Annotated in this window: 33 protein-coding genes and 1 riboswitch; of the genes, 15 read left to right on the top strand and 18 right to left on the bottom strand. The window is 47.1% G+C overall.

The window, feature by feature from the left end:
* The first annotated feature begins 60 nt into the window (after nt 1–60).
* Complete coding sequence (locus QUB39_RS25165; RefSeq protein WP_333485183.1) at nt 61–7,689, top strand: FG-GAP-like repeat-containing protein; 7,629 nt, start codon at nt 61–63, stop codon at nt 7,687–7,689.
* A gap of 134 nt (nt 7,690–7,823) precedes the next feature.
* Nucleotides 7,824–8,006 carry a hypothetical protein gene (locus tag QUB39_RS25160; protein ID WP_333211613.1) on the top strand — a complete coding sequence of 61 codons (183 nt, stop codon included), beginning with the start codon at nt 7,824–7,826 and terminating at the stop codon, nt 8,004–8,006.
* 223 nt (nt 8,007–8,229) lie between these two features.
* Here the strand turns inward: QUB39_RS25160 and dprA are convergent, their stop codons facing one another.
* The 3 genes from dprA to QUB39_RS25145 all read right to left on the bottom strand — a co-directional run bounded on the left by dprA (nt 8,230) and on the right by QUB39_RS25145 (nt 11,166).
* Complete coding sequence (gene dprA, locus QUB39_RS25155; RefSeq protein WP_333211611.1) at nt 8,230–9,381, bottom strand: DNA-processing protein DprA; 1,152 nt, start codon at nt 9,379–9,381, stop codon at nt 8,230–8,232.
* Between the two features lie 356 nt (nt 9,382–9,737).
* Nucleotides 9,738–10,391, bottom strand: a complete 654-nt coding sequence (locus QUB39_RS25150) for a YdcF family protein (protein ID WP_333055171.1) — start codon at nt 10,389–10,391, stop codon at nt 9,738–9,740.
* Nucleotides 10,392–10,518: 127 nt separating this feature from the next.
* Entirely contained in the window at nt 10,519–11,166 is a 648-nt protein-coding gene (locus QUB39_RS25145; protein ID WP_333055172.1) for a DUF2301 domain-containing membrane protein, read from the bottom strand.
* Between the two features lie 79 nt (nt 11,167–11,245).
* Here QUB39_RS25145 and QUB39_RS25140 point away from each other — a divergent pair, with 79 nt between their 5' ends.
* Nucleotides 11,246–11,923, top strand: coding sequence for a calcium-binding protein (locus QUB39_RS25140; RefSeq protein ID WP_333055173.1), 678 nt, complete (start codon nt 11,246–11,248; stop codon nt 11,921–11,923).
* A gap of 149 nt (nt 11,924–12,072) precedes the next feature.
* Here the strand turns inward: QUB39_RS25140 and QUB39_RS25135 are convergent, their stop codons facing one another.
* Together QUB39_RS25135 and QUB39_RS25130 are read right to left on the bottom strand one after the other, a co-directional pair.
* Nucleotides 12,073–12,828, bottom strand: a complete 756-nt coding sequence (locus QUB39_RS25135; RefSeq protein ID WP_333211608.1) for a DUF561 domain-containing protein — start codon at nt 12,826–12,828, stop codon at nt 12,073–12,075.
* A gap of 81 nt (nt 12,829–12,909) precedes the next feature.
* Complete coding sequence (locus QUB39_RS25130) at nt 12,910–13,713, bottom strand: creatininase family protein (protein WP_333211606.1); 804 nt, start codon at nt 13,711–13,713, stop codon at nt 12,910–12,912.
* 32 nt (nt 13,714–13,745) lie between these two features.
* Between QUB39_RS25130 and QUB39_RS25125 the strand changes: the two genes are divergently transcribed.
* From QUB39_RS25125 to QUB39_RS25115, 3 genes are all read left to right on the top strand, one after another.
* On the top strand, nt 13,746–14,900 hold the full coding sequence (locus QUB39_RS25125; protein WP_333211605.1) for an AAA family ATPase: 1,155 nt from the start codon (nt 13,746–13,748) through the stop codon (nt 14,898–14,900).
* Nucleotides 14,897–15,502 (top strand): DUF4276 family protein, encoded by a 606-nt coding sequence (locus QUB39_RS25120; RefSeq protein ID WP_333211603.1) that lies wholly within the window; start codon nt 14,897–14,899, stop codon nt 15,500–15,502. The genes QUB39_RS25125 and QUB39_RS25120 overlap by 4 nt, the downstream gene beginning before the upstream one ends.
* A 438-nt stretch (nt 15,503–15,940) precedes the next feature.
* Nucleotides 15,941–21,295 carry a PAS domain S-box protein gene (locus tag QUB39_RS25115; RefSeq protein ID WP_333211601.1) on the top strand — a complete coding sequence of 1,785 codons (5,355 nt, stop codon included), beginning with the start codon at nt 15,941–15,943 and terminating at the stop codon, nt 21,293–21,295.
* Between the two features lie 340 nt (nt 21,296–21,635).
* Here the strand turns inward: QUB39_RS25115 and QUB39_RS25110 are convergent, their stop codons facing one another.
* A complete protein-coding gene (locus tag QUB39_RS25110) occupies nt 21,636–21,947 on the bottom strand; it encodes a WGxxGxxG family protein (RefSeq protein WP_333055180.1) in 312 nt (103 codons plus the stop codon).
* A gap of 482 nt (nt 21,948–22,429) precedes the next feature.
* Between QUB39_RS25110 and QUB39_RS25105 the strand changes: the two genes are divergently transcribed.
* On the top strand, nt 22,430–23,074 hold the full coding sequence (locus QUB39_RS25105; RefSeq protein WP_190661578.1) for a hypothetical protein: 645 nt from the start codon (nt 22,430–22,432) through the stop codon (nt 23,072–23,074).
* Between the two features lie 20 nt (nt 23,075–23,094).
* Entirely contained in the window at nt 23,095–23,844 is a 750-nt protein-coding gene (locus tag QUB39_RS25100; RefSeq protein ID WP_333055181.1) for a pentapeptide repeat-containing protein, read from the top strand.
* A gap of 385 nt (nt 23,845–24,229) precedes the next feature.
* Here the strand turns inward: QUB39_RS25100 and QUB39_RS25095 are convergent, their stop codons facing one another.
* Nucleotides 24,230–24,757: a hypothetical protein gene (locus tag QUB39_RS25095; protein ID WP_333211599.1), complete on the bottom strand. Its 528-nt coding sequence runs from the start codon at nt 24,755–24,757 to the stop codon at nt 24,230–24,232.
* A gap of 669 nt (nt 24,758–25,426) precedes the next feature.
* On the opposite strand from QUB39_RS25095, the gene pyrE reads away from it, so the two are divergent.
* The 3 genes from pyrE (at nt 25,427) to QUB39_RS25080 (ending at nt 28,206) form a co-directional block, all read left to right on the top strand.
* Complete coding sequence (gene pyrE, locus QUB39_RS25090) at nt 25,427–26,002, top strand: orotate phosphoribosyltransferase (RefSeq protein WP_333211597.1); 576 nt, start codon at nt 25,427–25,429, stop codon at nt 26,000–26,002.
* A gap of 114 nt (nt 26,003–26,116) precedes the next feature.
* Entirely contained in the window at nt 26,117–27,403 is a 1,287-nt protein-coding gene (gene dcm, locus QUB39_RS25085) for a DNA (cytosine-5-)-methyltransferase (protein WP_333211595.1), read from the top strand.
* Nucleotides 27,404–27,753: 350 nt separating this feature from the next.
* Nucleotides 27,754–28,206, top strand: coding sequence for a hypothetical protein (locus QUB39_RS25080; protein WP_333211593.1), 453 nt, complete (start codon nt 27,754–27,756; stop codon nt 28,204–28,206).
* Between the two features lie 552 nt (nt 28,207–28,758).
* On the opposite strand, the gene thiC is transcribed toward QUB39_RS25080, so the two are convergent.
* Complete coding sequence (gene thiC, locus QUB39_RS25075) at nt 28,759–30,132, bottom strand: phosphomethylpyrimidine synthase ThiC (RefSeq protein ID WP_333055192.1); 1,374 nt, start codon at nt 30,130–30,132, stop codon at nt 28,759–28,761.
* A 7-nt stretch (nt 30,133–30,139) separates the two neighbouring features.
* Nucleotides 30,140–30,236, bottom strand: a riboswitch (TPP riboswitch).
* Nucleotides 30,237–30,360: 124 nt separating this feature from the next.
* Between thiC and QUB39_RS25070 the strand changes: the two genes are divergently transcribed.
* Both QUB39_RS25070 and QUB39_RS25065 read left to right on the top strand, forming a co-directional pair.
* Nucleotides 30,361–31,497: a DUF262 domain-containing protein gene (locus QUB39_RS25070; protein ID WP_333055193.1), complete on the top strand. Its 1,137-nt coding sequence runs from the start codon at nt 30,361–30,363 to the stop codon at nt 31,495–31,497.
* A 72-nt stretch (nt 31,498–31,569) separates the two neighbouring features.
* Nucleotides 31,570–31,731: a hypothetical protein gene (locus QUB39_RS25065; RefSeq protein ID WP_333272367.1), complete on the top strand. Its 162-nt coding sequence runs from the start codon at nt 31,570–31,572 to the stop codon at nt 31,729–31,731.
* Here QUB39_RS25065 and QUB39_RS25060 read toward each other — a convergent pair.
* From QUB39_RS25060 to QUB39_RS25050, 3 genes are all read right to left on the bottom strand, one after another.
* Nucleotides 31,699–32,259 carry a Uma2 family endonuclease gene (locus QUB39_RS25060; RefSeq protein ID WP_333211591.1) on the bottom strand — a complete coding sequence of 187 codons (561 nt, stop codon included), beginning with the start codon at nt 32,257–32,259 and terminating at the stop codon, nt 31,699–31,701. The two genes, QUB39_RS25065 and QUB39_RS25060, sit on opposite strands and share 33 nt — an antisense overlap.
* A 320-nt stretch (nt 32,260–32,579) precedes the next feature.
* A complete protein-coding gene (locus QUB39_RS25055) occupies nt 32,580–34,769 on the bottom strand; it encodes a tetratricopeptide repeat protein (RefSeq protein WP_333485182.1) in 2,190 nt (729 codons plus the stop codon).
* Nucleotides 34,770–35,021: 252 nt separating this feature from the next.
* Nucleotides 35,022–35,894: a 6-carboxytetrahydropterin synthase gene (locus QUB39_RS25050; RefSeq protein WP_333055196.1), complete on the bottom strand. Its 873-nt coding sequence runs from the start codon at nt 35,892–35,894 to the stop codon at nt 35,022–35,024.
* Nucleotides 35,895–35,996: 102 nt separating this feature from the next.
* On the opposite strand from QUB39_RS25050, the gene QUB39_RS25045 reads away from it, so the two are divergent.
* Complete coding sequence (locus tag QUB39_RS25045; protein ID WP_333211587.1) at nt 35,997–36,131, top strand: hypothetical protein; 135 nt, start codon at nt 35,997–35,999, stop codon at nt 36,129–36,131.
* Between the two features lie 204 nt (nt 36,132–36,335).
* Complete coding sequence (locus QUB39_RS25040; RefSeq protein WP_333055199.1) at nt 36,336–37,835, top strand: cyclic nucleotide-binding domain-containing protein; 1,500 nt, start codon at nt 36,336–36,338, stop codon at nt 37,833–37,835.
* A 152-nt stretch (nt 37,836–37,987) separates the two neighbouring features.
* Here QUB39_RS25040 and QUB39_RS25035 read toward each other — a convergent pair whose 3' ends face one another.
* The 7 genes from QUB39_RS25035 to QUB39_RS25005 form a co-directional block, all read right to left on the bottom strand.
* The gene (locus tag QUB39_RS25035) at nt 37,988–38,668 is read right to left on the bottom strand and encodes a J domain-containing protein (protein ID WP_333485181.1); all 681 of its coding nucleotides are present in this window, start codon (nt 38,666–38,668) and stop codon (nt 37,988–37,990) included.
* Between the two features lie 445 nt (nt 38,669–39,113).
* Nucleotides 39,114–40,076, bottom strand: a complete 963-nt coding sequence (gene cysK, locus QUB39_RS25030; protein WP_333485180.1) for a cysteine synthase A — start codon at nt 40,074–40,076, stop codon at nt 39,114–39,116.
* Nucleotides 40,077–40,132: 56 nt separating this feature from the next.
* Nucleotides 40,133–40,573: an Rrf2 family transcriptional regulator gene (locus QUB39_RS25025; RefSeq protein WP_333396714.1), complete on the bottom strand. Its 441-nt coding sequence runs from the start codon at nt 40,571–40,573 to the stop codon at nt 40,133–40,135.
* 393 nt (nt 40,574–40,966) lie between these two features.
* Nucleotides 40,967–43,159 carry an iron uptake porin gene (locus QUB39_RS25020; protein ID WP_333396711.1) on the bottom strand — a complete coding sequence of 731 codons (2,193 nt, stop codon included), beginning with the start codon at nt 43,157–43,159 and terminating at the stop codon, nt 40,967–40,969.
* 292 nt (nt 43,160–43,451) lie between these two features.
* Complete coding sequence (locus QUB39_RS25015) at nt 43,452–45,104, bottom strand: HD domain-containing phosphohydrolase (protein ID WP_333485179.1); 1,653 nt, start codon at nt 45,102–45,104, stop codon at nt 43,452–43,454.
* 141 nt (nt 45,105–45,245) lie between these two features.
* The gene (locus QUB39_RS25010; RefSeq protein ID WP_333274143.1) at nt 45,246–45,527 is read right to left on the bottom strand and encodes a 4a-hydroxytetrahydrobiopterin dehydratase; all 282 of its coding nucleotides are present in this window, start codon (nt 45,525–45,527) and stop codon (nt 45,246–45,248) included.
* Between the two features lie 595 nt (nt 45,528–46,122).
* Nucleotides 46,123–46,362: a hypothetical protein gene (locus QUB39_RS25005; protein WP_333485178.1), complete on the bottom strand. Its 240-nt coding sequence runs from the start codon at nt 46,360–46,362 to the stop codon at nt 46,123–46,125.
* Nucleotides 46,363–46,512: the final 150 nt, after the last annotated feature.

Here is a 46,512-nt window from a genome sequence, read left to right as displayed (position 1 = left end):
GGTTCAATAGAAACGCCACTCGTATTTGAAGCCGAAGTATTAGCGGGTTACGAGTATGTTTTGAATAGTTTTGGTGCGGCGGAAAATATTGGCGCGGGGACAAATCCCTACGGTATTGCTACTGGTGATTTTGACCTGGATGGCAAACCCGATCTAGCTGTAACAAACCAAGGATCTGACAACGTTTCCATCCTGTTAGGAAATGGCACGGGTGGCTTTAATCCCGCGCCTATTCCTACCTTGGCGGTGTCAAGTCCCACATCGATCGCGATCGGCAATTTTAACAACGATAATTTCCCCGACTTGGCAGTAGTGGGTAGCGGCACTGGTACCGCCCTCTCAATTTTCTTAGGAAATGGTACGGGCGGTTTTGGCAGCCCGACTCCATATCCTACAGGAGTATCCCCTATCTCGGTTGCAGTTGGGAAGTTTAACGACGACAACTTTTCAGACGTAGCAGTAGTCAATGCAAGCCCTGGCAGTACCTCTGGTACTGTAACAATTTTGCTGGCAAATAGCAGCGGCAGCGGGGCATTGAATTTCAGCACTAACTTGAGCCCGCAGTCCACTCCCGCTTTCATGACAGTGGGGGACTTTAACGGAGATACTTTTTCCGATTTAGCTGTGCCGAACAGTGTCTCTAACACCATTTCTGTTTTTTTAGCGAATGGCACGGGCGGATTTGGTGCAGCTACTAATTTGGGGGCTGGGCAAAATCCAAATTCGATCGCTAATGGGGACTTTAACGGAGACAATTTCCTCGACTTAGCCGTAGTTAACACCGGCTCTAACAATGTGTCAATTCTATTGGGAAATGGCACGGGCAGCTTTGGGGCGGTCACTAATTTTAGCGCGGGGACAGGGCTGCAAGGCATTGTTGCAAATGACTTTAGCGGAGACGGCAAACTTGACTTAGCAGTAGGAGGCACCAACGGCGCTGCAATTTTAGTAGGCAATGGCAGTGGCGGTTTTAGTGCACCCATTAACTTTGCTGCGGGGACATATCCAAACTCCATTATTGCCGGCAACTTTAATGCTGACACTCTCCCGGATTTGGCCGTAGCGAACAACGGTTCAGATAACGTTTCGGTACTACTAAATACACCCAATACAGTTAATTTCGGGGCTGCAACTTACAGCGGTACAGAAGGAACAACAGACACAGTAGTTAATATCCCCATCACCATCAGCGGTGGCACACCTTTGGGCGATGTTGTGGTACCAATTGTCATCGACCCCAGCAGCAGTGCCACCCAAAATTCCGACTACACCATTTCTCCTACAACTGTTATATTCCCCGCCGGCACTACTACTCTGACTGAGAATGTTGCAGTTACTATCAAACCCGACAACATAGTTGAGAACGCCGAAACCGCAATCCTCAACTTTGGCACAATCACCGGTGGCGTTGCCGGTACAACCAAACAAACAACATTAACTATTGCAGCAAACGGTACTGTTTCTTATGCCATAGCCGCCGGTACTGTAAGCATTCCTGAAGGCAATACCGGCACAAAGCCTCTGACTTTCACTGCGACTCGGAGTGGCAACACAGGCGGGGCAAGTAGCGTCAATTATACGATCGCCGGAACAGCTACAAACGTCAGCGATTACAACAACATCGGTGGCACTTCAGGCGCAACTGCTGTTACTGGCACAATTAATTTTGCCGCCGATGAAACATCCAAAACCATTACTCTCGATGTATTAGGCGACACCCTAGTTGAACCCGACGAAACCATAGCCGTCACCCTGTCAAATCCCACCAGCCCAGGCGTAACCCCGACAATTACCACTGCTACCGCTACCACAACTATTACTAATGATGACAAAGCTGGCTTTACTGTTAACCCAATATCGGGATTAACTACAAGTGAAGCTGGTGGCAAGGCAGAATTTACAGTCAAACTCAACGCTCAACCCACTGCTGACGTTACCATCGGTTTGAGGAGTGACAATGTTGAAGAAGGAACAGTTTCAACTAATAGCTTAACTTTCACTCCTGCTAACTACAATCAACCGCAACCAATAACAATCAGTGGTGTTGACGATTTGGTAACTGTAGCTGATGGCCCTATACCTTACAAAATTGTCACGGCTGCTGCTGTGAGTACCGATGTTAATTACAATAACCTCGATCCTGATGATGTCACCGTCACCAACAGTGACAATGAAACTCCGGGAATTACGGTGAATCCGACGGTGGGATTAACTACGGGCGAAGATGGCACTAAGGCTAACTTTACTGTGGTTTTGAATACTAAGCCGACTGCTAATGTGACTATCGGTTTGAACAGTGACAATGTTGCAGAGGGAACAGTTTCGGTTAATAGCTTAACTTTCACTCCGGTTAACTGGGATACACCGCAGCCGGTGACAGTGACAGGGGTTAATGATAGTATTGCTGACGGCGATATTAACTACAAAATTGTCACAGCGCTTGCTGTTAGCGACGATCCGAATTATAAGCTAGATGCAGCGGATGTTAGCCTTAGCAATAAGGACAATGATACGGCTGGTATTTCTATTACTCCCACGGCAACAACTGCTACAGAAGGTGGCGCGACGGGCAGTTATGAACTCAAATTAACATCGCAGCCGATCGCCCCTGTTACCATTAACTTTAATGCCCCAAGTGAAATAAATGCGATCGCGCCTGTTATCTTTGACAGCACGAATTGGAATGTTGCCCAAACTGTCACTGTCACCGCTACCGACGATAGCAAAGCCGAAGGTACGCACAGCGGCACGATCGCTCACACTGTTACCAGTACCGACACTAAGTATAGCGGCACAACAATTCAGGATGTCAATGTAGCTATTACCGACAACGACACAGCAGGTGTCAGCATTTCTCCCACGCAAACAACTGCTACTGAAGGCGGCGCGGATGGCAGTTATGGCATCAAGTTAATGTCACAGCCGAGCGCCCCTGTAACTATCACTCTCACAACAGGTAATCAGATTCAGGCGATCGCGCCTCTGACTTTCACTCCCCTTAATTGGGATAGTGTTCAAACCGTTACGGTGAAAGCTGTTGATGATACAATTGTGGAAGGCGCGCACAGCGGTAATATTACTCACAGTGTGAGCGGGGGTGATGCTAAGTATAATGTGGTTGTGGTTCCAGGGGTGACAGTGGCGATTACGGATAACGATGTAGCGCCAACTCCGACACCAACGCCAACTCCGACGCCGACGACATCTGTCACTCCGACACCGACACCGACGACATCAGTTACTCCGACACCGACTCCGACAACATCAGTTACTCCGACACCGACGCCGACAACTGGTACTCCGACACCGACGCCGACAACTGAGACTCCGACACCGACGCCGACAACTGAGACTCCGACACCGACGCCGACAACTGAGACTCCGACTCCGACGCCGACAACTGAGACTCCGACTCCGACGCCGACAACTGGCACCACAACGCCAACGCCCGGAGGAGCACCGCTACCGCCAGATTTAGATTCGCCGACGCCGACACCAGTCACTACAGGAATAGGTCGCACAGACGGATTAACGAGGATCCGAAGACCGATATTTAACGAAACTCCTTTGGAAATGCCGATGTCTAAAGATCGACCTCAATTTGGCGGAACTGTCGATCTAGTGGCGTCGGCCCCAAAGTTCACCGAACTCGCCGATCAGACGATACCTGGTTATGTCGGCGCTAATGCGTGGGGAGACTTCGACAATGACGGCGATTTGGATCTGTTGGTGATGGAACGAGATAGTTCCAAAGACCCCTCAAATTCTCCTGGGCTAAAAGCATACATCCCGAAAGTGTACAGCAACGAAGGTGATCAAAGCGAAGGTGATCAACGCTTTAAACCAATTGATATAGGCTTGCCTACCGTTTACGCAGGTTGGGTGGCGCAAAATTCTCCTAATGTGTACACTGCCAAGCCTTCTGCTACGTGGGGAGACAGCGACAATGATGGTGATCTCGATATCTTGCTCACAGGGGTAATTGATACTCCTCCACCAGACCCTTTCTCCATCCCCGCTGAACCCTACGTCCCCAGTTTGCCCTACACCCCCATCACCAGACTGTACCGGAACCCAAGGATTGATAATTTCCCGTCTCCTTTCCAAACTGAGCCGATCGACCTCGATAAATTTGATCTAGACAAAAATGTAAAGCTGCCTGGTATTTTCCAAGGTTCCGCAGCTTGGGGAGACTACAACAACGATGGCACACCGGATCTCGTACTCACCGGCGACACGGGCGCAGGCGGCTACATCGCCAAAGTATTCCGCAACGAGGGCAGAAACTTTGAGGAGGAGACTGGAGCTAAGTTGCCCGGTGTTATTGGCAATGCGGCCTGGGGAGACTACGACAATGATGGCAACAAGGATATCTTGCTGACAGGGGACACCGCTCTAAAAAGCGACCCCAAGTCAAATTACATCGCAAAATTGTATCGTAACACTCCCGATGGCTTTACCGAAAAGCCACTGCCGCCAAATCAAAACCTCCAAGAACCTATTATTTACGGTGCATGGGGAGACGCCGACAGCGATGGCAAACTAGATATCTTGCTTACAGGTGGAGCAGGTGGAGCGTCGCGTCCAAATGATGCGAGCTACGGCCGTACCAGATTCCTCGGAAACAATAGCTATGGGGATACTACTAGCTTTCAGGAAGCTTACACATTCGGGTATGGTGGTAGTCCCGGTGGTTGGGGAGACTACGACAACAATGGCAAGCTGGATATCCTTGTGACAGAACTGGGTGGTAATTCGGGTTCCAGTGTCGCCAAAGTTTACGAAAAAAATGATGCTGGCTTTAAACTCATCGAGAATGCAGGGCTGCCTGATAATGTTGCCAGCCCGAGTTCTTGGGGAGACTACAACAAGAACGGCAAACTAGATATTGCACTCACAACAAAAGATAATTCACCCGGTAGCAGTGACACCTTTGTCAAAATCTACCGCAACAACACCTCTAAGCAGAACACACTACCCTCTGCACCTCAAGGTTTATCTGTAGACTACAGTTCCAATGATGGAGTCAATTTAGATGGAGTCAATTTAAAATGGCACTCAGTCGGAGGATCGGGGAACCTAATGGACGCTCAAACTCCCGATCGGGGTTTAAGCTACAACCTGCAAGTTTGGACTACTCGTCCCAATCCCAACGGTGGTGATAAGCCCCCCATTAAAGAGTACATTGTTGGCCCCATGTCCGGTGATGACGGAACTCGGCAAGTAGTGCAGTTGGGGAATGTCAACCAAGCCAAGAGCAACCCAAACGCCTTGGAGTACAGTTGGCTGTTAAAACCAGATAACTTAATCCCTGGAAAGACTTATAACTGGAGTGTACAGGCGATCGACGGTGCTTGGGCGGGTTCACCTTTTTCCGAAGTAAAAAGTTTTGTTGCCCCCGATATCAAACCAACCCTCACCATCACCGCTACAGATCCCAATGCGGCCGAAACACGTTGGGATGAACCCGCGAATCCCGGAAAATTCACCATTACCCGTACTGGTGGCAATCTAGCTAATGATCTGGATGTCTACTACAAGTTCGATAATCTACTCGATAATAGCAACACTCCTATACCCGGTACTGCCATACCCGGTATCGGTATGTATGGAGATTACGAATTGTTTTCCGACTCCGAGTCCCGTCAGCCATCCCAACCCCGTCAGGCGTTGCCTTTCAACGTGTACGGCAGCAACATGATCACCATTCCAGCAGGTAAGCGCAGCGTCAACATAGATGTGGATGTCTACAACGACAACCTAGTAGAAGGCGACGAGAAAGTGTTTATCAGCTTAGATCCTATCAGCAACTACAACAGCAAGATAGGCGAGCCCTCTAGTGCTACTGTGACGATCGCGGACAACGACCCCAACAATCCACCAGAAGAGAAGATTAAGCTCAGGTCGAATATTAACGATGCTGACGCAGACATTAAAGATGTTTACATTGACCCGGACGGTCAAAAGCTCACTTACCAACTCACTCCGGTTAATTTCGATGGCACTCCTTTACCCACTGGCGATGCTTTACCGAATTGGCTCGAATTCTCTTTCGACTCAGACAATAACACCATCAAATTCAGCCAGAAACCGAATGAGAACCCACCAGATAGAGCAGGGAGCTACTATTTTCGATTAACAGCGACAGATCCTTTAGGTGCTAGTGCATCACAAGTATTTTCCATCTATGTCAGTCCCTCTGGTTGGGTGATTGACGGCTATATCTCCGGTGCAACTGTCTTCCTAGACGCCAACAAAAACGGCGTCCTCGACACCAACGAACCATCCACCACAACCGATTCAGGCGGTAAATTCAATCTCAACATCCCCTTCGACATTTTCGACACCAACAAAAACGGAGAAATCGACCCATCAGAAGGCAATCTAGTAGCCATAGGAGGCATTGACACCGCCACCGGATTACCCCTAGAAACACCAGTCACCGCACCACCAGATTCTAGTGTTGTCACCCTCCTAACCAGCTTAATCGCCGACTTAACCGACAAAGGAATTGCACAAGAAGAAGCCCAATCTTTAGTCAAAGCCGCCCTTTCCCTCCCCGCTGAAGTTGACCTAACTAGCTTAGACCCTATCTTAGCGACCAACAACAACCAACCAGGCGGCGTCCAAGTCTTATCCGAAATGGTGAAAGTCCAAAACTTCATCACTCAAACTGCCGCTTTGATTGACGGTGCATCCAGTGCAGCTAGTCACGATATTGTCAAGGCTGTTGTCAGTTCAATTACCAATCAAATTCAATCTGGTACTGTCTTAAACCTCAGCAATGCCGCAGCCTTAGAACCAATCATTCAGCAAGCAGCCGCTAAAATCCAGCAAATAGACCCCAGTTTCAACAGTCAACAAGTCAGCCAAATTACATCGCAAGCAGCGACAGTAATGGCAACAGCCAATCAGCGCATTGATGCGGCTGTCTCCAACCCAACAGCAACATCAATTCCTGAATCACTTGCCCGCCTCCAACAAGTAGCCTTGGGCCCAACCACTCAAGACTTCAAAGAAGTTGGTACGGGAAATAAACCTATTTCCCAGCTAGTTGCTGACAATACTGGTACTGCTTTAGATAGCAGAATTGAAGCTGTAGTATTGCCTGTTGGGATTGCAACTCCTGTTGTCAGCGGCGATGCTGATTTGGGCAGCAATTCCCCGAATGCAATTCTCGGTACAAATGGCGACGATATCCTGAGTGGCGACAGCGCGAATAATGTATTGATGGGCATGAGGGGCAATGATTCCCTCGATGGAGTTCTGGGGAATGACACTATTTTTGGTGGCAAAGGTAGCGATACAATCCTGGGAAGTAGCGGTGATGATGTCTTGTTTGGCAACCGTGGTGCTGATATCTTGAATGGCGATGATGGTAATGATATTCTTTACGGAGGTAAGGGCGATGATTTACTGTCGGGCGGTTTGGGAATTGATACTTTGGTAGGAGGAATGGGAGTAGATAAGTTCCTACTCTCTACCAATTCCGGTACTGATACGATTACTGATTTTGAAGTCGGTCAAGACTTGTTAGTATTGGGTAACGGGTTGAGTTTCTCGCAATTGGCTATTGCTCAAGATAGCGGTTCGACTTTAATCCGGTTTGCACAAACTGGGGAGATTTTAGCTTCTCTGGCTGGAGTTTCTGCTAGCAGTATTAGTGCTGCTAATTTCGGATTGATTTGAGAATTGGGCAGGGAAACGGCATTGCCCATTAGTGTCAACTTAAGCTTTTAGTCCGTTAGTCTTCTCGCTCATCCGTCAGTCCGCCAGGGGTTGAAACCCCTGTCTAATAGCTAAAGTCCTCGCTATGAGGACTAATGAGTTCTTCAGTCCTCATAGCGAGGACTTTAGCTTTGAGACAGGGAATAAATTCCCTGTCGGACTATCGGTTTTACCTTAAGTTGACACCAATTGCGCTGTTGCCGTGTCCTCAATTGCCGTGTTATCGATCGTTATATCCGATCGCCCAATCGGGCAATTTCATCATCCAATCCGGTTGATTTTACCCATTACCCGAAATCAGGATACGGCTGTGCCTTGTCCCTACAATCGATCGCGTGATGCTTAAATCCGAGCGAGGAAAATTGATTATTTTAGGGTAGGGAAACGGCAATGCCGTGTCCTCCGTTGCCTTCAATCCGCGCAGGGGGATTTTGTCTGTGTAGACGCGGTTTCAACCGCCGAGTATCTGTATAAAATGCGGATTTAATCTAACATTCCAAATCAGCACCGCTGATATCGCATTCCCGGTAACTGCGAAACTAATCCCAACAATTCCAACTGCAAAAGTATACTAGAAACTGTTCCCGCTTCTAATCCAGACACTTCCACAATTACATCAAAAGAAATCGGCCCAGATACGATCGCACTTAACACCTTAGCCAATTCTGGCTCCAACAGCGGCCCTTGCTTCTCAACCGTCGGATTTGGAGGAAATAGCGACAACTGCTCGGCTCTATCCAATTTTGGCATAGCTCCGAGCATTTCCAACAACCTGTCTTCGCTTAAGTGTCGATCGCTACTCGGCAGAATCGGATGAGCACCTTTACTCAGCAACTCCAAACACCCAAAGGAACGCTCATCATCCAATCTTGCTGTCAAAACATACACATCCCGACAAAAATCATTCGCTTGATAAGCAGTAATTAAAGCACCAGATTTATGCGGAGCTTCTATCACGATTGTAGCGCGACTTAAGCCAGCAATTATGCGATTTCGGCGCGGAAAATTAGTTTTATTCGGTTGAGTCCCCGCCGGATATTCACTAATTACCAATCCCTGCTGCAAAATGCGATCGCACAACCTCTCATTTTGTTTAGGATATACAATATCTACCCCCGTCCCCACCACTGCGAAAGTCCTTCCTCCCGCCTCCAAACAGCCTGTATGAGCCTCTGTATCAATGCCCGCCGCCAATCCCGAAACCACAGTAAAACCGCTTCTAGCTAAAGCCGTACTAATTTTGCGAGTCCACCTTCTGCCGTATTCCGTTGGGCTGCGAGTACCAACCATTGCCACCGTCGGCGTAATTCCTTGATTCTCTTTGCGATCGACATTACCGCGATAATACAACACTGGTGGCGGATTGGGAATTTCCAATAATAAGCGGGGATAATCTGAATCGGCGGGCGTCCAAAAACTGGGATTTTTTATAAGATGTTTTTCGAGAAATTCTTCAGGATTGAGTTTAGTTCGTTCTTGGGAAATTGTTTCAATTATCTGCTTACCAAACCCTTCGACTCGCATGAAATCTACTGGTTTTGCCGTCCAAGCTTCTGCCAAACTATTGAAATTTTGGTGCAATCTTTGCAACAAAATCGGCCCGATACCGTTAATTTGCGACCATGCCAACCAGTAAGCGCGTTCTTCTACCAAGGAGTTACCCTCAACTTATATGAAAATAATTTTATCATTTTTGGTTGAATATATAGAAATCCTAAATCATTTGTAAATTTCTTACTCCCTCCCCGAACCCGCGGGGAGGGTTGGGGTGGGGCAAAAAAATACTACTCCTGCAAAGATTGCTATAAATATTTTTTACGAACCGCGAAGGCGCTAAGAAGGCGAAGGGAATTAAGAGGGAGGTTGACAATTACTGGCTAAGGATCGCGAATTAAATAACTTACAATTTTAATTGTTATTGTGGGATGGGCTCTTATAGCCCGTCCACTCATGACGGGCTCTTATAGCCCATCCCACTTTCAAGAGTGGAAGTTATTTAATTCTCATTCCTAAGCTTTCCAATCAACGAAACGCACGTAAATATAACCAATAATTTCTCCGATCACAGTCCGAAAACCTTCGCTCGATTTCCACCATTCTTGGGGATTGTAATCTTGCGGTTCAGCAGCTATAATCCCGACTTTAATGTCAGGATTCAGCACTTCTTTGAAAATAATCCAACTTCTGCGGGCGTGAGGGCCAAAAGAATAAAGATTAATTGACTCAACTTTTATGGCAGAAGCACCTAGCCAATCCTGAAGTGCGATCGCAGAAGCAGCAGTGCGGTGTTTGAGAACACTCGCTGCTGGTACTGCTACTACTTTGTTTTTATCAAATCCTAGCGCAATACAAGTCGCGGCAGCTAGTTCGGCATAATTTTTATATTCAGCAAGATAGTAGCCTTTACTTAAAGGAACTCCTGTGGTAACTAATTGGCGGTATTCGCCTTTTTTGAATTCGGCGATCGCACTTTGGATCGCATAATCGGGCAACCAGCCTTCGACAACCAAAACATCTGCTTTAATCGGCGCATTTACCGCCAAAAACGGATGGATATTTGTGATAATTAAGAGCATTGTAATTATTAATCCCATCAGAGCAATTACCCAACCTTCCTTGGTAACTGCCCACATTTCTCGGCGGCGGATTAGACGAATTCTCATTTTAACTAGCTCTAGATGTTTTAGGGTATGGAGGCAGATTCGGCGAGACTGAGAAAGAGGGAAATAGTGGGAAAGTGATAGAATTTCCCAATGCCCCATGCCCCATTCCCAATGCCCCATTCCCAAATTATTGGTGTTTCAGATACTCAAAAACGCTTTTATCCCCGATATCCTGCGGCATTGGTTGAAAAAACTTACGCACAGCAAAGATGATAAACAAAGCCGCCCAAACAGCCAGCAAAAATTGTTCATTTTCGGCTGACAAAAATCCGAAAATATGTCCTAAAATTAACAGAGGGACTCCCGGAGTCAAAAACTTAGTTTCGAGGCGATTAAAGCAGAATGCTTCCTTAAAATAAATGCCATTTAAGGCTGCAAAAGTAAAGCCAATTCCCCACAATGTGGCGGGATGTTCGTACACTGCTAAAGCTAGAGGTTGGCTGCTTTGTAGGGCGACAAACAATGCTGCCGCGCCGCCGATCGCCCAAAACGCCTGTAGTGTGCGGTGCAGCGCAATCATGTAAATGTGAATAGTTGCCAAGCTGACGCCTAAAGCTATCCAGAAACAAGCAAAAACAGGCGTTACAGCTTGGATTGCCATCGGGTTGTCGCCCTGTTGCAGCACCAGAGTAGTGCCGATCGCAAAACACAGCGCCGCCACCCCCAATCCGGCGCGGTAAATCAACACTCCCGTGCGATCGTTTTGAGTAATCGTAAACTCGCCGAATTGTCCTTGATAGACTGGCGATTCATCAGGTGATTTCAGTAGTTGCATTACAGCTTCCTCCTATCAGACACAATGTACTTCTGCCAAGATATACTTTATTGATAAACCGAGCCAGCGAGACCGAGCGATGCCTAAATTTAACAAGCCTAAACTTAACCAGCCTAAAGTTAACAAATCTAAAGTTAACAAATCTAAAGTGGACGATCGCCCAGAGCAAAGCCAATCCCTTCCTTCACAATCCGAACTTCCTCCAGTTCAGCTTGATGAAACCATTGTAGCAGGCAGAAGACCCAAACCGGTCAACGACTTTCAGAGGCTGCTGGAGGAATTATCCGAATTGAGAGCGGGGTTCGATCCAGAAATGTTAGCGCATCTCGATGAAAATCTCCCATTTAATACCAAGCAATTTGAAACTAAAATCAGTAAAATTTTGGGGTCAAAAAATATTGATTTCAGCCTAAAAAATTCCGTCAAATATCTAGAGTACATCAAGCAAAATATTCAACTACCCTGCCACGTTACCGGCATAGAAGAGTTTGAATGGGAAGAAGAATATACAATGGGTTCCGGCAGCAAAAAAGAATATGCACGGCTCAAAAAAACTCAACCTTCTTATACTGATAGATTCACAATTAATCGGTTGGAGGATTTGGTGCTTCAGGAAGAAGGCATATTTGTGGAAGTGCAGCGCGTCAGCGATCGCCAAAAGTTTATGTTGCCTTTATCAGAGTTAGAATCCGTTGATGTAATCTCCCGAAACAATCAGTTATTAGATGATTATGCCGTGTGGTTTATCAATTATTAAGGAAGAGTGGAAAAGTGAAAGAGTGGGGGAGTGGAAGAGGCGAAGACTGGGAGAAGGGGAAGAGCGAGGGATGGGAAAAATCTTCCTTCTTCCTTCTTCCTTCTTCCTTCTTCCTTCTTCCTTCTTCCTTCTTCCTTCTTCCTTCTTAATTAAATGGAAGCCGGCAAGTGCGATCGCGAAACCAAAGCCAAAGCTTCAACCAAACTGCGAACAGCCGCAATCATCGCCACTTCGCTATTAAGCTGGCTAACAGCAGAACCGACACCAACACCCGCAGCACCGGCTCCAATAGCGAGGGGTGCGGTGACGCTGGAGATACCGGAAGCGCAGAGTACGGGGATGGATACGGCGCGGGAAATTTCAAAAGCGGAGGCCAAAGTAGGCGCTGCTTTTTCAATTAATCCCAAGGTGCCAGCGTGAATTGGTTGAGCGCTAGTGCCACCTTCGGTTTGGATGATGTTAGCCCCAGCTTTGACTAATTCAATTGCTAATTGCACTTGTTTGTCGAGTGTCAAAATGTGGGGAACTGTCACAGAAAGAGTGATGTTTGGAAATAGCGATCGAGTTTCGCGAGTCAACTGCAAAACTTCCTCAGCTTCAAAGCGGCGGCCTTCTGCGTAGAAAGCATCAAAGTTACCAATTTCAATCAAATCAGCCCCAGCTTCTACCGCAGGCACAAACTTTTCCGGTTCCACAGCAGATACACAAATTGGCAAATCTGTCAACTGTTTTGCCATCAATACCAAATCGCGATCGGCAGCAATATCGACAAAGGAAGCACCGCCGAGATCCGCTGCTTTGACGACAGCAGCAACGTTGGCGGCATCAAAATTATTTAAACCGCTGATAATTTTCAGGGCGCGACCTTGCTCAAAAGCGCGCTGCAATTTAGAATTTACACTCATCGTTAGTTTTCCAACTCAAAAAATTTCTTAGACTCATTTTGACACGAATTAGAACAATTTTTGATTTTTAATTCTTAATTTTTAATTACTACGCGGCTGGCGAAATTTGTAAACATCTTTGATAACTTGTGCCCAGCCGTCAGAGAGAGATTCGAGAATACGAGATCCTTTTTCTTTCGTCGCCGCCGTCGCATCGCCCAACACACCGCTTTCAGTCAACTCTCGCGTCAGCCAAGCAAAAGGCAAATTCCCTTCCATACTCAGCAAACTCTCTGTTGGTAAACCCTGCGGATAGTCGCAAACTGCCAGTTCCATTTTCACCTGTTCGGGCAAAATTGACAACATCAAACTCGTTTCTGCATCACCCGCGTGAATTCCCAACTCCAACTCCTTGGCAGTTAATAATTCAGCAGCCACATTAGGAACGCGCCAAACAAACAGCGGAAAAACCGAAAAATCCTGATATTTTTGATGAATATCCCGCGCCGCAATTTCCATCACCTGTGGCTGTCCGCCGTGACCATTCATTAACACTAATTTCCGAAATCCAGCCTGATAAATACTGTCTGCAATTTCGCCGATTACTGCTAAAAGTGTCTGAGCACTGAGCATAATTGTACCGGGAAAATGGCAGTGTTCGTTCGACTTACCATAGTACAAAGGCGGCAAAGCATAGGCGGGAATATTTGCCTCTAACTTTGCCAGGGCTTTGCCTGTAACTGCCGCGCTAATTGCCGCATCTACAATTAAAGGCAAATGAGGGCCGTGCTGTTCGATCGCACCTAGCGGCAGAATTATCACAGTATTTTCCTTATCCGGCATAGACTGAATTTCTGTCCAAGTCAGATATGGAAAAAAGCGTGATTCTGGAATAAAATTGTGCATATTACGATTCTACAAGCTCAAGGGCAAAAGTTATGAACACATTTGAGCGCCTAAAGATCGAGGGGTTTCGCCGTTTGTTTTCGGCAGAGGTGGAAATGCGAGATCTGACAGTGATGATTGGTGCTAACGGTGTTGGGAAAAGTTCTTTCTTAGAAATATTCTCACTTTTAGCAGCATCAGCGAACGGTCAGTTACAGTCCAAAATTTCAGAGTTGAGCGGTCTAACTCAGATGATAACATTAGACCGGGCTGATAGCGTGTCAATCTCCTTATCGATGCCTATAGAGAATCAGGAACCGCTTAACTATTCTCTGAAACTTGCAACCAAAGGTCAATTCTATGAAATTGGTTCAGAAACTCTAATCCAACAGCGCGATCCCAATGCTTCTCAACCTTTTAAGTATATTGAATCTCGCGGTTTAGATGTCAAATATTTCAGTCCAGACGATGAAAAGCTACTACGTCCAAACTGGCAGTACAATCCTTTGGAAAGCTCACTCGCTCAGGTTCCTAAGATGTATCGGGAACCAGAAACATTGAGACAGCACTTAGCTTCATGTAGCTTTTATAAGGCTTGGGAATTGAATCTTTCCCCTCAAAGTCCTATACGTTTACCTCAATCTATGCGTCCTGCAACTTTGCCCGGTACTAAGGGAGAAGATTTAGTTTCATGCCTTTATTATCTGCGAGAAACAGATCCAAATCGATTTGAAATTATTCAAGATACACTGGCGGCAGCTTTTCCTGATTTTGAAAGGTTGAGTTTTCCGCCAGTAGCAGCCGGAACTTTAGCAATGACTTGGAAGGATCGAAATTTTTCTCATCCTTTTTATATGCACCAACTATCCGAGGGAACGCTGCGATTTCTATGGTTAATCACCTTACTGCAAAGTCGAGATTTGACCGCTGTCACGCTGATTGATGAGCCGGAAGTTAGTTTACATCCAGAGTTGTTACAACAACTAGCTCATGCTATGAGAGAAGCTTCTCAAAGAACTCAACTAATTGTAGCAACTCATTCAGATAGACTGATCGGATTTTTAGAGCCTAAAGAGGTGCTTGTCTGCAATACTGAAGATGGATTAACAACTCTAACTTGGGCTGACTCTATAGAATTAGAACACTGGTTAAAAGATTATAGCTTGGATCAGCTTTGGGCAATGAATATCATTGGAGGCAGACCGTGAAGATTGCTATTTTGGTTGAAGGAGCAACGGAAATGGCATTTAAGTCTAACCTGCAAGAGTTTCTTCAGTTACGCCTGGGACAGCAGATGCCAAAATTAAAGTTTATACCTTGTAACGGTCGCATTCACAAAGGAAAGAAACTCAGGGTCATCGTGGAAAATTTATTGACTGGTAAAGATGCCTGTGATGCTGTAATTGCATTAACTGATGTTTATACAGGCACTAAAGATTTTAAAGATGCAGCGGATGCTAAGGCTCAAATGAAAAATTGGGTAGGGAACAATCCTAAATTTTATCCCCATGCAGCTTCCCATGACTTTGAAGCTTGGCTGTTACCTTTTTGGTCAAAAATTCAGCAAATATCAGGAGGCAATAGAGCCGTTCCTAGCGGTTCTCCTGAACTGGTCAATCACAATAATCCACCTTCTTATCGGATTAAAGAAATATTTGAACAGGGAAAACGTCGCAGTTATGATAAAGCACGGGATGCCAAAAGAATATTAGAGGGACAAAATCTCATGGAGGCTGCCGCAGTCTGTCCAGAATTAAAGGCTTTTCTGAATACTATTTTATCTCTTTGTGGGGGCGAATTGATTCCTTGACCCGCCCAAAAACGGATACGAGCCCGCCATTCCTGTTGTGGAAAAAGCGAGATTTTAGACCAAGCTCTGGCGCGGGTTTCAGACCTTGCTCGCTATATGTATATAATGTGCTGTGCGGTCACGCAAGCACTCCTAAACAACGCTTTTTACTTTCCCAAGAGCTCCTCCTATCATCAAGCGTGCAAGCTTTCACTCTTCGTGCGAGCATCTTGGCCGCTAAAAATATATAAAGCGATCGGGATGCTCGCACTCCTAAAAAAGGCTTTTTACAAAATTCGACTGCTCCCAATCAACTAGCCTGAAAACTAAAAAGTAATTTCCAAGATAGCTCACATATTCTGTATGTGGGTAGATAATATATAAATATAGCAGATGCTTTAACAGCGTGGTGATAGACGCTCGCCAGCTCAAACCGAAAGACGTAGAGATGACTAATTGATGGAAGCTTGGCAAACCCCACAAACTAATTTAACCGACATTCCGATCGCCGATGAACTGTCGCGCCGCATCCCTCGATCGCACGATCGAAAAGCAGAAAACCGAGCGCTGCAAACGCTGGCTCGACAATTGGCAACCTCACCGCACAGGCTGCTAAAAACACTCGTTGCGATCGCTCAAGATTTGTGCGACGCCGGAAGCGTCGGAGTCTGCTTGCTAGAAGAAAATGCAACTTCCGAACAAATCTTTCGGTGGGAGGCCTTAGCGGGAGCGTGGGAAGCAGCAGAACATAAAAACACACCCCGCAAATTGCGTTTGTCGGGCACCGGGATCGATCGCCAAACTCCCCAGCTTTACTTTGCTCCCGAACAATATTTTACCGACTTACAACAGTTAGAATTGCCGATCGCCGAAGCGTTAGTCGTGCCACTGCAAGCAGAAAATCAATCGCTGGGGGCAATATGGATTGTATCTCACGAGGACGATCGCCAGTTCGATGCCGAAGACTTGCAGATCGCGATCGCCCTAGCAGACTTTGCCGTTGCCGCCGTACAAATCGATCGCGCCCATCAAACCAAAGAAGCTTTGCGAGAAAGCGAAGAACGCTGGCAGCTAGCCTTGCAGGGCAACAACGACGGCATTTGGGATCAGAACCTGCAAACGAATTGCCAGATCCTGAGCGATCGGTGTTTAGAGATTTTGGAACGTCGGCCCGAAGAAGTCAAAAACTTCAGCCAATTTTTGAGCTACGTTCATCCCGATGATGTGGAGATCGTGCAAAGCAATTGGCAGCAGCACTTGCATCGAGAAACCTCACATTACTGCTGCGAGTACCGCATCCGTTGTGGGGACGGGCGCTACAAATGGGTTTTAGCCAGAGGGCGAGCAATTTGGGACGAGTCAGGCAATCCCGTGCGCGCCGTGGGTTCCCTCACAGATATCAGCGAGCGTAAACAAACAGAAATTGCCTTAAAACAAAGCGAAGAACGTTTGAGCATCGCCATCGAAGGCTCAGGCATGGCAACCTGGGATTTAGACGTGCGAACAAATCGAGTAATTTGGTCGGCGACCCATTTCAGCATTTTGGGCTGCCAACCGGTACCAGGCGGGGAAGCAAGCGCGGTTGTGTGGGAAAACTGCGTGCATCCAGACGACTTCAAGCAAGTCATGCAAGCAGCCAAAACAGCTCGGCAAACCCGATCGCTCTACTCCCCCGAATACCGGATCATCCGCGCCGACAACGGAGAAATCCGCTGGTTGAGCGCGTTCGGGCGCTATCTCTACGACGCAGCAGGCGAAGCAGTGCGGTTTATCGGAGTATTATTTGATGCTACCGATCGCAAAAAAGCCGAACTCGCCCTACAAGAAAGCGAACAAACCGTGCGGCGTCAACTTGTAGAGATAGAGTCGCTCTACCAAACAACTCCCGTGGGTTTAGCCGTTTTAGACACAGATTTGCGGTTCGTGCGGATCAACCAGCGGTTTGCCCAAATGAACGGCTTGGCAGTAGAAAGGCACATCGGCCATACCCTGCGCGAAATTGTCCCCGACTGGGCAGACACAGCCGAACCTTTGTTGGGACACCTTCTAGACACCGGAGAACCGATCCGGAATTATGAACTCACCGGTGCAACTAGGGATCAACCCACAGTTGTTCGCACTTGGCTCCAGAATTGGTGGCCGCTCAGAGACAGGGGCCCAGAGATTGTGGGGATTCATATCGTGGTACAGGAAATTACCGCTCGCAAAATGGCAGAACTCGCCTTGCAAGAAAGCTACAACCGTTTCCAATTAGCTACAAGGGCGATCGACGGCATGGTGTTTGAGTGGGATTTGGCAGCAAACTCAGTTTACCGTTCCCAGGGACTGTGCTCGATCGTCGGTGTCTACCCAGAGGATGCACCTGCAACACCAGAGTGGTGGAGAGAACGCATCCATCCGGTCGATTTGGCACGCATCCAAGCCGGGGGGCAATCAATCTTGAATATTCCCGATCGCTATGAAATCGAGTACCGAGTCCGGCACGAAGACGGGCGCTGGATCGATGTTTGGGAGCGCGGCTGTTCGATCCGCAACCAGCAAGGTGAAGCGACCAAAATAGTCGGCTTCACCAGCAACATTACCCAGCGTAAACAAGCAGAAGCAGCACTGTGCGATCGTGAAACCCACCTGCAGTTGATTCTCGACAGCGCCAAAGACTACGCCATCTTCACCATTGACACCGACGGACACATTACCAGTTGGAACGCAGGGGCCCAGAGATTGCTGGGCTATTCCGAAGCCCAAATCGTCGGGCAGCACGGACGCATCATCTTCACCCCAGAAGACTCAGCAGCCCGGATGCCGGAAGCAGAAATGCACAGCGCCCTGACTCAAGGAAAAGGAGAAAACGAGCGCTGGCACCTCCGCAAAGACGGCAGCCGCTTTTGGGGCAGCGGGCTGGTGATGCCCCTGCGCGACGCAGCAGGCGAGGTGCAAGGTTTCCTGAAAATTATGCAGGACAAAACCGAGCGCCGGCAAATAGAAGAAGCACTGCGGCACAGCGAAAATCTCTACCGCACCCTCGCCGATGGCGTCCCGGAATTAATGTGGATCAACACCGCCGACGGCAGGTTAGAGTTTTGCAACCAACACTGGAAAACCTATACGGGCATGAGGCCAGAATTGCCGATGCCTGCGCCGGTGCTGCAATTATTTCATCCTGATGATCTGCCAGCAGTTGTCGCCACGCGCACTCCTGCGATTGCAGCCGGGGAAGCCTACGAATTCGAGTGTCGGGTACGCAGGTTTGATGGTAATTACCGCTGGCATCTAGCGCGACTTGTACCCGTCAAAGACAGGAAGGGAAAGGTGGTGCAATGGGCTGGTATCGGCATTGATATTGACGATCGCAAACGAGCAGAAGAAAGCTTAGCAGAAAGCGACCGCCGCTTTCGCTTCCTCGCTGAGTCGCTGCCCCACCTGCTTTGGAACGTAAGTTCCGGCGGGGAAATTCGCTTTACCAATCAACAACAATGGTTGGAATATCTGGGAATGTCTTACGAGGAAGCCGCTCAAAGCAATTGGCAATACCTAGTCCCGCCCTCGGATTTGGCAGAATCTTGGGCCCGCTGGGAAGAATGTCTAATCAGCGGAGAAGTTTATCAAGTTGAGCTGCGCCTCCGGCGGGCAGCAGACCAAATGGAACGCTGGCATTTGTCCCGCGCGGTGCCAATTCGCGACGCAGGAGGCCAGATTGTCGAGTGGATCGGTACGAATACTGATATTCACGATCGCAAACAAGCCCAACTTAACGAGCAGTTTCTCTCCGATCTCGAAGCCCGCTTGCGACAGCGCTTCAACCCCACAGAAATGTTGTGGGAAGCCATGAAAAGTCTGGGAGAATATTTAAAGGTCGATCGCTGCATCTGGCACGAAATCGATTTAGAAGCCGATCGGGCAATTGTCCACCAAGACTGGCACCAGTCCGACATTGCCAGCGCCGCCGGCACCTATCAAATCTCAGACTTTAAGACGCCAGAACTGAAAGCTCTGTCTATGGCAGGTCAAACCCTTGTCATCTCAGATATCGCTACTTACCCCCATACAGCGCATTTATTCGATAACTACGGTGCCGTTTGTATTCGCGCTTTGGTCGATGTTCCCTGCCTTCAGGAAGGGCGCTGGGTGGCTCTTTTGCTGGTGACATCAAGGGTGGTGCGGCACTGGCGGCCCGATGAAGTTTGGCTGATGCAAGAAGTGGTGGCTCGCCTCTGGACGGTGATCCTGCACGCGCGAGCTCTGCATGAGCTGCACGAAAGCGAGGCTCGGTTCCGCGCTCTAGCTGACAACATCGCTCAGTTGGCTTGGATGACAGATGCTGCTGGGGGGATTTTCTGGTATAACAAACGCTGGTTTGACTACACAGGCACCACCCTAGAAGAAATGCTAGGCTGGGGCTGGCAAAAGGTGCACCACCCGGAACACCTCGATGGCGTTGTGGAAAAATTTAGGCGCTGCATTGAAACAGGCGAACTCTGGGAAGATACTTTCCCCTTACGGGGCAAAGACGGATCGTACCGCTGGTTTCTCTCCCGCGCCGTGCCGATTCGCGACGAGCAAGGCCAGGTGCTGCGCTGGTGTGGCACTAACACCGATATTACCGATCGCAAAGTTGCAGAAGCAGAACGGGAAAGCCTTCTAGCACGGGAAAAGGCAGCGCGGGAAGAGGCAGAACAGGCTAACCGCGTCAAAGACGAATTTTTGGCTGTTTTGTCCCACGAATTGCGGACTCCCTTAAACCCGATTATGGGCTGGGCGAAGCTGCTGCAATCGAATCTTCTGACACCCCAAAAGCAGCGTTATGCCTTAGAGACGATCGAGCGCAACGCCAAACTGCAAACCCAGCTTATCGAAGATTTGCTCGACGTGTCGGGGATTCTGCAAGGCAAGGTTAGCTTGAATATTGCACCTGTGGATTTAGCCGAGGTCATCGGCGCTGCTATTGAAACGGTGCGTCTGGCGGCCCAAGTCAAGTCGATTCAAATCACCACTCAATTTGCACCGGATCTGGGCCCGGTGTTGGGCGATGCGGGCAGACTTCAGCAGGTAGTCTGGAATTTGCTGTCAAATGCCGTCAAGTTCACCCCGCCGTCGGGCAAAATCCAAGTCGTTCTCGATCGGGTGGACACCTTGGCCCAAATTACTGTAACTGATACGGGAAAAGGTATCGAACCTGATTTTCTGCCCTATGTATTCGACTACTTCCGGCAAGCTGACAGCTCGATGACGCGCAAGTTTGGCGGATTGGGTTTAGGATTGGCGATCGTCCGCCATCTCGTCGAACTCCACGGCGGTACAGTGAAATCTGACAGTCCCGGCGAAGGACAAGGTGCAACCTTGACTGTCAGGATACCTCTGATGCCGATCCAGTCTCAGACAAGTCCTGCGGGAACTGCGTCGCCGGATCAATCCTTCAATTTGAGCGGTGTCAAGGTGTTAGCGGTGGATGATGAGGCCGATGCGCTAGATTTAGTGGTTTTTCTGCTTGAGGAGTGTGGGGCAAGTGTTACAGCAGTTGCTAACGCGGCCGATGCCTTGGCGGTTTTAACTGAGTCTGTGCCGGATTTGCTGTTGAGCGATATTGGAATGCCCGACACTGACGGTTATATGTTGATGCGACAGGTTCGGGCTCTGGCGCCCGACAAAGGGGGACGGATTCCGGCGATCGCCCTCACGGCTTATGCTGGAGAAATTAACTATCAGCAGGCCCTGGCTGCGGGGTTCTGGCGCCACATTGCTAAGCCTTTAGACCCCGACAAGTTGGTGCAGGCGATTGGGGAGGTACTCGAGCGATCGGGCAAAAACATTGTTTAAAGTGTTTTTGTGTCGGAAAAGTATTTATTTAATGAACCGCGAAGACGCAAAGAACGCAAAGGAGGGAGGGAAGAAGATAGGAAGAAGTTAATCATCTCAATTCCGCTTATATCTGAGATATTGCACCATTTTTATGAACAGGCTTTCCGGCCTGTTCATAAAAATCTGATTGACAATGGTACAATATCTCAGATGTAACCAATTTAATCGTCGATCGATCGCGCATCATCTCCAATAAAAAAACCTCACAGATGGAGGTTTTTTGATGATTATTGGTGCTAGTCGGACAGGTTAAAACATCCTGTCCCTGCATGATGCCCACAGCACTAAGACTCAATTCTTAGCGGTAGTCACTTCGCACGGCAGGCTCGCGATCGCTGGTTGTAGTTGTATAGCGGACATTTTCTTCACGTTTGCGGGGAATCAAGCCCAACAAACCAGACAAACCTAACAATCCCAACCATCCCCAATCAAAATCGCGATCGTTCTCAGCATTGTAGACATCGGAGCGAGGAGTGGTGGTGGTTGTAGTGTTGTTAGTACCGCCAGTTGTATCTGTCTGAGCTGAAGCAGGCAGATGAGCTGGTGCTAGGGCTAACCCAGCAGCTATAATACCTGCACCGATTGCTTTGGATAAATCAGAACGTTTCATAATTCAAATGCTCTCTGTTGGCTAAAATCTTTAACTATCAAAACTATATCGATTGGCTTTTAAAGTTAAATCCATCTCTAGCGGTAAACATTGCTAAGTTCCACGTATAACTACAGATTGATATCAAATTTTTAGCAGGCGCACAAAATTAAAAATTGCTCGCAGAGGCACTCCGACACTAGAAATAGCGGGTCTGACCGAAAGCATCCAGGATACCCGCCACGTGATTCATTCCGAAAGCAGACTCAGGACCGGTGAAATAAAAAACCTATATCCGATGAAACTTGCCGAACGTATTTATCCGTAAGGTCAATGCTTCAATCTAAAACCTAAAATCTAAAATCTAAAATCGATTGACACCTCACCCGGTTGTGAGGCAGTGCGACAGTCTCGACAATAGACAAGGTGTTGTTGACAAAAAAAGGTAAACTCAGATATTGCACAGATAAGTGTTGGAACTCGATCGACGGAGATAGAAACTTTTGGGTATAGAGCTACGCAGCTACGTATTTCTAGACAACTTGCAGCCACAGCACGCAGCATACATCGGCACAGTCGCCGCCGGATTCTTGCCGCTGCCGGGGGATGCGTCGCTGTGGATAGAAATCTCGCCCGGTATCGAAATTAACCGAATTACCGATGTCGCCCTCAAATCTGCCTCCGTGCGCCCGGGAGTGCAGATAGTCGAACGCTTGTACGGCCTTCTGGAAGTACACTCGAGTCAGCAGGGGGAAACGCGGGCCGCAGGCAAAGCAATTCTAGAATTCATCGGACTCCGCAGAGAAGAAGGTATCAAACCGCGAGTGATTTCCAGTCAAATTATTCGCAATATTGACCCCCACCAAACACAATTAATTAACCGCACCCGCCGCGGACAGTTGCTGCTGGCGGGACAAACGCTTTACGTCTTAGAAGTAGAACCGGCGGCCTATGCAGCGCTGGCGGCCAATGAAGCAGAAAAAGGCGCATCTATTAACATCTTAGAGGTTCAGGCTGTAGGCAGTTTCGGACGGCTTTACCTCGGCGGCGCAGAACGAGATATTATAGCAGGTTCCCAGGCAGCAATTGCGGCGGTGGAAAACGTGACGGGTCGAGAAAATCCAGCAATTGTTGGTCGCAAGGAATAGCCGTTAAAGGAGATGTAATTATGGCAAATACACAGCATTTAGCGCTGTTAAAAAAAGGTGCAGTTAGTTGGATTGAATGGAGAAGTCTCAACCCAAATATAGAGCCGGATCTCAGCGAAGCTAACCTCGCCGAAGCAAATCTCAGAGGTGCGTATCTTTGGCGCTCGAACCTTTTTAAAACAGATTTGTTTAAGGCTAAATTAATTGCGGCAAACCTCGCAGAATCTAATTTTAGTTTAGCAAATCTTGCAGGAGCGCAACTGCTGGAAGCTAATTTAATTAAAGCTAATTTAACTGGAACCAACCTCCAAGCGGCTGACTTCAGAGGATCTGATTTGAGCGGTGCTAATTTAATTGGGGCGGACATTAGCGGTGCCAATCTCCAACAAACCGATTTTGGAGAGGCGAATTTAATCGGTGCGGTGATGTTTCGAGTTAATGCGATGGGCGCGAACCTCAACTGTGCTAATCTCAGTCAAGCCAATCTGACTCAAGCCGAATTGATTGAAGCACATTGCTATGCAGCCAATTTCTCTAAAGCTAACCTCGCGGAAGCTCACTTCACAGCAGCATATCTTTTCCGGGCAAATCTCTGTTTTGCACAGTTGAGCGCGGCAGATTTCCGGTGGGCAAACCTCGGCAAAGCTGATTTGAGAGGGGCTAATTTGACCGGGGCAAATCTCCGGGGAGCGAACTTGGCGGGAGCGAATTTGGGGGAAGCTATTTTGAAAGGAACAATCATGCCTGACGGCAGCATTGTTTCATCATAAGTCTGAGCAACGGAGGACACGGCATTGCCGTTTCCCTACCCCAAAATAATCGATGGCGCTCGCGAGAGATGTAACTATCGCCCGATTAATTGCAGGAAACGGCATTGCCCATTGGTGTCAACAAACACGTTAAACCGATATTCCGACAGGGGTTGAAACCCCTGCCTCAAAGCTGAAGTCCTCTAAAAGAGGACTAAGGAATTATTCAGTCCTCTTTGAGAGGACTTTCGCTATTAGACAGGGAATTCATTCCCTGGCGGACTGCCGGGTAGGCGGGAGGACTAGCGGACGAAAAGCTTAATTTGACACGCCTGGGGCATTGCCGTGTCCTGACTGTGGGTAATATTAATTCGGATGCAACCGGAAACTTATACCGAACTGGCAGTTAATTTCTACCAGGGGGCGATACTTGATAAAGTCCTCTAACGGGCCCTTGATCGGTCGGTGAATTTTGCTGCTGCGTTGGAAGTGTAAACTGATCTTGGAGTCTGCCGGGAGTAGGGAAACAGCCGCTTGGTTGAGGTCCTAGCTGACAAGCTGCAGGCAGTGCCATGATTGAGGCATCGAAGGGATTGACGGCATCTGGGACGCGGAGAATCGGGTCGCTGGAAACTTGCCGCTGCATGACTCGTCGGTAAAGGCCGCTGAGGCGACTAGCATCCCGCTCGATTTCTTTTTCGGGAAAGGCAACGACGCCGCTGGGGGAACCGATGCCTAAATAGTCGCCCAAGTAACCTTGCAAGCTGACGTTGTGGTAAAAGTCTCCTGAAGCTTCAAAGTATTGTCGGTTGAAGTCGTCGGCAATCGGGTGAAATCGCTCTGTTTGTGCTTGAGCTGGTTTGACGTATGCCAGTGCGGCAGAGGCGACAGCGAGAATCAACGCGCCGCTTAGGCTTTTTAACTTTTGACTCATATATTTGGGCCTCCTTAATTAATTCCGATTCCAATTTGACACTCCCTGACCTAAAGGACAGGGATTCTTAATTCAGCGACTGACCTTAAAATGTTGCGTCCTTTCGGCAATCCTTAAACTTTTCAACCGTGCAATTGCACCAATTGACGAGCTTAACTCACAACCACCCCAGAGGGTCTATCTCCAAAAGCGTACTAGGGTACGAACCTAGAGTTCGGGTGTGCCCCACCCTACTTGATTGAAACAAATTATTGATTTTCTGGTGCGTGAGAATGCGTTGATTCCCTAGCTCTGTTTTACAAGGTTTTCGCTACCCTTCTTTTTGCTTTTAAAAAGCTTTCAGGTTCGAGGGTGCCGACTAAAAGCCGCTTCACAACCGCCCACCTTGGGAATTACAACCATGTGTATTCTATCAAAAAGCCGTCAAGCGATTTTAGATTTTAGATTTTAGATTTTAGAATTGAAGCATTGACCCCACGGATAAATACGTTCGGCAAGTTTCATCGGAGACAGGTTTTTTATTTCTGGGTCCTGAGTTGGCGCGTTGGAATGAATCCGGGGGCTTTTATCCTGGATGCCTTCGGTCAAGCGAAGGACGGGATTTTCAACCCAATTTTTTGATAAACTGATTATCGGCGGATTATTTGTGTTTTTTACAGGGTGTGAGTTATGGATGCTGCGGATTTAAAGGTGTTGCGCGATCGACTTCTAGATTTGTTGTGCGAGTTTGCCTATCGCGAAGGCGATTTTATGCTGTCTTCGGGGCAGAAAAGTTCTTATTACATTAACTGCAAACCTGTGACGCTGCACGCTGAAGGTGCTTTGGCAACGGGACGTTTGTTGTTGTCGATGCTGTCGTCGGATGTGCAAGCTGTGGGCGGTTTGACTTTGGGTGCTGACCCGATTGTAACTGCTGTGAGTGTGGTTTCGGCTTTGGGCGATCGACCTATACCAGCTTTAATTGTCAGAAAGGAGACGAAGGGACACGGGACAATGGCGTATATTGAGGGGCCGCTGTTGCCAGAGGGGACGAATGTGGCGGTTTTGGAGGATGTGGTGACGACGGGTAAGTCGGCGATGCAGGCGGTGGAAAGGCTGCGGGCGGCTGGTTATAAGGTCGATCGCGTTTTGTCGCTGATTGATCGAGAGCAAGGTGGTGCGGAGTTTTATCAATCTGTTGGATTGGACTTTGAAACAGTTTTTACGATTAACGATCTGCAAAAGTGGATGGCTAGCAAAAAATAGGCAAAAGTGCGATTCCCCTCGTTACCAGGTTCTACCTGGTAACGCAGATGCTTTCGCTCTGCCTCATGTTAAAAATGGTGCAAGATATCAATCTTAACCACCCAGTTTAAGGCTATGCCAAAAATCCGTTTTATTGACTTATTCTCAGGAATAGGCGGCATGAGATTAGCGTTTGAATCCGCCGCTCGTTCTTTGAATCTGCAAACAGAATGCGTATTAAGCAGCGAAATCAATCCCGACGCTCAATTAGTTTACCATAAAAACTTTGCCGACACACCTTTAGGCGACATCCGATTAATTGACAAACTGCCTGAACATGAAATTTTACTAGCGGGATTTCCTTGTCAGTCTTTCTCCTATGCGGGCAAAAAAGAGGGCTTTGGAGACACCAGAGGCACCCTATTTTTTGAGATTGCAAGGTTAATTGATACCTTTAAACCTCAAGCATTTATTTTCGAGAACGTGCGGGGGCTTGTCAGCCACGACGGCGGCAGAACCCTCGAAACTATTAAGGGCGAAATTAAAAGCCGAGGTTACAGCTTCGATTATTTCTTGCTCAACAGCTCTAACTTTAGTTTACCTCAGAACCGTGTCCGAGTTTACCTAGTAGGAATTTTAAATGCTTCGCCCCAATTTAAGCTAATTACCGACGTAGGCCCAAAAGATTCGCATTCCTCTAGTCATCAACAGCTATCGTTATTTTCCCCGTTAAGTCAACCTGTCACAGTTGCAGATATTTTGGAAGACAATCCAGATCCAAAATATGATTGTTCGCCAGAATTTGTTAATGCCTTGAAACAAATAGTTAACAATGATTTCAGCCGACTGCACGGTAGGCGGCTAATTGACTATCGCGGCGGCAATTCGATTCATTCTTGGGAACTGGGTTTGCGAGGCGAGTGCAGTTTAGACGAAATTGAATTAATGAATCTTTTTATCTTGAAAAGGCGCAATAAAGAATTTGGAGCTGACCAAGATGGCAAGCTATTAACTAAAGAGCAAATAGCTACTTTTTTTGCTCATCCCAATCTCGATGAAATTCTGGATTCCTTGGTAACAAAAAAGTACCTGCAACGGAACAACAATCAATACAAACCTGTATCCGGTAACTTTTCCTTTGAAGTCTATAAATTTCTAGATCCGCAGAAAATTTCTGTAACAATTGTTGCCAGTGATGCTAATAGATTAGGAGTTTACTATCATAACCGAGTTCGCAGGATTACTCCCCGCGAGGCGGCGCGGTTACAAGGTTTTTCCGATAGTTTTATTCTGCATCCTAATGATGATAAAGCTTATCATCAACTGGGTAATAGTGTAAGTATTAATGTAGTTAAAGCTGTTGCTCTAGAAGTTATCCAGAATGTTTTGTGCTCTACCAAACAAAAAGTTAGCGCCTGGTAAATTGGGAAGGGTGGGCGGAGTGTTTCCGCTCACCGTAGCAACTAGCTTTGCGCTACAGGTTCCTTAGCCAAAAAATTATCTAATTCCGCCAAAGCATCGGCATCAAGGTTAGATCGGTGTTTTATGGGGTGGGATTAGAAACTATGTCTGCTCTAATTTTATCAAAATCAGCTCAGGCACTTGGAGGACAAGGGAAAATAAAGTTTTCGGTGCTAAACAAGCGCAAGCTTTCAGGTTCAGAATCTATACCAATCGGCTGATTTTAGCAGAGGGAAATTATAACCTGAGTGAGATATTAACTAGAGAAGATTGTTTTAATATATTAGATGACGACGCAAGGAGAAGCAGTAATGATCTTACCTGCATCTATTAAAAGGAAATGGAAACTACTGGCAACAGCCTTTATTTGTCCTCTGACACTAATTGGTGTTGGCATTCAGCCACAACCCATTCAAGCACAACAAAATCCATCGAAGACTAATGTTGCTGCTTTGCCAGATGGTATTTACCTGTACGGAGATTCGCCACAGCCCAACCAAGTTCTTCAAAACTATATCGTGTTTCAACGCCAGGACGATCGCGTCGTTGGTGCAATCTACGCGCCGCGATCGGACTTTGCGTGCTTCACTGGTAAAATTGAGGGAAATACATTGTACGGGAAGGCAATCTCAGCCGGAAAAGTTCAAACAATTGAAGTCAATACTCAGCTAACAAATCTGCATTCTATTCGCACAATTAGCTCAAACGATCGCCGCATTCTTTCAATGTGCCAAGATACAGCGCAAGTTAACATACCCAGGTAAATCTTTTACCAAGAAATTGGGTCTAAAGCCCCGTCATAAGCTTGACGGCTTTAATTAATTATCAACTTTTGTTAATTGTTTTCTTGAACTTTTTTGCATTGTGTTCATTGTAGAGTACAATAACTAGACTACAGGTTGAATAACCGCCGATACACATGAGACACCACGCTCAAACGACTGGTCGGAAAACAATAATGGTTGGTGGGTGGCGAAAACCACGAAAAACATAGCTGGGCTAACTAATGTAAGCCAAAATCAGAGACTAAACTTTTTATTTCTAAAATGTACTGTGGGGCACACAGAAACAAGAGAAGCAATTCTCGAAAGCTTGGGGAGACAAACCCTCGCGAGGCTATCTAAATTAAGCTCGATATTTGGTTCTTTTGAACGGATACCAGGTTTAAACACTGCCGCAAGGATAGATAGTTTTAAGGTATGTCGCAGAACCAAGAATCCCCTCGCCTTCAGGCAGGGGAGTGTCAACTAGCTAAAATGGTGCATGAGGCTGGCGGTGCGTTACACGGCGTTAACGCACCCTACGAATTAATCCAATTAGCTTTGGGCTACAGGTTCCTTAGCCAAAAACTTCTCTAATTCTGTCAAAGCATCCGCATCAACCTTAGTCTGCATCGGACAGAACTTAGGCCCGCACATCGAACAGAATTCAGCAGTTTTGTAGATATCAGCCGGCAAAGTTTCGTCGTGATATTCCTTTGCCCGTTCTGGATCTAATGACAGCTCAAATTGACGGTTCCAATCGAAATTGTAACGCGCTTTCGAGAGTTCATCATCGCGATCGCGCGCACCCGGACGGCCCCGTGCAATATCTGCAGCGTGAGCCGCGATTTTGTAAGCAATCAGCCCGTTTCGGACATCCTCAGCATTCGGCAATCCTAAGTGTTCCTTCGGCGTCACGTAACACAGCATTGCAGTACCGTACCAACCAGCCATCGCCGCCCCAATTGCTGAGGTAATGTGGTCGTATCCAGGCGCAATATCTGTTACCAACGGCCCCAAAACATAGAATGGTGCTTCGGAACATTCCTCCATTTGTTTCTTGACATTAAACTCAATTTGATCCATCGGAACGTGGCCCGGGCCTTCCACCATTACCTGCACGTCATGTTCCCAAGCTTTGCGAGTTAATTGTCCCAAAGTTTTGAGTTCAGCTAATTGAGCTTCATCCGACGCATCGTGAGTGCAACCTGGGCGCAGAGAATCTCCCAAACTAAACGAAACATCGTATTTTTTGAAGATTTCAATGATGTCGTTAAAGTGAGTGTAGAGGGGATTTTGTTTGTGGTGATGCAGCATCCACCGCGCCAAAATGCCGCCGCCACGAGAGACAATCCCAGTCAACCGATTTTTTACCAAGGGCAAATGCTCAATCAAAATTCCGGCGTGAATTGTTTGGTAATCAACACCTTGTTGAGCGTGTTTGTCAATGATGTGAAGAAAGTCATTTGGCGTCAGACTTTCCATATTACCATGAACGCTTTCTAGTGCTTGGTAAATTGGTACAGTACCGATCGGCACTGGTGAAGCTTTGATAATCGTGGTGCGAATTTCATCCAAATTCCCGCCGCCGGTGGACAAGTCCATCACGGTATCAGCGCCGTATTTCACTGCTAATTTAAGCTTGTCAACTTCTTCTTCCATATTGGAAGAGTTGGGAGATGCACCGATATTAGCATTGACTTTGCACTTGGAGGCAATGCCGATCGCCATCGGTTCCAAATTCGGGTGATTGATATTAGCGGGAATAATCATCCGTCCCCGCGCTACTTCCGCGCGGATCAGTTCTGGCGGGAGATTCTCTCGCTTAGCCACAAAGTGCATTTCCTCAGTAATTACACCTTGGCGGGCGTAGTGCATTTGAGATACATTGGTGTGCCCCTGACGCTTAGCGATCCATTCGGTACGCATATTTAATTTCCTTGATAAACAGCTTCCCTCCGCTGGTATTACCCAGACTCAGGTTCTAAGGGTGTTTTCTCAGCCCTGATATTCGGGCACCCCTAGCTAAGCTGTTGATTGTATCACCGATTTCTGTGCGCCACGGCAGCAACTAAGGAAATCTTAATATTGAGAGATAGATGAGGGGAGCGATCGGTCTATAATATCTAATAACTCAGGCAGAAAGGAAGCTACAAGATGAATACATTTGAGTCAAACAGTGAGCCATCTTCCCCCAACGATCTAGGGGATGAGGAACAGGAAAACGATATTCAGGATAGCGGGGAAGATGATAGCGCGGAAGATGAGGAGGACATTATTCCCTCCAGATTCTCCCTAGCAGTTGATCGAAGAGATTTTGATGTAGAGGGTCTAGTTAGACGCCTGGAAAGCGAAGACGTATTTATTCCCGACTTCCAGCGTGCTTATGTCTGGAAACCAAAACAAGCATCGCGTTTTATAGAATCACTCTTGCTTGGTCTTCCAGTTCCCGGCATCTTTCTAGCAAGAGAGCGAGATACAAAAAAACTGCTGGTGATTGATGGTCAGCAAAGATTACGTAGCCTTTTATATTTCTACAAAGGCAAGTTTCCTAACAGTCGGCAGTCGTTTGCTCTGAAAGGGGTTCATACAGAATTTGAGAGAGAGACATATAAATCACTGAAAGACCCATACAGACGCCAATTAGATGACTCGCTTGTATCCGCTACAATTGTCGAGCCACTTTCTCAAGGCGAGGACAGTAGTATTTATTATATCTTTGAAAGGCTAAATACCGGAGGTACTATCCTTAAACCGCAGGAAATTCGTGCTTGCATCTATCACGGCGAACTCAATAATTTGCTAGGGCAACTCAATCAAAACCCAGCGTGGCGTGACATATTTGGTCTCCCAGATAAAAACGGGAAAGATCGAGAACTTATTTTGCGATTCCTGGCTTTTTACTTCGAGGGCAACGATTATAAGCCTTCTCTAAAAGAATTTCTAAATCAATACATGAGGCAAAATAGACACCTTGCCCGCCAATCGGAAGAACAAATAATAAACGCATTTATCCCAACGATTGAAGCGATCCATAAAGGTCTTGGTAACAAAGCTTTTAAACCTCAAAAAATATTGATACCTACTTACTTTGAAGCTGTAATGGTCGTTATTGCCCGCAGGTTAGAACAAGGCAAAATTAATAATCTTGAACAACTGGGAGAACGCTATAAATCACTTATAGAAGATGAGAATTTCAGTGGAGTCGCTCAAAAAATACGTAATCTTACTAGCGCCGATAATGTTAGGGATAGGTTAAAATTTGCGTCCAATTATTTAGGAGATTTGGAATAGTAAGTGTTGCAGAAAAGTAGCGTTAATTATGATTATAGATTCCTGTGTTTCAGCTCTAACCTCTCGCTATAAATGAGCCACAAATTCTCTATAAGTGCAAGACAGCAGTTGATTGCCCACCTAATAGAACTTGCGCTGATTTGGGCTGTTAAATATATTGTAAGGCAAGATAGCAGTATGTTTGCGAGTGGCGCGATCGCCCTAACCCAATATAAAATCAACGCTCACTTCTAAATCGGGAAAAGCCAGCGGCGCAACTTGTTGACCGCGCCAAAACTTGAGCATTAAACTATAACCGTTCGGGCCGGGCTGACGGTAAACTTCCAAACAATTTTCAACTAAATCTACCAGCCAAACTTCCTGAATGAGCGATCGCGCGTAAATCGATCCTTTCACATCTCTGTCATAATCAACCGTACTATCTGAAACCTCAACTAACAGCAAAACTTCAGACGGTACTGGATGGGCTGTGGCGTAGTAATCAGCGCGAGGTTGCAACAATACAACATCCGGTTGAGGTTCAGTGCGCTCAGTCAACTGGATAGGGTCTTGGACACCCAGAGTGGCCCGATCTTCTGGAATGAGGCTGAAGCGCCTGGTGAGACGCTTAACACAACTTGCATGACGAGTACCAATTGCAGCCATTTTAACAATCTCTCCTTCAATCAATTCCACCCGATCGCCCTCCGAGAGAATACCAGCCTCAGTCATCAAATGATATTCTTTTACTGTAAATAACCGTTTTTGAAGCTGAACAGACATATAACTATTCTCCTTGTTTGCAGCTTACCTAAATTTACCATAAAAAAAAACCGCCCCAAACGCAGCGGAAAAAAAACGAAAAATTTAGATGACAATCCTTAGACAAAAAGCATTTAAATGCCCGCTATCAAGTCTCGTTAAATACTCGTCAACAACGGGAGGGATGCACCTATAAATTTTGAACAACCGGATTGGGACTGAATTTAATAGTCGTGGACGCATAAATACCAAAGAAACCGGGTTTTTACCAGTTTTAAAGGTCGGGATGCAGTATTTTCGCAAAAAACCCGGTTTCTGACCACCCGTGCATCCAGGACTATTTAAGTCTCTTTTTCACCCGATTCATTTCCGTGTGTATCCTGTTTTAATTCCGATACAATTGCGCCTCGATCGCGCCAAGCTTCCGCATTGTCAGGTTTGATGGCAATAGCTCGATCGTAAGCTGCCATTGCTTCCTCATAGCGCTTTAATGCTGACAAAGCTGTGCCCAAGTGATGCCAAGCATCGTAGGAGTCTGGCTTAATAGCAATCGCTTTCTCATAAGCTGCGATCGCTTCTTCAGGGCGCTGCAATTTTGCCAAAGATTCGCCTTTGCCAAACCAAGCTTCGTAGCACTCGGAATTAAGGGTAATTGCTGATTCGTAAGAGGCAATTGCTGCTTCGTGCTGCGACAGTTTCTCGAAAGCTACGCCTCGGTTGTGCCACACTTCAAAATCCTGCGGTTTAAGGGCGATTGCTTTGTCGTAGGATTCGATCGATTCTTGATATCGTTGCAATTTTCCGAGCACAGCCGCTCTATTGTACCAAACTTCGTATTTGTCTGGCCGGATGCCGATCGCCCGATCGTAAGAATCAATAGCATCGCTGTAGCGGAGTAGTCTCCACAGCATATTGCCTCGATTGTACCAAGTTTCGTATCTGTTGGGATTGAGTTCAAGAGCGCGATCGTAAGAATCAACTGCGGCTGCGTACTGCTGTACTTTGGCCAGCATCGCGCCTCGGTTGTGCCAAATTTCGCTGTCGGTTGCTTTGATAGCCAGGGCGCGATCGTAACTGGCGATCGCTTCTTCGTAATGCTGCAATTGACCCAACAAAGCCGCTATACTGTGCCAACAACCGTATTTTCTGGATTCGCTCAAACTTGCTCGCTCGTAACAGGCGATCGCCTCTTCGTACTTCTGCAATTTTGCTAGCAAATGCGCTTTATTATACCATGCTTCGTAGTTATCCGGTTTAATAGATATTGATTGGTCGTAACAGGCGAGTGCTTCTTCCGGGCGCTGCAATTTTATTAACACATTTCCGCGCCAATACCAAGCCTCATGCAAAAAATTATTCGCTAAAACAGCTTTTTCCAAACAGACTAATGCTTCATCATAATTGCCTTGAAAATAAAGCCCTTCGGCTTGCTTGATATAATCGTCAGCAATCAAATTTTCATTGCTAGCCGGCGCTGTTTGCGAATTTTGGGAATTGTTTAAAGCCGGTTGATGTGCGACTTTGAGAGCTTCTTTGGCAACAACTGCGGGAACTTGGGCAATTTCTTGAACAATTTGAGATTTTTTATCGTCAACTTCTCTCAGCAAAACTTGCAGGTGCATAATAAATTGAGATTTGAGAGTCTCAATTTGCTCCACGGAAGATTTGGAAAGTTCAGTTTCTCTAGTTAAAAAATCAAGGGATTGTTTAGCTGCACCCATTTGCGCGGCTAATTCATCCCTCAACTTTTGATTCAATTGGCTAGAATTTATGAGTTCTGATTCCAATACACCAATACCCTGCAATCGTTTATTGGCATCAGCCACCAACTGTTTGATTATCAGCCGTCGCATCATCCAAAAAAATGCAATTGTCACCGGTGGAAATACAGTACCAAGAATTAGTAAAATATTGAGCAGAGTTATGGTAGTATTAAAACCATATCCAGATTCAGATTCAGAACTACCACTAGACGGGGAGATAAAAGCGAAAACCTCGCGAACTTGAGGATTGCTTTCAGCCCCGGTTTCGATTAATTTAGCTAGCCAGGTTTCTTGTAAAGATTTTGTTAGTTCATCGCCGGATGCAGCCGGAGGATTCGCCTTGGTTTTTGCACTAGCAGATACATCCGGTTGAGCGGCAGCTACGAGCAAACCTGTCGGCGATTTTACAGCAATTCGCGGGGAAAATTGTTCGTGAGCGATCGTCTCAGGCTCGCTAATTGACTCAGCCCGACGGGATACAGTAATATTTGGGGAAAATTGTTCGTGGGCGATCGTCTCGGGCTCGCTAATTGACTCAGCCGGAAGCGATTCAGTATTATTTACCGCATCAACAAAGTTGCTAGCCTGCGGTGTCTCAGGAGAAATAGGATGTGCAGCAGGATTGGCGCTAGTATTAGCAGTTAAATTGTGGGATGCGAGGGCAGCCAGAGTCAAGAGAGCTAGATTAGAGACGCGCATAAACGTCAACTCATTTACATTTAGGAGAAATTGGTGCTTGGTTGTCAGCGATCGGGCGATCGACCTCATACTCTCAGCAGTTAGAATAGCTGACTAGAGGAATGCTGACTTACTATCTCCAAAATACGCGCGCAGCCTGACTTTTCAGGAAAAGTGCCAATAATTCTGGCTGTGGAACTTTTGTCCAAAAATATATTCTCGCGCCTAATCCGGTTGAAAAACTCTCGGAATCATCATTAGGCTGGTAGGGCGGGCTTCACCAATCTGCACAATTAGCCAAAGATCCGGGTGAACCCGCCCCAAACGATGCGATTTTTAAATCTAAACCTTAGCTAAAATCGCTTCCGGCTGCTGACTTTGTGCCGCCACTTCCTCTAAATCAGCACCGTAAATTTCACAGCTATTATTCGGACTTTCAATCAGTTTAATCTTGTGCAACTCGGCGCCCAATTCCCGAACGGGCGATCGCAATAATTGCCCGATCCGAACAGCTATATTCTCCGCAGTAGGCACAACCTTCTCAAAATAAGCAATATCCTTATTTAAAAAAGTGTGATCGAACGGTTCAACAACATAATCATCAACGGCTTTTTGCAAAGCTCCCAAATCAGCAATCATGCCAGTCCGCGCATCCATTTCCCCTTTAACAGTCACCTCTAAATGATAATTGTGACCGTGACCGTTGGGACGAGCACATTTGCCGTAAATTTCCGAGTTTTCTTCAAAGCTCAAATCGGGACGAGCCAACCGATGGGCCGCGCTAAAATGAGTGGACAAAGTTAGATAAGCTTCCATTCCGTTTCCTAAATATTCAGCCCAAAGTTCGGGATGTTCAAACAATTGAATTTTGGTCACAGGCAAATGAGGGGCTAGGCGCAGCCAAATTTGCCGTGCTATGTTTTCGGTAGTTGGCAGAGTCTGCTCAAATTCCGGCCACGCTTCGTTGAGAAAGGAAAAATCGAGATCCTTGATAACTTCCCGCTTGATGACGTGCTTGACATCAGACAGGTTGAGCACCATGCCGTACTCGTCGAGTTCGCCTATCATGGAAACGTAAAGAACGTAATTGTGTCCGTGTCCCGGTGCGCGGGCAGTTGGGCCAAACCGCTCAAAGTTCTCGGCTTCGCTTAACTCCGGCAGCCAGTACCGGTGACTCGCCGAAAACTGTGCCCGACGATTGATGATGCACTGCATAAAAGTCAAGTAGGGTAAGCTTGTTAAGTTCTGTAAAGGACTCGCTTCTTAAGGATAAACTAATTTTTGCTGGAATTTTTCGATTATTTGAGGGTGCTGTAAATGAATTTCTACCAATTTTCCCAATATTGGCAACAAGTCGGCGATCGATCGAGCCACAGATCCCATTTTACGCCACAACACAGATATCCGGCAGAAAATACCGCTACAAAACAGTTTCTCGCCATCTGTTACTAACCCATCAGTTACGAGTCTTTGAGAAAGTACGCGCGTGCGTATCTATCCCCTTGGCGAAGCGTTCCCGAAGGGTAGGGAATAGACCTTTTTTGCCACACAGGACACTCCACAGTTCGAGTTTTTCCCCTAAGCTCTGCAATAGTTAGCAGTTTGCGGTTCAGTTGCGCTAAAAACTAATCACCATTTACCCATTACCAAATATTAATGAATTCGATTACTGCACGAGCCGATCGCTTTTTTGAACATTTCTGGGGTGCGATGACAACCCCGCTATTCTATATCGGGGACACTCATCTGTCCATCAGTGCGATCGTCAAACTCATAATCTTAGCTATATTTGCCTTGATTATAGCTAAGATTATCAGTGAAGGAATCAAGCGCAGTTTGCTAGTTCGGATGGGATTGGATCGTGGCAGTCGAGAAGCAATTTCCACCATCATTAGCTATATTTTAGCAACTCTTGGCTGTATATTTGTCCTGCAAAGTGCCGGCCTCAACCTCACGTCTCTCACCGTTTTAGCTGGGGTTGTCGGCATTGGTTTCGGCTTCGGCTTGCAAAATCTAGCCAGCAACTTTATCAGCGGTCTCACCCTGCTATTTGAACACCAAATTAGAGTCGGAGACTTTATTGAAATAGACAATTTATTAGGAACAGTCGAAACAATTTCGATCCGTTCCACAATTATTAAAACAATTGACGGACTATTTGTGATCGTACCAAATATTAAGTTTGTCGAAACTAACATTATTAACTGGAGTTACAGAGACCCCAGATGTCGCCTCCACATCCCCGTCGGCGTTGCTTACGGATCTGACCCAGTAATAGTTACGGAAGCACTATTAATTGCGGCGCGGATGGAATCGAATGTCTTGTCCCATCCTTCTCCTAAAGTATGGTTTCGCGGTTTTGGAGATAACGCTTTAAATTTTGAACTTTTAGTTTGGATTGACCAGCCACAGGAAAGCGATGCTATTAAAAGTGCAGTAAATTTTTTAATAGATTACGAGTTTCGCCACCGAAATATCGAAATCCCTTTTCCACAGCGGGATTTGTGGCTGCGAAATCCGCAAGAGTTAACTCATTTTTTTCACAATAACAAAGACGAGAATTCCAACGGCAAAGTTTTTCCGCAGAATACCAAACATTCAGCAGATTTAAAATCTAATTCCACCCTTTCTGAACCTAAAAATCCCGTACCTAAATCCCCTAATAATTGGACGCTGCGAGATTTATTGCGGCGAGTAACTTATTTTGAACAGTGTACGGATTTAGAACTGCGGCAGTTAATTGAATATGGCTACCGACAACTGTTTCCAGCGGGACAGGTGGTATGTAAAGAAAATGACCCAGGCGATTCTTTTTATATTATTCTTTCGGGTACTGTAGAAGTTCTTTCTCAAAAAGCCGATCAGTATATTGCTACGCTTCATGAGGGCGAGTTTTTTGGGGAAATATCTTTGCTGTTGGGTACTCCGAGAACGGCGACTGTTAAAACTAGCGAAGATGCAATTTTGTTTGTGGTGGAACGTCACGATTTGCAAAAACTTTTAAGAGAACAACCCAATTTAGCCGATCAGATTGCTCAAAAATTGTCGGAACGCCAGCAAGCTTTGAGAGACTTGGGATTGTTGGATGGCGACTCTCTGGGACAAACTCCTTTTATTAAAATTCGCAAGCGCATTCAAGTTCTTTTTGGAATTTGAAAGAGGGAAGTTCGGCAACGAGCAATGTACGGGATGTAAAGGATAGAAGGAAGAAGGAAGAGGGAAGTTCGGCAACGGATTTTGTAACGGATGTAACGGATGTAAAGGATAGAAGGAAGAAGGAAGAGGGAAGAGGGAACAATCTGCTTTTATTAAACTTTAATTTTTAATTCCTCCTGCGCTTCCCGCCGCAGTCTAGCGGCAATTCTAAACAGTTCTTGACCGGTGTGCAAGTGGCGATCGTCATAATTGAGGGTAAATAAATACAATTCTTCTATGCCGTCTCCGACTTGATTGATACAGTAGTAGAGATGGGCCGCAACTCCGGCTACATTAGATGGATTGGGCATTGAGGTAAGAAAGTTATGAGCTTTTTTGAGGAACTCGCGGCTGGTTTCGATATAAAGTTGAAACTTTTCTATCAGTTCGTCATCAAACGGATCTGCTGACAATTCGTCTATTTCTTTTTTAAGCGGCTTCAAGATGCTGTTGAGCATTCTATTGACGGGTTTGTATACTTTAATCAGCCACTGTTCCATTTGTTCGTCAGCGTCCCGTGCTGTTTGTGTTTGCTGGCGGCTGACGTTTGGTGCGGCTGGTGATTGCTGTTCGGTTTGCTCGGAAAATTGGCGATCGTAAGATTGTCTGTGCTGGGCGTCTCCTAATATTTCATAGGCTGCATTGAGGCGGACAATTTCTTCGTGACCCGCTGTGTCGCTGCGGCTGTCTGGATGAAATAATTTGACTAAACGGCGGTATGCTTGTTTAATCTCGGCTTGTGTTGCGGTTGGGCTAATTTTTAGGGTTTTGTAGTGATTGGTAACGGAAGACACGCTGTTATTTCCTTGAAATCTGGATAATTTGCGAAAAAGTGCTTGACAAAAATATCATTATTTGCTAATTTATTAGGTATTTATCTGATATAAATGTCAAAAAGTGTAAGTTAAAAACGTCAGTTTTCAAATTATCATAAATCTATTTTAGAAAAAGATTGATGCTTTTGAAGTGGCAAGCCGATCGACATTGAGGACTCCTAGAGCGCTCCTCCCGCCAACAGTTAGCTCCTTCTTTTCTTTTCTCTTCGTTCGCTACAAGAGCACTCAGCGCCCCCTTCGTTAACGTGCCCAAAGCGGTTCAAAAAAAAGCGTATTCAGAAATTCGGCATCATTCGCCATCGAGGGAGCTACAACCTATCACAATTCTTTAAACTCAAAAGCCAAGCAGGGCGTACACTGTACGCCCTGCTCTCAGTTTCTGCTACTTGGACCGGAGGCTAGCCTAGTTGAGGGCCATCGCCATATTGAGTTCTGGATCTTGGAACAAGGGAGTGCTCAGATAGCGTTCGCCAAAGCTAGGCTGAATCATCACAATCAATTTCCCTGCATTTTCGGGACGCTTGCCGACTTTCACGGCCGCACATAGGGCCGCACCGCTGGAAATACCGGACAACAGTCCTTCTTCTCTGGCCAAGCGGCGGCTGTAGGCGATCGACTCGTCATCCGTAACAACTATAATTTCGTCGATCGAATTCACATTCAGCACCGGCGGCACAAAACCAGCACCGATACCTTGAATTTTGTGAGGCCCTGGCTTTCCGCCAGAGAGTACCTGACTGTTAGCTGGCTCAACGGCGATCGCCTTAAACCCGGGTTTCCGCGACTTAATCACCTCTGCGACACCCGTAATCGTACCGCCCGTTCCGACTCCGGAAATCAGGAAATCCACCTCGCCATCTGTATCTTCCCAAATTTCCTCAGCCGTTGTCGAACGGTGAACCTGGGGGTTCGCTGGATTCCGAAACTGCTGCAACATATACGCATTGGGAGTTTTGTCCACAATCTCTTGAGCACGGCGGATGCAGCCGCTCATGCCCTCAATTCCGGGAGTCAGTTCTAGTTGGGCCCCGTAAGCTCGCAGCATCGATCGGCGTTCCGTGCTCATCGTATCCGGCATGGTCAAAATCAACTGGTAGCCCTTAGCCGCCGCCACCATTGCCAGAGCAATTCCGGTATTCCCAGAAGTCGGTTCCACTAAAACCGTTTTGCCTGGACTAATCAGCCCTTCGGCCTCTGCTTGATTGACCATATTGACACCGATGCGGTCTTTCACCGAGGCTGCCGGATTCATGCCTTCGAGTTTTACCACAATCCGAGCCAAGCAGCCTTCAGCTTGGGGAATGCGGTTGAGTTGCACCAGAGGCGTCCGCCCTACCAATTCTGTAATGTCGCCAGCAATACGCATAATCTTTGTCAGTTTGTGGTTGAAAGTAAATCTTAATTCCTAGTTGGTAATACTAACTAGATGTAATACATGATATCGAGCTGCCGTCTGCCATTGCGCTTTTCGCACAAATCCTGTAGCGTGTATTTTTGCAACACTGAGTTGGCAATCGATCGAGCTTCTTGCCAAACTTCCCAAATCACCGCACTTTCTACAGTTTGAGCAGGCGAGTCTTTTTCAGAGCGATCGAACTCTGAGCCTTCGAGACAGTTGACAATTTCTAGGAGTGTAATTTTCCAGGGTTCCCTCGCCAAGATATAACCTCCCTTAGCTCCTCGCTGGCTACGAATCAGCCCGCAGCGTCTCATGGTAGCCAGCAACTGCTCTAAATATCGATCGGGAATATTTTGCTGAGCCGCTATCTGGCGAATTTGCAGAGGCTCGCCTTCATCGTAGCAATCGGCAAGCTCCAGCAAAGCTAAGATTGCGTATTCGCTTTTACAGGAGAGTTCTACCATAATTGCTTCCAATACCAGAATTATCAACTCCGAAGTCAGATGTTAAAATTCTCCTCAATGTTGAGTTCCCAATTCTAACTTCTAACTTTACCTTTTATTATACCCCGGTTTTCCACTGAACTTAATCGACTTTCATCACTTCATCCTTGGAACGATCGGCAATCTGAAACCAACAAATCCAGTTTCTCGTTTCGGCTCCCTCCGCTTCCACCCATGTCTTACCTCAAGAAATTGGTTGTCTGCCTCCATGACTGATAATTTTTAATTTTTAATATATTCTTGACGCCCCCTTCGTCCCGCAAACAAAAAAGCCCTGCGCTCGGCAGGGCTAAACTTGGCCTTTAGAGTAGCCAGCAGAGAGGGTATAACCTCCCTGCCTCTTCTAACCCGCTCTTAGAACGTGAAAGTAGTTCTCAGAGTACCAATGATGATGTCATCATTACGGTCATCTTGATTAGGATTTGTCACCCAAATCACGCCCGGAGTAACAGAAATGTTGTCCGAGAGCTGAAACTTGTAGAACCCTTCAACGTGATAGGAATCATCGTTGCGGAAGCTCCGCAAACTGCTTGCAGCTTCAAGTTTATCCAAGTAAGGCTCACGACCTACCACGAACCCTAGCAAGTTGCCTTCTTTCCCTAAATCAGGCAAAGCCAAGGTAACAGCGTAGTTCCAGATTCTCGCATCGCCGATGCCGAGAATGCGGGCATTGGTTAAACCAGCCCAGCCACCAAGGATAAATCTCGGGCTCAGTCGCAACGAAGCCTGAGCACCGTAGGAGTTGCTGACAACTTTGCGAGCATTGAAGCCCTCAAAGCCTTCGCTCAAACCGTTGAGAGAATTAGCCACGCCGGTACCGGTGAAACCGCCGGAGACGCTGGACCCGAAACCGTTGTCAAACCCGAAGTTACCTCGGTTAAAGTAACCGTGGTTATAGTTGAAAGCAACTTGCAAGTTGCGTCCGGGGGTAAAAGTCAACTGCCCCATCGCGGCGTAGTCGCCGTTCAACAAGCCCGCGCCCTTGCTAGGACTGGCTGCATTTGACGCCAAATAGCCGAAGGACAGAGAAGTCGGGCCGAACACGCCGCCCAGCAAGCCCCTGCCGCCGAAGGCGTAGTCAAAGCCGATACCTGCACCGCCACCTAAGCGATAAATCGGGTTCCGCTGTCCAAAGGCGCTCAATGACCCGTTGCCACCGTCAAAGTCTTCAAAGTAAGGGTTGACAGTCGGGATAAAGTCGTCCCAAACGACATTGTTGGCTGCAAGGGTAACGTTCAGTCGCTGACCGACGGGGAACTTGTACAGCAAGGTGTCGAGGGCAACAACGTTGTCGGTTCTGCCGACTACATTCCAAGTTTGAGTGCCTTCGCTGGTAGCCCCAAGATTGAAGTTACGACCGTTGCCAACTTGAAGCCTGGTCAGGAGTAAGTCTCTGCCGGTGAAGCTCGTATTTAAATTCAGACGCACCCGTTGTTGGAAGACAGCTTGGTTGTTGTCGCTACCGAGGGTTCTGTTGTCTCTGCCAAAAACGCTAATGTCGCCACCAAAGTCGTCGCTGAGGGCAAAAATTGCTTCCCCAGTCAGCTTGGTAGTAGTTGAGAATTGGTTGGCTTCGAGTTCAGATGTCCGAGCTTCTAGAGCATCGACGCGACCGCGCAGGGTTGCCAGTTCCGCTGCAAATTCTTCTTGGAGCCGTTGGAGGGCTGCCAAGTCATCTCTCGTCGCGAAGTTGCCCGTGCCTCCTCTAATTAGTTCGCTCACCTTATCCAAGCAAGCATTCAAACCGGCGGCAAATTCGTAGCGGGTCATGGCCCGGTTGCCGCGGAATGTGCCGTCGGGATACCCGGCAATACAGCCGTAGCGCTCGACTAGGGATTGCAGTGCTTGGAATGCCCAGTCTGTGGGCCGCACGTCTGAAAGTTGGGAAACAGAGGTAACTTGACCTTGAGTTTCGCCACCGGCAGCACCTTCGCTGCTGTACTCGTTGAGCTGTTCTAATGTGGCGGCTGGGTTTTGCTCTTGTGGTGCGGCAGTTTGGGCTAAAGATTCAGCCGGTTGTGGCAAACTTTGTTCTGCCGACTCTGCCACTGCCGGGGCTGGAGTTTCTAATTGAACTGCACCGATTTGCTCTGGGAGAGCGGTAGCTGCCGGGGCTGGAATTTCTAGTTGGGCTGCCGGGGCAGAATTTTCTACTGGTTGAGCTACTGTTGGCTCAACTGCGGCTAAAGATTCACTTGTAGGTTGTGATGCCGCTTGGGGCTCTGCCTCAGCAGGGGCTGTGTTTGCTCCGACGATCGCACTTTCAGTTGCAGCCGTGGCCGAATCTTCAATCGCTGCGTGGGTTTCGCTGCCAGCGACTTGGGAAATTTCTTCTACTGGCTCGGAGGCTGCAGTTGTTTCGGAAACAGCAGCTAAAGCATTTAGTTTCGCTTCGGAGGTTTCAGCGGTTTCAGCTTTTGCGACAGCGGGATTGACCGCATCAGCAGCCTGCTGAGCGTCTGCTGCCATCGCGCTCGAAGAAACTACTAGGGTAGCTCCTAAGACTGCTGGGCTGATTAGTAAGTAACTCCACAAAAATTTCGACATATTCACTCTCATCCTCACACCGATTACAGAGAAACTTTTCTAGTCTTCTATGTGGTCAGTCGTTGCTCAACTAGCATACTCTAAAAAGAGACCTAAAATTCACTTTTTCTTTGGATTCTTTTGGGCTGACCGAGTATATAGATGTGACTGACGGCTGCATAAAGCCTGTTTTTAAACCTTTACTCAACGGCGTCAAAACCCTACCCGGCTTGGGCTGTGGATTGATTTGACTGCTGACACTAGACAGCACCCGATTGCCTATTTACTTTTTAGCACAGCACGCCCGACTCGTCTAGGCTGATTCGACTTTAACATCCAAGCTGTGCCCGAGGACGCTAAAGACTTGGCGATGATCGAACAATTCTAACAAATCAGCGTTGATTTTGTTGTGAGCTGCTTCTTGCCGCAAAATTTTCATCGCTGCCTCTGTTCGCAGAGCTCGCTTGTAGGGGCGATCGCCTGCTGTCAGGGCGTCGTAAATATCGGCGATCGTCATCAATTGTGCTTGAATTGGAATTTCTGACTTGTTTAAACCTCGCGGATAGCCTGTGCCGTCGAGTTTTTCGTGATGTCCGTAGGCAATGTCTGGAACATTTTTTAAATCCTTTGTCCAAGGAATTTGTTTGAGAAACTCGTAAGTGTGAGTTACATGAGATTCTATTTCAGATCTTTCTTCCGGCGTCAGGTTGCCCCTCGACACCATCAATTGCAAGATCTCGTCTGAGTTCAGCAGGGGTTTCTTTGCCCCATCTATATCTCTGTAAGTTTGTCGAGAAATCTCTCGCAGTTGAGCTAGGGGTTCTGCTGCCAAAATGTGAGGCTCGTTTGCCTCTAGCAGCACTTCCCAGTATTCTGCTAATCTGGTTTTGGCCTCTGCTAGCTTAGTGTCTAGCTGTTCGATTTGCTGGCATTGAGCGCACTCTGGCTCTTGGCTCGGGTGTTTTCGGTAGGTCGAATGCTCCAGCAAGTATTTATATTTAGACTGGACGCATTCCATTTCCATCGTCCGTTGAGCTAAGCCAAAGCGGTGGCGAATGATTTCTAGCTGTGCGGGGTAGAGCTTTTTCTGTTTGGTCAAAACTGCTTCGGGCACTCCAATTTTGCCAAAATCGTGCAGCAGGGCGGCGTAGCGAAGTTCTTGAATTTGGCGGTTGTTAAAGTAAATAGAGCGCAGTCCTCCGCTGCTGACGGTGTTTACTTCTTCTGAAAGGCGTACTGTGAGGGCTGCTACTCGTTCTGAATGGCCGTAGGTACAGGGGTCTCTGGCTTCTATGACTTGCACCGAGGCTTTGACGAAGCCCTCGAACAAATGTTCTATGCTGTCTTGGAGTTGATTGCGCTCGATCGAGATTGCTGCTTGAGAAGCGAGCGAGCGAACTATCCTTTCTTCCCACTCCGAATACTGCTGCGTCGATTCCCAGGCATTGTCTGCTGTCAGCACCGTATCTGCCTTTGTTTTGCGGTTGATCAGTTGCAGTACACCTATTGTCTCCCCCTGTCGGTTTTGCATCGGCAGTACCATTACCGAGCAAGTGCGGTAATCAATATCCCTGTCAAAACTGGTATCTAGCCGATAGGGTACGCCGGGGGGTAAGTCGTAGGCATCAGACAGGTTCAAACTTTGACCTGTAATTGCCACGTATCCCGCCAAGCTTTTGTCTGTCAGTGGCAGGGCAAACTCTTTAAACGACAGGCTCGGTTTAGAAGCGTTTTGGGCTACCTTGAACAGCAGCTTAGATGTTTCGTCGCTGTGATCTACTAAGTAAACGCTGCCAGCATCGCTGTATGTAATTTCCCTACTTTTGGATAAAATTAAGTTTAACAAATCGCCCAAATCTTGGGCGCTCGACAGAGCCGCGCCAATATCTAAAAGCTTTTCTATCAGATCGGTTTTTTCGGCTGCAGCAGACTCGTTCTTGAACTCTGGCTTTTCAAATACGATCATGGTCGGATGATGGGGAATAGCCTGTTATACATTGAACGTTGGGCCTCTCGACTTTTTCACACCCGATTTTAACCCCAAGTCGATTTTTTATTTGCGAGCTTTTCTCTAGCGGGGACTCTTGTTGGGTCAACTGGCACTCTTTTAATCTAGCGCAGAAATCTCTTGGGCTAGCGCAAAGTCTTTCTCAGTTAAGCCTCCGGCATCGTGAGTTGTCAAGTTAAGTGTAACTTTGTTGTAGGAAATTTCTATATCGGGGTGATGTGCTGCGGCTTCTGAGGGGGCGACCAACTTATTCACAAAGGCGATCGCTTCGATAAAATCTTTAAATATACGGGTAGAGCGCAGTTGTTTGCCTTCAACCGTCCAGCCTGACAATTGACTGACGCGCTCTTGAATTTCAGTATTGTTAAGTAGGTTAGCCATAATTTTTTTTCTTTGGGATTAGCAGTGGCAGATTAACTGCCCATGTGTAGAAACCCTGACCAAAAACTATCCGCTCTCACCAATAGTGTTGAGCCTCAAGTTTTAATACTTAAGATTTAACACTATTTGAGGTGAGAGCGGTCTAGCGGGTCTTCAGATTAGAACCTGACTGCCGGGAGAATCCCTAGCTCAGCCTGGTTCCCCGTGGAAGTCGTTTCCCGTTGGAGACGACGGCTGACTGCTAGTGAGCGGCCCCGGCGCACAGCCGGTAGTTTCCAATCTGATGACCCATGCGTTTACTACTTTCTATCATGGGCATCACCTCCAGGTTTAGCTAAATGGCTTAATATTGGAACGCACATCACCTAAATACAAGATTTAAGGTGATGATTTGTGCGCTAGCCATTGCCAGCGTTACCAGAAGAACTTGCGTTCTGAGTATCATTCTAGTATTCACAATTATTAGAATAACACAAGGAATTAGAAGTGGGGGATGCAAATTGAGATTTTTGTAAGATGAGGGCAAATTACTGCTGCTGCAAGGTCTTTGATCGATCTCTACAGCAAGCGGACGATCGCAGTTTTAGCCATTTGTCTATATTTTCTTCAAAATCCGGGCTGTGCGGTTATCAGGTGCATTGCAAATCTGGCGGCGCGGAAAGGTCGATCGATTTCTTACCAGATAGGAGACTTCACCAGATATAGAGACACGAGTTGTTCTAGCAGCAGGCAGAGTTTGTTTTTGTTGTACAAAATCAACTTTTTTTAGGGCGCTAATTCGATCGAATCCTGGAAACAAAAAGCTCCCGCCTGGTGGCGGGAGCTTTTTAAGCATTAAGGGTAAAGCCTAAACTGCTTTATCTTACCCTTTTAAAAAGTTGGAATTTTTGATATTTCGCGCTGATTACAGTGCGTTACCGCGAGGCAGAACTTCTTCAGGGAAGATGAAGTTTTCGTGGGGTTGGTCAGTCGGAGCCATCCAAGC

The organism is Microcoleus sp. AT8-B5 (genome assembly GCF_036705565.1).
Classification (GTDB): Bacteria; Cyanobacteriota; Cyanobacteriia; order Cyanobacteriales; family Microcoleaceae; genus Microcoleus.
The sequence above is the reverse complement of the archived record's forward strand: the minus strand, read 5'-3'. Positions and strand labels throughout refer to the sequence as shown.

What these genes read in the sequence shown, in the direction of transcription:
- QUB39_RS25015 (WP_333485179.1), bottom strand. Translation starts at nt 45,104, where the DNA reads ATGATCGTATTTGAAAAGCCAGAGTTCAAGAACGAGTCTGCTGCAGCC.
- thiC (WP_333055192.1), bottom strand. Translation starts at nt 30,132, where the DNA reads ATGCGTACCGAATGGATCGCTAAGCGTCAGGGGCACACCAATGTATCT.
- QUB39_RS25005 (WP_333485178.1), bottom strand. Translation starts at nt 46,362, where the DNA reads ATGCTTAAAAAGCTCCCGCCACCAGGCGGGAGCTTTTTGTTTCCAGGA.
- QUB39_RS25130 (WP_333211606.1), bottom strand. Translation starts at nt 13,713, where the DNA reads ATGCACAATTTTATTCCAGAATCACGCTTTTTTCCATATCTGACTTGG.
- QUB39_RS25055 (WP_333485182.1), bottom strand. Translation starts at nt 34,769, where the DNA reads ATGAGGTCGATCGCCCGATCGCTGACAACCAAGCACCAATTTCTCCTA.
- QUB39_RS25080 (WP_333211593.1), top strand. Translation starts at nt 27,754, where the DNA reads ATGATCTTACCTGCATCTATTAAAAGGAAATGGAAACTACTGGCAACA.
- QUB39_RS25125 (WP_333211605.1), top strand. Translation starts at nt 13,746, where the DNA reads ATGAACACATTTGAGCGCCTAAAGATCGAGGGGTTTCGCCGTTTGTTT.
- QUB39_RS25020 (WP_333396711.1), bottom strand. Translation starts at nt 43,159, where the DNA reads ATGTCGAAATTTTTGTGGAGTTACTTACTAATCAGCCCAGCAGTCTTA.
- QUB39_RS25140 (WP_333055173.1), top strand. Translation starts at nt 11,246, where the DNA reads ATGCCTAAATTTAACAAGCCTAAACTTAACCAGCCTAAAGTTAACAAA.
- QUB39_RS25050 (WP_333055196.1), bottom strand. Translation starts at nt 35,894, where the DNA reads ATGCAGTGCATCATCAATCGTCGGGCACAGTTTTCGGCGAGTCACCGG.
- QUB39_RS25060 (WP_333211591.1), bottom strand. Translation starts at nt 32,259, where the DNA reads ATGTCTGTTCAGCTTCAAAAACGGTTATTTACAGTAAAAGAATATCAT.
- cysK (WP_333485180.1), bottom strand. Translation starts at nt 40,076, where the DNA reads ATGCGTATTGCTGGCGACATTACAGAATTGGTAGGGCGGACGCCTCTG.
- QUB39_RS25100 (WP_333055181.1), top strand. Translation starts at nt 23,095, where the DNA reads ATGGCAAATACACAGCATTTAGCGCTGTTAAAAAAAGGTGCAGTTAGT.
- QUB39_RS25115 (WP_333211601.1), top strand. Translation starts at nt 15,941, where the DNA reads ATGGAAGCTTGGCAAACCCCACAAACTAATTTAACCGACATTCCGATC.
- QUB39_RS25070 (WP_333055193.1), top strand. Translation starts at nt 30,361, where the DNA reads ATGAATACATTTGAGTCAAACAGTGAGCCATCTTCCCCCAACGATCTA.
- pyrE (WP_333211597.1), top strand. Translation starts at nt 25,427, where the DNA reads ATGGATGCTGCGGATTTAAAGGTGTTGCGCGATCGACTTCTAGATTTG.
- QUB39_RS25135 (WP_333211608.1), bottom strand. Translation starts at nt 12,828, where the DNA reads ATGAGTGTAAATTCTAAATTGCAGCGCGCTTTTGAGCAAGGTCGCGCC.
- QUB39_RS25025 (WP_333396714.1), bottom strand. Translation starts at nt 40,573, where the DNA reads ATGGTAGAACTCTCCTGTAAAAGCGAATACGCAATCTTAGCTTTGCTG.
- QUB39_RS25065 (WP_333272367.1), top strand. Translation starts at nt 31,570, where the DNA reads ATGAGCCACAAATTCTCTATAAGTGCAAGACAGCAGTTGATTGCCCAC.
- QUB39_RS25160 (WP_333211613.1), top strand. Translation starts at nt 7,824, where the DNA reads ATGAGTTCTTCAGTCCTCATAGCGAGGACTTTAGCTTTGAGACAGGGA.
- QUB39_RS25040 (WP_333055199.1), top strand. Translation starts at nt 36,336, where the DNA reads ATGAATTCGATTACTGCACGAGCCGATCGCTTTTTTGAACATTTCTGG.
- QUB39_RS25095 (WP_333211599.1), bottom strand. Translation starts at nt 24,757, where the DNA reads ATGAGTCAAAAGTTAAAAAGCCTAAGCGGCGCGTTGATTCTCGCTGTC.
- QUB39_RS25145 (WP_333055172.1), bottom strand. Translation starts at nt 11,166, where the DNA reads ATGCAACTACTGAAATCACCTGATGAATCGCCAGTCTATCAAGGACAA.
- QUB39_RS25010 (WP_333274143.1), bottom strand. Translation starts at nt 45,527, where the DNA reads ATGGCTAACCTACTTAACAATACTGAAATTCAAGAGCGCGTCAGTCAA.
- QUB39_RS25110 (WP_333055180.1), bottom strand. Translation starts at nt 21,947, where the DNA reads ATGAAACGTTCTGATTTATCCAAAGCAATCGGTGCAGGTATTATAGCT.
- QUB39_RS25150 (WP_333055171.1), bottom strand. Translation starts at nt 10,391, where the DNA reads ATGAGAATTCGTCTAATCCGCCGCCGAGAAATGTGGGCAGTTACCAAG.
- dcm (WP_333211595.1), top strand. Translation starts at nt 26,117, where the DNA reads ATGCCAAAAATCCGTTTTATTGACTTATTCTCAGGAATAGGCGGCATG.
- QUB39_RS25045 (WP_333211587.1), top strand. Translation starts at nt 35,997, where the DNA reads ATGAATTTCTACCAATTTTCCCAATATTGGCAACAAGTCGGCGATCGA.